This window comes from Xanthomonas prunicola, from assembly GCF_025266575.1.
Lineage (GTDB): Bacteria > Pseudomonadota > Gammaproteobacteria > Xanthomonadales > Xanthomonadaceae > Xanthomonas > Xanthomonas prunicola.
In genome coordinates, this window is record NZ_CP096142.1 from 746,211 (window position 1) to 799,653 (window position 53,443).

Annotated in this window: 70 protein-coding genes and 1 pseudogene (2 of these 71 only partly in view); 36 read left to right on the top strand and 35 right to left on the bottom strand. The window is 60.8% G+C overall.

Annotation, left to right across the window (positions count from 1 at the left end; genetic code table 11):
* The 17 genes from M0D43_RS02935 to M0D43_RS03015 all read right to left on the bottom strand — a co-directional run.
* Positions 1–435 carry the 5' end (the start) of a phage minor head protein gene (locus M0D43_RS02935; RefSeq protein ID WP_260807849.1) on the bottom strand. The gene continues 663 nt to the left of window position 1, outside the view, so the window shows 435 of its 1,098 coding nt (coding positions 1–435); it begins with the start codon at positions 433–435; the stop codon falls past the left edge of the window.
* Entirely contained in the window at positions 435–791 is a 357-nt protein-coding gene (locus M0D43_RS02940; protein WP_260807850.1) for a hypothetical protein, read from the bottom strand. Before M0D43_RS02940 ends, M0D43_RS02935 begins: the two co-directional genes overlap by 1 nt.
* Entirely contained in the window at positions 788–1,300 is a 513-nt protein-coding gene (locus M0D43_RS02945) for a DnaT-like ssDNA-binding protein (protein WP_260807851.1), read from the bottom strand. The genes M0D43_RS02940 and M0D43_RS02945 overlap by 4 nt, the downstream gene beginning before the upstream one ends.
* 2 nt (positions 1,301–1,302) lie before the next feature.
* The gene (locus tag M0D43_RS02950) at positions 1,303–1,491 is read right to left on the bottom strand and encodes a hypothetical protein (protein WP_126969059.1); all 189 of its coding nucleotides are present in this window, start codon (positions 1,489–1,491) and stop codon (positions 1,303–1,305) included.
* Positions 1,488–2,060 carry a hypothetical protein gene (locus tag M0D43_RS02955; RefSeq protein WP_260807852.1) on the bottom strand — a complete coding sequence of 191 codons (573 nt, stop codon included), beginning with the start codon at positions 2,058–2,060 and terminating at the stop codon, positions 1,488–1,490. The genes M0D43_RS02950 and M0D43_RS02955 overlap by 4 nt, the downstream gene beginning before the upstream one ends.
* Before the next feature lie 52 nt (positions 2,061–2,112).
* Complete coding sequence (locus M0D43_RS02960; protein WP_126969057.1) at positions 2,113–3,108, bottom strand: major capsid family protein; 996 nt, start codon at positions 3,106–3,108, stop codon at positions 2,113–2,115.
* A 14-nt stretch (positions 3,109–3,122) separates the two neighbouring features.
* Positions 3,123–3,593, bottom strand: coding sequence for a DUF2190 family protein (locus M0D43_RS02965; RefSeq protein ID WP_260807853.1), 471 nt, complete (start codon positions 3,591–3,593; stop codon positions 3,123–3,125).
* 2 nt (positions 3,594–3,595) lie between these two features.
* Positions 3,596–4,729: a DUF2213 domain-containing protein gene (locus tag M0D43_RS02970; RefSeq protein WP_260807854.1), complete on the bottom strand. Its 1,134-nt coding sequence runs from the start codon at positions 4,727–4,729 to the stop codon at positions 3,596–3,598.
* Positions 4,730–4,732: 3 nt separating this feature from the next.
* A complete protein-coding gene (locus M0D43_RS02975; RefSeq protein ID WP_260807855.1) occupies positions 4,733–6,544 on the bottom strand; it encodes a phage portal protein in 1,812 nt (603 codons plus the stop codon).
* Positions 6,544–8,112, bottom strand: coding sequence for a phage terminase large subunit (gene terL, locus M0D43_RS02980; protein ID WP_260807856.1), 1,569 nt, complete (start codon positions 8,110–8,112; stop codon positions 6,544–6,546). Before terL ends, M0D43_RS02975 begins: the two co-directional genes overlap by 1 nt.
* On the bottom strand, positions 8,027–8,521 hold the full coding sequence (locus tag M0D43_RS02985; RefSeq protein WP_260807857.1) for a terminase small subunit: 495 nt from the start codon (positions 8,519–8,521) through the stop codon (positions 8,027–8,029). The genes terL and M0D43_RS02985 overlap by 86 nt, the downstream gene beginning before the upstream one ends.
* 224 nt (positions 8,522–8,745) lie before the next feature.
* Positions 8,746–9,261, bottom strand: a complete 516-nt coding sequence (locus M0D43_RS02990) for a hypothetical protein (protein WP_260807858.1) — start codon at positions 9,259–9,261, stop codon at positions 8,746–8,748.
* The gene (locus tag M0D43_RS02995; protein ID WP_184610848.1) at positions 9,258–9,404 is read right to left on the bottom strand and encodes a hypothetical protein; all 147 of its coding nucleotides are present in this window, start codon (positions 9,402–9,404) and stop codon (positions 9,258–9,260) included. The genes M0D43_RS02990 and M0D43_RS02995 overlap by 4 nt, the downstream gene beginning before the upstream one ends.
* Positions 9,405–9,406: 2 nt before the next feature.
* Positions 9,407–9,538 (bottom strand): hypothetical protein, encoded by a 132-nt coding sequence (locus M0D43_RS03000; protein WP_260807859.1) that lies wholly within the window; start codon positions 9,536–9,538, stop codon positions 9,407–9,409.
* Position 9,539: 1 nt separating this feature from the next.
* Positions 9,540–9,752 (bottom strand): hypothetical protein, encoded by a 213-nt coding sequence (locus M0D43_RS03005; RefSeq protein WP_104559101.1) that lies wholly within the window; start codon positions 9,750–9,752, stop codon positions 9,540–9,542.
* Entirely contained in the window at positions 9,749–10,252 is a 504-nt protein-coding gene (locus tag M0D43_RS03010) for a hypothetical protein (RefSeq protein ID WP_260807860.1), read from the bottom strand. Before M0D43_RS03010 ends, M0D43_RS03005 begins: the two co-directional genes overlap by 4 nt.
* Positions 10,249–10,764, bottom strand: a complete 516-nt coding sequence (locus M0D43_RS03015; protein WP_260807861.1) for a glycoside hydrolase family 24 protein — start codon at positions 10,762–10,764, stop codon at positions 10,249–10,251. The genes M0D43_RS03010 and M0D43_RS03015 overlap by 4 nt, the downstream gene beginning before the upstream one ends.
* A gap of 590 nt (positions 10,765–11,354) precedes the next feature.
* Here M0D43_RS03015 and M0D43_RS03020 point away from each other — a divergent pair.
* Positions 11,355–11,573 (top strand): hypothetical protein, encoded by a 219-nt coding sequence (locus tag M0D43_RS03020; protein ID WP_260807862.1) that lies wholly within the window; start codon positions 11,355–11,357, stop codon positions 11,571–11,573.
* Here M0D43_RS03020 and M0D43_RS03025 read toward each other — a convergent pair.
* From M0D43_RS03025 to M0D43_RS03055, 7 genes are read right to left on the bottom strand one after another with little or no spacing between them, the layout of a single operon-like run.
* Positions 11,570–12,109, bottom strand: coding sequence for a hypothetical protein (locus tag M0D43_RS03025; protein ID WP_260807864.1), 540 nt, complete (start codon positions 12,107–12,109; stop codon positions 11,570–11,572). The genes M0D43_RS03020 and M0D43_RS03025 overlap by 4 nt on opposite strands.
* Positions 12,099–12,347 carry a hypothetical protein gene (locus tag M0D43_RS03030; RefSeq protein ID WP_260807866.1) on the bottom strand — a complete coding sequence of 83 codons (249 nt, stop codon included), beginning with the start codon at positions 12,345–12,347 and terminating at the stop codon, positions 12,099–12,101. The genes M0D43_RS03025 and M0D43_RS03030 overlap by 11 nt, the downstream gene beginning before the upstream one ends.
* Complete coding sequence (locus tag M0D43_RS03035; RefSeq protein WP_260807868.1) at positions 12,344–12,865, bottom strand: RuvC family protein; 522 nt, start codon at positions 12,863–12,865, stop codon at positions 12,344–12,346. The genes M0D43_RS03030 and M0D43_RS03035 overlap by 4 nt, the downstream gene beginning before the upstream one ends.
* A complete protein-coding gene (locus M0D43_RS03040) occupies positions 12,862–13,083 on the bottom strand; it encodes a hypothetical protein (RefSeq protein ID WP_260807870.1) in 222 nt (73 codons plus the stop codon). The genes M0D43_RS03035 and M0D43_RS03040 overlap by 4 nt, the downstream gene beginning before the upstream one ends.
* Complete coding sequence (locus M0D43_RS03045; protein ID WP_260807871.1) at positions 13,080–13,325, bottom strand: hypothetical protein; 246 nt, start codon at positions 13,323–13,325, stop codon at positions 13,080–13,082. Before M0D43_RS03045 ends, M0D43_RS03040 begins: the two co-directional genes overlap by 4 nt.
* Entirely contained in the window at positions 13,322–13,495 is a 174-nt protein-coding gene (locus M0D43_RS03050) for a hypothetical protein (protein WP_260807872.1), read from the bottom strand. Before M0D43_RS03050 ends, M0D43_RS03045 begins: the two co-directional genes overlap by 4 nt.
* The gene (locus tag M0D43_RS03055; RefSeq protein WP_260807873.1) at positions 13,492–13,875 is read right to left on the bottom strand and encodes a hypothetical protein; all 384 of its coding nucleotides are present in this window, start codon (positions 13,873–13,875) and stop codon (positions 13,492–13,494) included. Before M0D43_RS03055 ends, M0D43_RS03050 begins: the two co-directional genes overlap by 4 nt.
* A gap of 77 nt (positions 13,876–13,952) precedes the next feature.
* Between M0D43_RS03055 and M0D43_RS03060 the strand changes: the two genes are divergently transcribed.
* Positions 13,953–14,426 (top strand): hypothetical protein, encoded by a 474-nt coding sequence (locus M0D43_RS03060; RefSeq protein ID WP_260807874.1) that lies wholly within the window; start codon positions 13,953–13,955, stop codon positions 14,424–14,426.
* 9 nt (positions 14,427–14,435) lie between these two features.
* Entirely contained in the window at positions 14,436–15,092 is a 657-nt protein-coding gene (locus M0D43_RS03065; RefSeq protein WP_260807875.1) for a hypothetical protein, read from the top strand.
* 2 nt (positions 15,093–15,094) lie between these two features.
* Here the strand turns inward: M0D43_RS03065 and M0D43_RS03070 are convergent, their stop codons facing one another.
* The 5 genes and pseudogenes from M0D43_RS03070 to M0D43_RS03090 form a co-directional block, all read right to left on the bottom strand.
* Positions 15,095–15,736, bottom strand: a complete 642-nt coding sequence (locus M0D43_RS03070; RefSeq protein ID WP_260807877.1) for a hypothetical protein — start codon at positions 15,734–15,736, stop codon at positions 15,095–15,097.
* Positions 15,737–15,846: 110 nt separating this feature from the next.
* Positions 15,847–17,262, bottom strand: a pseudogene (gene dnaB / locus M0D43_RS03075) (replicative DNA helicase); the annotation flags it as partial.
* A complete protein-coding gene (locus M0D43_RS03080; protein WP_260807880.1) occupies positions 17,259–18,020 on the bottom strand; it encodes a helix-turn-helix domain-containing protein in 762 nt (253 codons plus the stop codon). The gene M0D43_RS03080 and the pseudogene dnaB, both read right to left, overlap by 4 nt.
* On the bottom strand, positions 18,017–18,202 hold the full coding sequence (locus tag M0D43_RS03085) for a hypothetical protein (protein WP_260807882.1): 186 nt from the start codon (positions 18,200–18,202) through the stop codon (positions 18,017–18,019). Before M0D43_RS03085 ends, M0D43_RS03080 begins: the two co-directional genes overlap by 4 nt.
* Positions 18,203–18,204: 2 nt before the next feature.
* Positions 18,205–18,684, bottom strand: a complete 480-nt coding sequence (locus tag M0D43_RS03090) for a phage regulatory CII family protein (protein ID WP_260807883.1) — start codon at positions 18,682–18,684, stop codon at positions 18,205–18,207.
* A 259-nt stretch (positions 18,685–18,943) separates the two neighbouring features.
* Between M0D43_RS03090 and M0D43_RS03095 the strand changes: the two genes are divergently transcribed.
* Together M0D43_RS03095 and M0D43_RS03100 are read left to right on the top strand one after the other, a co-directional pair.
* On the top strand, positions 18,944–19,405 hold the full coding sequence (locus M0D43_RS03095) for a hypothetical protein (protein ID WP_260807884.1): 462 nt from the start codon (positions 18,944–18,946) through the stop codon (positions 19,403–19,405).
* Between the two features lie 113 nt (positions 19,406–19,518).
* Entirely contained in the window at positions 19,519–19,818 is a 300-nt protein-coding gene (locus M0D43_RS03100; RefSeq protein ID WP_260807886.1) for a hypothetical protein, read from the top strand.
* On the opposite strand, the gene M0D43_RS03105 is transcribed toward M0D43_RS03100, so the two are convergent.
* Positions 19,815–20,063, bottom strand: coding sequence for a helix-turn-helix domain-containing protein (locus tag M0D43_RS03105; RefSeq protein ID WP_260807888.1), 249 nt, complete (start codon positions 20,061–20,063; stop codon positions 19,815–19,817). The two genes, M0D43_RS03100 and M0D43_RS03105, sit on opposite strands and share 4 nt — an antisense overlap.
* Positions 20,064–20,163: 100 nt before the next feature.
* On the opposite strand from M0D43_RS03105, the gene M0D43_RS03110 reads away from it, so the two are divergent.
* From M0D43_RS03110 to M0D43_RS03245, 28 genes are all read left to right on the top strand, one after another.
* Positions 20,164–20,622: a helix-turn-helix domain-containing protein gene (locus tag M0D43_RS03110; protein WP_260807889.1), complete on the top strand. Its 459-nt coding sequence runs from the start codon at positions 20,164–20,166 to the stop codon at positions 20,620–20,622.
* Positions 20,623–20,630: 8 nt separating this feature from the next.
* The gene (locus M0D43_RS03115; RefSeq protein ID WP_260807891.1) at positions 20,631–20,999 is read left to right on the top strand and encodes a hypothetical protein; all 369 of its coding nucleotides are present in this window, start codon (positions 20,631–20,633) and stop codon (positions 20,997–20,999) included.
* A 10-nt stretch (positions 21,000–21,009) separates the two neighbouring features.
* On the top strand, positions 21,010–21,447 hold the full coding sequence (locus tag M0D43_RS03120; protein WP_260807892.1) for a hypothetical protein: 438 nt from the start codon (positions 21,010–21,012) through the stop codon (positions 21,445–21,447).
* 153 nt (positions 21,448–21,600) lie between these two features.
* On the top strand, positions 21,601–21,972 hold the full coding sequence (locus tag M0D43_RS03125; RefSeq protein ID WP_260807894.1) for a hypothetical protein: 372 nt from the start codon (positions 21,601–21,603) through the stop codon (positions 21,970–21,972).
* The gene (locus M0D43_RS03130; RefSeq protein WP_047693056.1) at positions 21,969–22,184 is read left to right on the top strand and encodes a hypothetical protein; all 216 of its coding nucleotides are present in this window, start codon (positions 21,969–21,971) and stop codon (positions 22,182–22,184) included. Before M0D43_RS03125 ends, M0D43_RS03130 begins: the two co-directional genes overlap by 4 nt.
* Positions 22,184–22,306 carry a hypothetical protein gene (locus M0D43_RS03135; protein ID WP_260807896.1) on the top strand — a complete coding sequence of 41 codons (123 nt, stop codon included), beginning with the start codon at positions 22,184–22,186 and terminating at the stop codon, positions 22,304–22,306. Before M0D43_RS03130 ends, M0D43_RS03135 begins: the two co-directional genes overlap by 1 nt.
* Positions 22,303–22,557 carry a hypothetical protein gene (locus M0D43_RS03140; protein WP_260807898.1) on the top strand — a complete coding sequence of 85 codons (255 nt, stop codon included), beginning with the start codon at positions 22,303–22,305 and terminating at the stop codon, positions 22,555–22,557. Before M0D43_RS03135 ends, M0D43_RS03140 begins: the two co-directional genes overlap by 4 nt.
* A gap of 38 nt (positions 22,558–22,595) precedes the next feature.
* Positions 22,596–23,204 (top strand): hypothetical protein, encoded by a 609-nt coding sequence (locus tag M0D43_RS03145; RefSeq protein ID WP_167765109.1) that lies wholly within the window; start codon positions 22,596–22,598, stop codon positions 23,202–23,204.
* Complete coding sequence (locus tag M0D43_RS03150) at positions 23,201–23,479, top strand: KTSC domain-containing protein (protein WP_260807901.1); 279 nt, start codon at positions 23,201–23,203, stop codon at positions 23,477–23,479. Before M0D43_RS03145 ends, M0D43_RS03150 begins: the two co-directional genes overlap by 4 nt.
* Before the next feature lie 520 nt (positions 23,480–23,999).
* The gene (locus tag M0D43_RS03155; protein ID WP_260807902.1) at positions 24,000–24,974 is read left to right on the top strand and encodes a hypothetical protein; all 975 of its coding nucleotides are present in this window, start codon (positions 24,000–24,002) and stop codon (positions 24,972–24,974) included.
* On the top strand, positions 24,971–26,752 hold the full coding sequence (locus M0D43_RS03160; protein WP_260807903.1) for a YqaJ viral recombinase family protein: 1,782 nt from the start codon (positions 24,971–24,973) through the stop codon (positions 26,750–26,752). The genes M0D43_RS03155 and M0D43_RS03160 overlap by 4 nt, the downstream gene beginning before the upstream one ends.
* Positions 26,752–26,979, top strand: a complete 228-nt coding sequence (locus M0D43_RS03165; protein WP_260807905.1) for a hypothetical protein — start codon at positions 26,752–26,754, stop codon at positions 26,977–26,979. Before M0D43_RS03160 ends, M0D43_RS03165 begins: the two co-directional genes overlap by 1 nt.
* A complete protein-coding gene (locus tag M0D43_RS03170; RefSeq protein ID WP_260807906.1) occupies positions 26,976–27,233 on the top strand; it encodes a hypothetical protein in 258 nt (85 codons plus the stop codon). Before M0D43_RS03165 ends, M0D43_RS03170 begins: the two co-directional genes overlap by 4 nt.
* Entirely contained in the window at positions 27,230–27,385 is a 156-nt protein-coding gene (locus M0D43_RS03175; protein WP_260807908.1) for a hypothetical protein, read from the top strand. Before M0D43_RS03170 ends, M0D43_RS03175 begins: the two co-directional genes overlap by 4 nt.
* Positions 27,386–27,443: 58 nt before the next feature.
* Positions 27,444–29,288: a DNA cytosine methyltransferase gene (locus M0D43_RS03180; RefSeq protein ID WP_260807909.1), complete on the top strand. Its 1,845-nt coding sequence runs from the start codon at positions 27,444–27,446 to the stop codon at positions 29,286–29,288.
* On the top strand, positions 29,285–31,801 hold the full coding sequence (locus M0D43_RS03185) for a DNA methyltransferase (protein WP_260807910.1): 2,517 nt from the start codon (positions 29,285–29,287) through the stop codon (positions 31,799–31,801). The genes M0D43_RS03180 and M0D43_RS03185 overlap by 4 nt, the downstream gene beginning before the upstream one ends.
* The gene (locus M0D43_RS03190; RefSeq protein ID WP_260807911.1) at positions 31,798–32,013 is read left to right on the top strand and encodes a hypothetical protein; all 216 of its coding nucleotides are present in this window, start codon (positions 31,798–31,800) and stop codon (positions 32,011–32,013) included. Before M0D43_RS03185 ends, M0D43_RS03190 begins: the two co-directional genes overlap by 4 nt.
* Positions 32,010–32,894: a hypothetical protein gene (locus tag M0D43_RS03195; protein WP_260807913.1), complete on the top strand. Its 885-nt coding sequence runs from the start codon at positions 32,010–32,012 to the stop codon at positions 32,892–32,894. The genes M0D43_RS03190 and M0D43_RS03195 overlap by 4 nt, the downstream gene beginning before the upstream one ends.
* On the top strand, positions 32,887–33,108 hold the full coding sequence (locus M0D43_RS03200; protein WP_226426583.1) for a hypothetical protein: 222 nt from the start codon (positions 32,887–32,889) through the stop codon (positions 33,106–33,108). The genes M0D43_RS03195 and M0D43_RS03200 overlap by 8 nt, the downstream gene beginning before the upstream one ends.
* The gene (locus M0D43_RS03205) at positions 33,105–33,314 is read left to right on the top strand and encodes a helix-turn-helix transcriptional regulator (protein WP_226426584.1); all 210 of its coding nucleotides are present in this window, start codon (positions 33,105–33,107) and stop codon (positions 33,312–33,314) included. The genes M0D43_RS03200 and M0D43_RS03205 overlap by 4 nt, the downstream gene beginning before the upstream one ends.
* Before the next feature lie 207 nt (positions 33,315–33,521).
* A complete protein-coding gene (locus tag M0D43_RS03210; RefSeq protein WP_252163527.1) occupies positions 33,522–35,048 on the top strand; it encodes a site-specific integrase in 1,527 nt (508 codons plus the stop codon).
* 186 nt (positions 35,049–35,234) lie between these two features.
* Positions 35,235–35,858 (top strand): Cap15 family cyclic dinucleotide receptor domain-containing protein, encoded by a 624-nt coding sequence (locus M0D43_RS03215; protein WP_080581432.1) that lies wholly within the window; start codon positions 35,235–35,237, stop codon positions 35,856–35,858.
* On the top strand, positions 35,858–36,973 hold the full coding sequence (locus M0D43_RS03220; RefSeq protein ID WP_252163528.1) for a nucleotidyltransferase family protein: 1,116 nt from the start codon (positions 35,858–35,860) through the stop codon (positions 36,971–36,973). The genes M0D43_RS03215 and M0D43_RS03220 overlap by 1 nt, the downstream gene beginning before the upstream one ends.
* 125 nt (positions 36,974–37,098) lie before the next feature.
* Complete coding sequence (locus M0D43_RS03225; protein ID WP_252163529.1) at positions 37,099–38,028, top strand: HEPN domain-containing protein; 930 nt, start codon at positions 37,099–37,101, stop codon at positions 38,026–38,028.
* Positions 38,029–38,168: 140 nt separating this feature from the next.
* Positions 38,169–39,002, top strand: a complete 834-nt coding sequence (locus M0D43_RS03230) for a vWA domain-containing protein (protein WP_104591936.1) — start codon at positions 38,169–38,171, stop codon at positions 39,000–39,002.
* Between the two features lie 2 nt (positions 39,003–39,004).
* A complete protein-coding gene (locus M0D43_RS03235; RefSeq protein WP_252163530.1) occupies positions 39,005–39,751 on the top strand; it encodes a hypothetical protein in 747 nt (248 codons plus the stop codon).
* Complete coding sequence (locus M0D43_RS03240; RefSeq protein WP_252163531.1) at positions 39,748–41,406, top strand: protein kinase family protein; 1,659 nt, start codon at positions 39,748–39,750, stop codon at positions 41,404–41,406. Before M0D43_RS03235 ends, M0D43_RS03240 begins: the two co-directional genes overlap by 4 nt.
* A gap of 105 nt (positions 41,407–41,511) precedes the next feature.
* Positions 41,512–42,450 (top strand): phospholipase D family protein, encoded by a 939-nt coding sequence (locus tag M0D43_RS03245; RefSeq protein ID WP_252163532.1) that lies wholly within the window; start codon positions 41,512–41,514, stop codon positions 42,448–42,450.
* 248 nt (positions 42,451–42,698) lie between these two features.
* Here the strand turns inward: M0D43_RS03245 and M0D43_RS03250 are convergent, their stop codons facing one another.
* Positions 42,699–44,342, bottom strand: coding sequence for a MobA/MobL family protein (locus M0D43_RS03250; RefSeq protein WP_252163533.1), 1,644 nt, complete (start codon positions 44,340–44,342; stop codon positions 42,699–42,701).
* 490 nt (positions 44,343–44,832) lie between these two features.
* Here M0D43_RS03250 and M0D43_RS03255 point away from each other — a divergent pair, with 490 nt between their 5' ends.
* From M0D43_RS03255 to M0D43_RS03265, 3 genes are all read left to right on the top strand, one after another.
* A complete protein-coding gene (locus M0D43_RS03255) occupies positions 44,833–46,647 on the top strand; it encodes a protein adenylyltransferase SelO family protein (protein ID WP_252163534.1) in 1,815 nt (604 codons plus the stop codon).
* A complete protein-coding gene (locus M0D43_RS03260) occupies positions 46,637–47,068 on the top strand; it encodes a toxin-activating lysine-acyltransferase (RefSeq protein ID WP_126215781.1) in 432 nt (143 codons plus the stop codon). Before M0D43_RS03255 ends, M0D43_RS03260 begins: the two co-directional genes overlap by 11 nt.
* 62 nt (positions 47,069–47,130) lie before the next feature.
* The gene (locus M0D43_RS03265) at positions 47,131–48,408 is read left to right on the top strand and encodes an MFS transporter (RefSeq protein ID WP_029221016.1); all 1,278 of its coding nucleotides are present in this window, start codon (positions 47,131–47,133) and stop codon (positions 48,406–48,408) included.
* A 149-nt stretch (positions 48,409–48,557) separates the two neighbouring features.
* Here the strand turns inward: M0D43_RS03265 and M0D43_RS03270 are convergent, their stop codons facing one another.
* From M0D43_RS03270 to M0D43_RS03285, 4 genes are all read right to left on the bottom strand, one after another.
* Entirely contained in the window at positions 48,558–49,082 is a 525-nt protein-coding gene (locus tag M0D43_RS03270) for a hypothetical protein (protein ID WP_074053159.1), read from the bottom strand.
* Positions 49,083–49,123: 41 nt separating this feature from the next.
* Complete coding sequence (locus tag M0D43_RS03275) at positions 49,124–49,918, bottom strand: hypothetical protein (protein WP_150114915.1); 795 nt, start codon at positions 49,916–49,918, stop codon at positions 49,124–49,126.
* Between the two features lie 102 nt (positions 49,919–50,020).
* On the bottom strand, positions 50,021–52,237 hold the full coding sequence (locus tag M0D43_RS03280; RefSeq protein ID WP_252163537.1) for a peptidase domain-containing ABC transporter: 2,217 nt from the start codon (positions 52,235–52,237) through the stop codon (positions 50,021–50,023).
* Positions 52,234–53,443 carry the 3' portion of an HlyD family secretion protein gene (locus tag M0D43_RS03285; RefSeq protein WP_252163538.1) on the bottom strand. Its footprint extends 89 nt past the window's final position, so the window shows 1,210 of its 1,299 coding nt (coding positions 90–1,299); its start codon lies off the right edge, out of view — the gene reads right to left on this strand; it ends in the stop codon at positions 52,234–52,236. Before M0D43_RS03285 ends, M0D43_RS03280 begins: the two co-directional genes overlap by 4 nt.

Sequence of the window (53,443 nt, forward strand, 5' to 3'; positions counted from 1 at the left end):
GATCAGGGTGCGCTGGTCGTTGACGATGCCCGTGATGAGGTTGCTGGACTTGTCGCGCAGCCATGCCTCGGCGGTCGCATTGCGCAGGTCGAACGTGGGACGCAGCGCGGGCGAGCGCACATCCTGCCGTGGCCTGTAGTTGCCCGTGATGATCGGGTCCAGGCTGAGCCGCATCTTCGGCATCTCCGAGACGCCCTGCTGCCCTCCTGCCGCGTAGGCGTTGCGCAGTGCTTCACCCAGATCCGCAAAGCGCGCCTCGTCCAGCCCCATGACTGTGAGCACGTCGTCGATGCGCCCAGCCTGCAACAGGTCGGCGATGAGCTGCACGCCTGCCTGATTGGTCACCTCCGAGATTGCCCTGAGGAATGCGCGCGCGATGGCCGGCTCCAGCTTCGCCGCCAGCTGTTCGAGTTGGCGGGAAGTCGTGGCAGCCATCAGCGTCTCGCGTGGAATTCGTAGAGCAGCACCTGCCCGCCAGGGGACAGCGGCTGCAGGTCAATAAAGGTAAACAGATCGTTACCCAGCACAATGCGGTCGCTCAGGGTGGGCACGGTATCGATCGCGGTGCTGATCAATCCCAGCTTGTCGCCCTTGAGCACCAGGGTGGCATCCCGATTGGTGAGGCTGTATTCCAGCTCCACAACCTTGCAGTCGTGCCGAGTGGCTGGGCCCGGCTGCGGGTTGTGCGGCGGTCCCGTCGGTGCACCTGCGCGCTGCAGCTGGGCGTCGAAGCCGTAACGATTGATCAAGCGCGTGGCCGTGGCCTGCAGCCGGTCATAGAAGGCGCTCATACGACGAACACCGCAGGGCCGATGTATGGCGTCCGCAGCAGCGGCGCCAGGATCTCATCGATGGCCGGCACGACTGGCCGGTTGGCCGGCTGCCCACCAGCTCCGCTATCGGCGTAGCTCACTTCGATCGGTCCCACCTTCTCCCGAGTCACCGCCTCGGATGCCACGAAGTCGGGGGACAGGCTACCCGGCCTGGCCAGCTCCCGCAGTGCCGCCTCATACGTTGCCCGCTCCACCTCGCCCGGGATCTCCTCCGGCCCGATGAGCGCGCCTGCGTTGTCGGTTGCACCGGTGCGGGGCCACTCGTTGGGCTGGCTCCGCCCTGCGGTACGCACGCCAGGGAACAGCGATTGCCACCGGCCAGAGGCCAGCAGCACCCGGTACCGGCCATCGATGTAGTCGGTACCGCGCACCAGGGCTGCAGTGCGTGCCGCCTCGCTGCCTGCGGCCCAGGCGGTGTTCCCCCGGGCCAGGTGATAGTCGTCTGCTCCTGCCAGCGTGCCGTACATGGTCAATCCTCGTCGGGAGCAGGCGCGGTTGCATCGGTGACTGCCAGAACGCCTTGGTCGATCCAGGCGCGCACGGCTGCGTTTTTGCTGTGCACCTCCCAATCCTTCACGGTGGTCGGCACGCCTGGCTCGAGCGGAGTTCCGTCAGGGAAGTGGAACATCGCACGAGACGTGTTTGTGATCTTGATCATGCCTTCTTCTCCTGTACGTTCTTCAAGGCGGCCTGCAGCGCTTCGACCGATGCCCGCCGATCCTTCTTGATACCAAGCGCAGCAAGTTCAGCAATCAGCGCATCCTTGTCGTCAGGCGCAGTGCCCTCCCCCGTGGATTCACCGGTGTTGGTGTCGCTGTCGGCATCCCTATCGGGCAAGCCCTCGATTCCTTCGCTGCTTGTCGCCAGATCTGCCTTCATCTGCGTGATCGAACCCAGCAGCAGCGCTTCGCGCTGGTCTTCCGGAAGAGCATTCCACTCGTCTGCAGTCAGATTGGAAGCCTCGAATGCATGGCGAACCACGTCGCCCAACTGGACGTTGTGCGCATCGTCGTCCGTCAGCGGGATGAGGGCGGGCAATTTGTCACTGCCATAGAGCATCGGTGGAACTACGGATTCGAGCTTGAGGAACCCACACCGCTGATAGAAGGGCAGCATCTTGGGATCCACGTCGAACTCACCCTCACCGCGCGCCGGCAGGCGGCCCTTGGATCCGTCTGTAAGCTGAATATGGTGCGGCGAGTTGGTGTGGTTTTTGATCTTGTGCACGTCTGTTTCCTTGTCAGGGGTGGCCCCGCGCTCAGCAGAGCCACCCGTCAGGTCAGGCGGCCGGAACCGGCGTGATGCCGTCCAGGTAACGGATACCGGGCTTCTTGATATCCAGCTGCCCGATACGGCCCATGCCCGGGACCACGAAGTTGAACGGGCCGTCCTGGTAGATCGGCCAGAACCGATACGCCATCGGCATCGGTAGCTCCAGCACGTCGGCGGTGTTGCGGTAGGCGACCAGACGACCACCGCCGGCAACACCGACCGTTGCGGCACGCGAAAGCGCCGGAAGCTCGCGCAAGTTCAGCGGACGACCGGTGCGCCGCGTGTAGGCGTTGCGCGTCTGGACGTAAGAGGCGATGGTCTCGTTCGGCGAGGTGACACCGTACGGAGTCTCCTCGATGTACTTCATGGCCAAGGGCGGCAGGAGCACCGTGTCAGCCAGGAGCGAGGTCAGGATGCCGTTGCCGGCGTTGACCGGACCGATCACCGCGTTGTTGATGTCCGCGACGATCTCTTCGGGAGTTTTGTTGCCGGTGCCGTCGTTCAACACCCATGCCGAGCTCGGTGCGCCAGTTCCGTTGGCCGCGGCCGCAATCGGTGTAACCGCCGCGGAGTTGATGAGACCCGTCCAGCCTTTGAGCTGCGCGCCAATCAGTGCCGATTCCCAGATGAAGACTTCCGAGGCGAAGCGTGCAGCTTCAGCGCGGCGCGCAGTCAGCGGGAAGTTGGAGAACTGGGCCTTGCCCACCTCTCCGATGTTCCACTGGTAGCCCACGGCGTATTCCGCGAAGGTGCTCGTGACGATGTTGAGGTTCACATCGGCCAGCGGGATGTCCTTGGCATACGTGGACTGGAACTTGGCCTCACCGACCTTGTCCATGATCAGCGTGTCCATGCCAGCCGCCCACTCGGGAATGTTGGTGTTGATAGGGATGAGCGAACCGTAGTCCATCTCGGCGTATTCGATCTCGTACACCTGCGTGTTGAGAACGTGCGACTGCTGGCGAGCGAAGCTGAGCACCGCCGCCTGATCACGGATATCCATTGTGTTCCTCCTGATTACGCGGCCGGAGCTGCGGGGGTGCGGCGCAGACGAATCTTCACCACGCCGTTGGCGGCAGCGGTGCTATCGAACTCAGCGCCGGGGATGAGGGTGCCGCTTGCGGTGTTGCTGTAGCCCTTCGCGGCGGCGTCCCAGTAGACGAGGCCGCCAGCCGTGCACGCACCGCTCGCTTTGGCCCAGATGGTGCCCATGTCACAGATGGGCAGGTTTGCACCGAGCGGGTATTCCTGAGCGGCGTCGACCGGGCCGTCCACCACGGTCACGTCCTGCTCGGTGATGCCAAGGAACTTGCCGGTGGTGAACTTGTTGGCCTGGTCGTCAGCAGTGCCGCGCTGTACAGGGTGGCCGAACCCGATGCCGGCAACCTGCGCAACGCGGGTGATGGTGTTCCACTCTTCCGAGTTGGCACGGCGACCGGCGGTGCCGGGCAAGGGCTTTTCGGCCCAAGTGGTCTGTAGCATGGGCATGATTAGGCCTCCTTCTTGCGGTTGAAGCGGTCCAGGGAGCGCTGATAGGCCTTGTCTTCGAGAGACTGGGCGTCGTTGGCGGAGATGCGTGTGGCGCCATCGCTGAGCGCGCGCGTCACCGGGTCGGTAGCTTTGACGCCGTCCGCGAGGATGTCGAAGCGCGCCTCGATGTAGGCGTCACCCTTGCCGGCGATGGCGGCGTCGCCGAGCTTGCCGATGACGGCCGCCTTGCGGACGTCCGCATCGCTCTTGCCGCGATAGTCGGCGTCGTGGATCGACTTGGCCGTGGCCAGCAGATCACCACGCGCCTGCACGCGCGCATCCAGGGCAGCGGCATCCAGCACCTTGCTTTTCAGGTCATCGATCGCGGCGTCGCGCTTGGCGATCTCCGCATCCTTCACCGCGAGGGCTTCGGTGTGCTCGGTTGCCTGGCGCGCGGCAACTGCGTTGGAGTCGGAGAGCTGGCGCTGCAGCTTGTCGATGGCGATGGCGCTGGCGTCGGTGCACTCGACCGGCAGCCCATCGACCATGACGGTCCTGGTCTTGGTGTCGCTCATGGTGTGGTTCCTCGTTGGGTTGACGGCGCTGTAATCCGGATCACCGGGGGCACGCCCATCCCCGATGCGAAACTGAGAGCCAGCCCGGCCGCGGCGGACCAGGGCCAGATGGTTGTTACGGATGTGTCGCTGCACGGCGTCGTAGTGCTCGCCTTCCGGCGTGGTCCCGGCCGTCCAGTCAATCTCGGCCGAGTAGCCCTGCGACAACTCGCGCTTGCCGGCCTCGTAATCGGTAATGGCCTGTTGGTCCATCAAGACCAACGGCACGCGCACGCGCGTCTGGTCGTGAGCTACTTCGTCGCCTGTCTGGCCGACGGCGTACTTTTTCCAGTTGTCGGCGTTGACCTGTTCCGGCGGGTGGTCGTTGGTCATGGGCCGGTGCGCATAGCTGCGCAGCGTCTCGTCGGAGAACACCTCCTCCGGCGGCCGATACAGTCGAACCACCTCCAAATCCGGGCGGCCCAATTCACTGCCCAGGTAATCCTGGATGCCCGTGCGCGCGACGAATGCCTCGGCCACGAGGTAGCCGTCCGCGGTGCGGCGTGGCGCCGTCACCGAGACTCGATCTTTCAGAAACATGGTTCAGTCCTCGCGGAGCTCTTCGAAGATTTCCGGGCCCAGCACAATGCGGCCCCGGTATGGCTCAACCTTCGATAGGTCGATGGGCGCCTTGGTCAGGCTGATGTGTGGGATGTAGTCCGGGAAGTCATGCGAAGCGCCTGCGCGGACGATCTCCTCATGCCGCCAGGCGAGCTGCGTAGACGCGAACAGGATCACCGCCGACATGCCGCCCAGCGGCTCAATGGCACGCGGACCACCGCGCGGAATGATCAGCTCACCGCTGCTATCGCTACTCCACTCACTCGCGTTGCCCGCCTTGATCCAATCGAAACGCTGGCGCGAATAGGCCACCGTCACGTGCAGGTCGTCGGCGACGTCCGTGATGCCCTGCTCCCGTGCCCATGCCTCAATCTCTGCCGCGTTGAGCACGTCGCGGCGCACATACAGCGAGCGAGGCTCGGCGTCGGTCAGCGGATCGCCCTGGTTGGCCTGCGTGGCTGCCAGCGCGGCCGCTGCACGCTCATCCTCGTCTTGATCCTCCTGCCAGTCCGGGTTCGCCTTGGTGAAGTCGTCCATCGCCGACTCCAGGCCAGGCGCTACGCCCGCCTCGGTCAGCATGTTCACCGCCACCTCGGCCAGCACCTCGTCGGGAATGAGCTTGGTGTCGGCCAGGGTCTTGATCGTGTCGGCCGTGGTCTTGCCGTTGGTGGCGCGCTCGGTGTCGCTGGTCTGCCACAGGCTGCGCCAGCTGTAGAAAACGTCCTTCGGTCGGCTGCCGAGCGCCGAGTAGATCAGGCACTCATCCAGCACCGACATGGCCGGCGTGTAGATCAGCTCCTGTCCGGACTTGATGCGGTCGTAGTAATTGCGGATGTCGTTGTCGCCCGTGGCATTCAAGCCGGCAGGCGCCTGGCTCATCAGGCGAGTCATGGGGATGTCCGCTGCGCCCGAGACCTGCTGCAAAAACGCGAGCATCACGTCGACCAATCCGCCGAAGGACGCCGACTTCTGCGTGTACGTCTCCTCCCCATCCAGCACCAGCATGCCGTTGATGCCCTTGGCCATCGCCGCGAGCTGCAGGCGCTGGAGCAGCTGCGCCTCATACGCTGGATCTGCCAGCTGCGACATGAGGTTCGGGATGTTCAGCACATCGACCTTCGCCTCGAATACCAGGCTGGCGATGTTGGCGCTCGTGCTGTCGGCCTGCTTCACGGCGTCGCTGATCGACATCAGCACCGAGTCGCCCCAGCCATCGCCGTTGTCGATATCCGGGTCCGGCCGATGGGCACCGTGCAGGATGACCAGCCGAGACGGATGAATCTCGACCTGACCAGCTCGGGCCGAAGTGAGCGTATAGAACGCCGGCCGCCCGAACGTGGGTGACTCAGCGTCACGATCCAGCTCGCCTGCGGTCAACATGCGCTTCGTCAACACGTTGAGGTGCTTGATGCCCTCCTTCCTCACCCGCGCCGGGTCCAGGGGCTTGCTGACATCCGACTCGCCGGTACCAATGTAGATCGCAGCGCCACCGAACAGCCGCGCCTTGGTGTGCGCTTCCAGCAGTTTCACCTGCAGGCCAAGGCGCTTCTCCTCCGCCTCGAGGTCGCTGATCTGAGTCTGATCGGCATTCCACGTCCGCCAGTTGCGGCAGCCGTCGAGCGCAGGGATGTCGATGATCTTGCGAGCGAGCCACGTGCCTCGGTAGGCGTTGCTGGCGTCCAAATCACTCAGCGGCGCGAGCGCGTAGTGGCTGTGCGCCGCCTTGTCGCGCCCAGTGCCAAGGTTGGCCACGAGATTGACCAGCCCGTCCTTCAATTGTGCGAGCTTGCCCATCAGAGTGCATTTCCAAGGTTGTAGGTGCTGCCGGTAACCAGCTCAGCGAATGCGCCAGAGAGCGCGTCCACCTGGTCGTCGTGTTTGGCGTTGGGGAACTCGGCGATCTCGTCGAGGAAGGCCGCCACCCAGGGGCCGCTCACCAGCTTGATGTTCCCGGCCTCGGCCTGTGCTTCCACCGGCGTTGCTCTGACCTCCTTCGATCCGGATTCCAGCGCTGCCTTGATGTCCCAGCCCGCCAGCAACTTGATCTGGTGCGCGGCATTGGACTTGCCGGCGGCTCCGGGATCCTGCGGGATGCGCACCTTGATCGTCCTACCGTCCTGCCGCGCCGTGTTCGTCAGCATCCGCTCCACGCCGGCGGGCGACACCTGGTCGCGGACGACATCGAGCACGTAGTAGATGCCGGCGACCTCCCCCAGCAGCAGGCCGACCGTGTAGTCCGGGTCGCTGCTGGTCTTCTCCTTCGGGTCGGTCGCTGCGAAGTCCCAGCGCCGAACCTTGCGCGCCGCCGAGATAGCCGGCGCTGCTTCCACAACCTCGAACCATTCCCGCTTGAACGTGCCGCCATCGCGCGGCGTCGGCCGCTGCTGGTACTGGCCGGCATATGCGTAGCTGCCTTTCGCGCGCTTAAGTCGATCGACCTCGGCGCGCGGGAAGCGCTCGGGGAACAGAAGCTCGCCTTCCTGCGTGCGCGGATCCTCGAAAAACAGCTCCCCGTCGATGTACGTGCGGGACGGCCCGCCCGTCTTCTTGCCGTCCTTGTCTGTCCGCTCCTCTTCGAACTCCATCGGGAGGTTGAGGTGGACGAAGCCCAGATCCAGCTCCATCGCCACCGCCGCAATGTCCCGCTGGTGCAGGCGCTGCATGATGATGACCATGGCCGACGACGTGATGTCGTTGAGGCGGTCGGTGATGCCCTCGCGGAAAATGCGGACTGCGGTCTTGCGCTCGGCGTCGCTCTCGGCGGTTTCGGTCGAATGCGGATCGTCGACCTTGACCCGGTCGCCGCGGCCGCCCGTCATTGAGCTGAAGGGGCGAGCCTCGCTGAAGCCGTTGCCGGTGTTCTCGAACTTGCCCTTGGCGTTCTGGTCGCCGCGCAGCTTCATCGGCCAGGCGGCCTGGTACTGCGCGCTGTCGATGAGGCGCCGCAGCTTGAGGTTGTCGCGCAGGACGTTTGGCTGGCTGTAGGAGGTGGCCAGCGTCTGCAGGTCCGGGCGACCGCACGGCCCCCACTCCCACGCAGTCCAGAACACCAGTACCAGCGATTTCATCATGCCCGGCGGCACGGTGATCAGCAGGAACTGGATGCGCCCTTCGGTGACAGCCTCGAGGTGCTGGCACATCGCCCGCAGCGCCCAACCGATCTTGAGCGGCCTGGTCGGCTCCAGCACCCGCCAGTGCTCGCGGATGAAACCCTCCAGCGACTGCGAGCGCGCCCTGATCCCTTCGACATCCTCGGCAATGCGCTGGCGTTCTCGCTCAGCCGTCCGCCTGGCCCTCTCCGCTCGGATCTCCGCCAGCGTCGGCAAGCGGACCGAGGATCTGTTCAAGGCGGTCGAGTTCATCGTCAGTGATCTTGCTCAGGTCGTAGGTGCCGATCGCCCCGGTGTGATGCCGCTTCTCGACCAACAGCCCGGCGAGCTTGCCCTTGCCCATGGTCGCGGTTACCGCAGCGCTGGGTTGCTTCTCCTTCAGCGCCATGCGGCGCGCCTGCTCAAGCTCCGCCATCAGGGTATCGACGGTCACCTCGGCCTTCGCGGCCACGCGCTTCTGCCCCGCGCGCACAGCTGCAGCGACTGCAGGAAGCTTCAGCAACCGCGAACCCTGTTGCTTGGCGGTCTTTTCGCTGTAGCCGGTGCGGATGGCCGCCTGCGCTGCGTTCTGGTCTTTCAGGTACTCGGCGACGAAGCGCTGGATCCTGGGCGTCAACTTGGCCGATGCGCGCCCCTTGGGCTTGGGTTTCTTCTTGGGCATGGGTTTGGCTCCCCAGGTGGGGCCGATTAGGGAACGGAAATTCTGCGCATGGATTGCTGCAGACCAACCGATGAAAGTGGGCGAGTCGAATTTTGGCTCTCTCGCCTCATAGCAAATGGCGGGATTTCGTCATTCCACCTGACAGATGCTCGCTGACACCAACCCAACCAATTGGAACAACATGGCAACTATCGAAACGATGCTGATCAACGTGGCCGTCCAGGTCATTCCCCAACTTGTCGGGGCGCTGCTCCGCCGCTGGCAGAGAGATCTGGACTGCCTCTGTCAGCGGCCACTACGGCTTGGCAGGCGCGGAGCTGGTCGTCGGCGTCACGGCCGACTCGAACAACAGAGCCCGCAAACTCGTCTCGGCGCTCGGCGGCCGCATCACGTTCGGCGGCGCCGGCGGAAGCCTCGGTGAGGCGCTGGGTTTCACAGCTGGCCCACCCGTCCCGCAGCTTGAGAGCACCGCTGCGCAGCTCAGCCACAACAGCATCAGGGACGGCCTGGGCCGTTTCGCGATCTTGCTCATGCTTCTCTCCAATGCTGGATAGGGTCTCGGCCTGTTGGTGTTCAGTGGCACGTGCTGCCTGCTCGCCGGCCAGGGCACCCAGTGCAGTGCCCGCCTTCTGCTCGCTGGCTGCACCTTCAGCGCGGTCACCGCGCCAGGCCCAGCCGGCACCGAACATGGCGGCCGACCACAGGAGCGTGGCGATGATTGCAATGGCATGGCGGTTCATGCGGTCACCGTATGCAACCAGGGCTTCACCAATTCCCAGAGCCACGGCACCAGCCAGAACAACAGCGCGAAGATCGCTGCACCGGCTAGCCCGGCCACGACCAGAAGCGCAGTAAATGCGCCATCCAAGCTATTTCCATACATGGTCAGATCCTTGCGTTGGTGTAGTAGATCCAGAGCCAGGCCAGCGCGGCCAGCAGCAGGCCGCACAGCGCGGTGATCAGCCAGCCGGGTGGATCGCGTGGAGGCGGCAAGCCGCGGTCCCAGTTGTCGGCCATGTCAGGAGCCTGCCTCTCGCTGCGCCCGGTAGTAGTAGCCACCGATGGCACCCATCAACGGCCCCAGATTGCCCAGCAGCAGCATGAGCACGTCCTTATTGCCCGCCGGAATCTCCGAGTTGACGAGCACCGCGATGGCCAAGCCGTAGAGCAAGAACACGATCAGGGCGATGCCGAGTCGTGCTGTGCCCATGTTTCGGCTGATGAAGGTCATGGCGCACCCGCCGATGCTCCCATCGCCAGCTTCATGACCAGCCGGCTCACCGCGCGCTTGTCGCGGTCGATGGACAGGCTGAAGTAGTCCCATCGGAACTCCTGGATGATCGATCCGAACTCCACCCAGTCGCCCTTGCGGGCTGCCGCCCACAGCTCGCTGCTGCCGCGCACTGCCTCGGCGCCGATGATGTCGGCGATCGCGATGATGTACGGGAGCGAGGGGCGCATCTCTGGATGCACCGTCAGCAGCTCGAAGAAGCGCCCGCGCAGCATGTGCTGGGCGACCATTAGATCCTCCGTCAGCTCCAGGGTTGCCACCTGCTCACTCTGGTCGCGCAGCTCGATCGCTCGGCCGTAGCCGAGTCGCATCACGTTGTGGCCATCTCGGCGCGGGCGCTGCGTCAGCCCCCACACCTCTTTCAGCAGCACGACCGCCTCGTCCCGCGATTCGCGCTCGACCTGCAGCAGGCCTGCATCGTCCAGGTCCGGCATCGTCATGCACTCCCGACCTTGCCGCCGGCCTTGGTGTACGCGGCGATGAGCTTTTCGATCTTGTGCTCCGGCTGGCCGTAGCCGGCGCCGGGAAGGCTTGCCCACAGGTTGCGGACCTTGGCCACCGCCTCCACGAAGCGACCGGCCTGGATGTCGGCGATCGCGCGGCGCTCCTTGATCAGCTGCAGCGCCCACCGGTCCTGCGAGAGCGGACCGAAGTCCGGCAGCTTCAGCAGGTCGCGGTAGTGCGCGTAATCCTTGAGCATGAACTGGTAGCGGCCAGACGCATTGCTGGTCAGCCCCTTCGAGTTGATCGCCTTCGACTTGCGGCCGCCGGCGAACGGATGCCGGGTGTAGTCGGTGAAGATCTCCGGCTTGCGATCGGCACCGGTGACGATTACGTCATACCCGGCGTTCTTCGTGGCTGGGCTAGTGGACGTACCCTCGGAGTGAGCCAGCATGTCGAGGAAGGCCACGACGTTGCGGCCACCGGCTTGTTCGGGCGTGATGACCGCCATTGCTGCCTCCAAACAAAAAGCCCCGCCGGCTGGCAGGGCTGGAGCCGCGCGTCGGCGGCGGAATTAGGTGCCGGTTACGATTCCGGCGCTGCATGCGCAGCCGTCTCCCGGGCGTCTCTCGACGAGCCGGAGGTGCCGCGACCAGGAACTCCCAGTCCAAGCGGCGATAGGTGCCCGCCCCGCTGCCGGCTAGGCACGAGGGTTGATCCGGTCTGGGATGCGGGCATTGAAAAACGGCGAGCACCGCCGCGGTGGTCCTGTCCCTTCAGCAGGTCCGCTGCGCCGCGCTGGTCCCGCCCAGGTGGGCAGATCGCGGCAGTGCTCTCCGATAGGTACCGACCGCCACCGGCGGATGGGTGGGCGGTGTCATGTCGCCGGCCCGTGCGCGATCCCGGCGCGCAGCGCCTCGCTTCTCGACGAGGACCTGGCACGCCGGCAACGGTCGGTATTTGGACCCCTGAAACGCAAAAACCCGGCGCTGGGCCGGGTTTCAGAGGGAACTTTTGACAGTTGCAGAATTAGGGCATTTGATTGTGCAACTTGTCAAGCGGCAGAATCGAAAACAACTCCGCAATTAGAAGAAAAGAAAGATGGCGAACGAGATCACCCTTAGTGACGGGCAAACTATTTATGCCGAAGACATATCGAGTTTAAGTGCCCTCACCAAAAACGATGACCTCTCCACCTTTAGCATTTGGCGGTTTGGTTCAGCACAAACTGTTGTGATCGGGAACACGCAGGATGTCGCGAAGGATTACCAAAACATTTGCCGAGCGATCGGCGTTGCTGATCCGAGTGATGACAGCTAAGCGGCCACAGCAAGGCCACCCAGCCAATCCAGACCTCTTTGCAATTCGCGGCGGTACTGCCAGACCGATAAGGTGCCACCGTACTGCTCAGCCACCATCCGGGCCTTTACCGCCTGGCTTGCCGCAACGGTGAACTCAGTGCGCACCACCAGCACGCGCAGTGAGAACTGTCTGGACATCGAGGCCAAGGCCCGATCGATCCATCGCAGGTCGTCGGGGATGCCGATGTCGACGGCAACCTCCGGATTGTCGTGCGGCCGGTCGGCGTCGTTCCTGGCTCGGACCGGATCGACAGCCCATGCCGGGATCTCGCCCAGCCCTTTCAAGCCTGCCTGCTCGGCCATGAAGCGCCGGCGCTGGCGCCCGTCTCGCTCGACCAGCTCGCAGAACGCCTGCTCCACCGTCTTGGGCGCGTAATCCTTGGCGTTTTCCAGCACGTGCCGAGTCCGGTCGGCGCGGCTCAGGGTATAGCGGTTAGCGTGGGCGTATCCCCAACGGCGCAGCTCATCGAGCAGCGGATCCTCATTACGCCGCATGGCGAAATTCCTCCAACGTTTCATCGTCCAGCCGGAACTGCGGCAGCCTGCCGTCGTCCTGGCACATCCCCATCTGCCGGCTCTCGTTGCCCTTGCAGTGCACGATCCCCAGCGTGCGGTCGCGGCAGCTGCAGAAGGCGCACAACCCGCGCTTGCGCACCGCAGCGGAGTACCGCTTCCGCAGCAGCTTTTCGTAATACGCCTCCGGCCGGCTCAGGTTGGTCGGGTTGAGCGTCATGCAGCCAGGGCTCCTGGCTGGTGCTTCTGCTCGTGCCACAGCGCCAGCAGCAGCGCCTCGGCGCGGCCGTCGTCCTTCTTGCGCTGCAGCTGCGACGCGGCAAACGGGAACCGACGAATAGCCAGCTGCCGCGATGCGTCCTTGTCCTGACCGATCAGCCCGAAATGGCGCTTCCAGCTCTGCGGCTCGGCCAGGCTGAAGGGGATGCCCATCACCTCGAGCACCGCCTTGGCCTTGGCATAGCTCTCGCCGAAGTTCATCGACGACTGTGCGCCCGGCCTGCGGTCACCCTTTGGCGGCATCGCACGCACACGCTCGACGCAGCCAGCGAAGACAGCCCCCGGATGCTGGTTGCGGATCTCCCGAACGAAGACCGCGATCGCGCGCGCGTCGACCTCCTGCTTGTTGCCCACCTGCATCTTCGGCATATCGAGGATCGGGCCAGCCTCGCCGTCGATCAGTGCGGCGACAGCGCCCGACATGCCGGGGTCGATCCCAAACACCACGCGCAGCGTCATCGTGAACCTGCCTTCAGCGCATAGGCCTGCTGCGCCCGCTCGCGTGTGCTGGCGATCGCCTTCTGCTTGCCGGCGGCGACGCGCCTCTCCACCTCGGCAATCGTCTCGGCGCCGTCGCGGATTGCGTCCAGGCAGCGCGCATAAGCCGGATAGGCTCGCGAGAACTCGGCGGTGCTGGCGAACACCTTGCCCTCGAACCGGATCGGGGTCGCGGTCATGGCTGCTTCTCCAGCTCGGTCAGCAGCGCGTCGCCCTGCTTCACCGACTCGTGCGCGATCCACTCGCTGACCTTCATGTCTTTCACGGCCGCGTGCCGCGCCAAACGGTTGTAGCCGTGCTCGCTTTGGATACTTCCCACAATTCCCTGCATCGCTGCCTTGGCGAACTCTTCCCGCTTGGTCAGACGCTCCACGCGCTGGTCGCCGTTCGCGATCAACTTGGGAGATTGCTGGATGCTCATGCCGCCTTCCTCCGCTCTGCATCGGCTTCGTCCCAGCCATCGCGCCACGCCTCGCGGAGCAGCGCACCCTCTTCGCCCATGGCGTATTTCGGTGAGTCGTCGCGCTTCTTGCTGGCCTGACGTGCGCGGTGGCCGGCGAGCCGGGCGTTCTCGTATTGCTGCTGGTTCATGCTGCCCTCGTGATGTTGAGTAGTTGGTCCTGGTAGTCCTGCCAGGCTTCAGTGCCGCGGCCGCCCAGGACATCGAACGTCCAGGCGCGGAACTCGCGGGCGTGGTGCTTGAAACTGGGTCCGAAGACCTCGCGCATGCGGTCGCGGGTCATACCGGGCATCTGGTCGCCGTCGTGGTGCCAGGCGCCGAGCGCGACGACCGCGTGCTGGCCGATCTGCTTCTGGCCGTGCAGGTCGCCGAGATTGCGGTGGTGGATCTGGGTGTGGCCGCACTGGATAGGTCGCTGCAGGCCAGCGGTGATCCGCCAGCGGCAGACCATGCAGCCGAGAGCTCGCGCGGCATCTTGGTACGCCAGCTCAAGTTGTGACGGGGCGCCCATTGCACGCCTCACGTCCTAAATCTCCGCGCGTAGCAGCCGATAGGGCCAACTTCTACCGCACAGAAAATCAAGCTCACATGGATCAAAACGGAGTTGGCCACGAACAAAAACCACGCAACTATTTTCTTGAAGGTTTTCTTGAACTCGGGCGCAACTGGGCGTTGGCCGTGGCGATCGCTGGTGCATCGACAGCCGCGTATCACACGGAAACTGTGGACGGACCAGTCAATTGGGAGCACTACGTTTTCGCCGTAGGATTGGCGGCCAGCGTCATCTGGATGTTCCTGGCAGTTGTCCGATTTGACGAAGGCCTGTCCAGGCTTTTGAAGAGGAAATCGGCGCGTGTGCTCGGCTTCCTTTTGTATTCCTTGCTTATTACGCTCGGTGTTGCATTGGTTGTCTTGGTTGGCAAGTTCTCTGATAACAAAGCGATCGTCAGCGCCTGTGAGACGTATGGCACTTCGCCAAGCAGCAAGGTCTACAAGGCTGACGAATGCACCAGGCTGCGTGAACAGCGCAAGGCATTGCGCGATCGGCTCGAAGCACCTTGAGGGATGACGATGGCTAGGGCCCCGGAAAGTAAAAGAATCGATCGCGACGCATTGATAGTTAGCGTCATAGCCTTTGGATTCGGCGCGCTGTTTGCTTGGGCATTGATCGATCCACCAGTGGCACTCACCGCCGCGCCAAAAGTAGTGGGAAGCGCTACTCCTCAACCATCTGAGTGGCCGGCCTGGGTCCAAGCCATTATGTCGGTCATCACCCTGGCTGGCGCGGTATTTATCCCACGATGGATCGACGCTCAGAAGCGCTTGGATGGTGCAGAGCAGTACGTAATATTCACGAAGCACCTTCTCGAAAAAGCAGAGGCATTGAAGGAAGAGCTTGGGGATAGGTACAGTCGACGCGGGCTGCACATGTGGGGACACGGTGCCGAGTGGAGCTCTGTGGCAGATGGCGCCAAGGAGCTGGAGCTCAGCAACCTGCCCCATGCCAACTACCTCAGCACTTGGTTGCAGATCCGAGAGATGGCAATCCGGATCTCTGACTACTACGAAGCGTCCTTGGGAAGTAGCGATCCCGAAGAACCAGACGACGACTACATGCTCGATGGTTACCTCTACCGCCTCCGTAACTTGCATAACGATCTGATTGAGATCGACATCGCCGTGCGCGGCAACCGTGGTTACAAGAAGGTTCGAGTTGAAGACGAGTAGCATCATGCGGCCCTCTGCGCCGATGCAGGCTGCGCAGTCTCACCGCCTGCCATCAACCAGAACTCAGCCAGCACGTCGTTGATAAGCACGTGCGCGTAGGCGGTGCCGATGTGGCGAGTGATGCCTTCGAATAGCCGGCGGAACTCATCCTCATCCATCGAATCGAACGCAAGCGACCGCGCCACGGTGACCGGGATCGTTTCGATCTTGGGCAGCACCTCGCGCAGCAGCTTCGCAGCACCTGGACCGAAGGCTGCGTCCGAGGCGGCAAGCACTGCGGCTACGACCGGCGTGGCGTCCATGTCGATCTGCTCGCAGCAGACGTTCGCCTCGCGCTGCAACTGCTTGATCGCCTCGTGGCTGTCGAGGCCCTCCCAGCCCTCGACGTTCTCGACCATCAGCTGGCCGATCTTGTGCAGCAGCCGGTGGCGCCAAGCGTCGCGCGGCGCCTTGATTTCCAGCCGGACCTCTTGCCCGCGCCGATAGCCGCGCTGCTTCATCAGCTCGCGGTCGACCGGGTGCTCGGCGAGCATGGCCAGCCGCTCCTCGCCGGTGTCCATCACCACCACGCGCTCGATCAGCGCATAGATGGGGCGCGATGCGCGTTTGGCGCGGATCTTCTTCGCTGCTGCAGTCATGGTCATGCGTCGACGTCCTGCCGCGGCGCGCGCGGCTTGAGGGTTCGAAGGCCACGTGGGCGCGGGACCGGTTTGCCGTCATCACTCTCGATCGGCGCCGGCTGCCAGTACTCCGGTAGGTTCTGGAACTTGAAGCGCTCGGGCATGTAGAGCACGCGCACCTCGCCAGGCGGTCCACTGCGCTGCAGCGGAACCAGCAGCTCGGCCGTGCCCTTCCAGCGGCTATCGCGGTGGTACACCTCGTCGCGGTAGATGAAGATCACCGCATCGGCGTCCTGCTCGATCGATCCGGAGTCGCGCAGATCCGCAGGCTGCGGGCGCTTGTCCGGGCGATCTTCCAACTTGCGATTGAGCTGCGAGAGCAGCAGCACCGGCACGCCCAGCTCACCGGCGAGCAGCTTCAGGCCGCGGCTGATATCGCCGACGCCATTGGCACGGTTGTCGCCCTGGATCTCCATCAGCTGCAGGTAGTCGATAACGATCAGGCCAAGCGGCTTGCGGGCGTGCTGCCGGCGTGCCTGCGAACTGACGTGCTCGACGCGTGCCCGGCGCGGCCGGCTGACGAAGATGTCCGCCGCGCGCAGCTTGCGCATGGCCGCCGTGACGTTGGTCCAGTCGATGTCGTCCAGGTCACCGGAACGGATACGGTTGCCGTCGATGCCGCCGACCGAGGCCAGCATACGGTCGCCCAACTCCTCGGCCTGCATTTCGAAGCTGAAGACCGCAACCGCTTTGCGCAGGTGCAGTGCGACGTGCTCGGCGATGTTCTGGGCCAGCGTGGTTTTGCCCATCTTCGGGCGCGCCGCCAGGACGTACAGGCCGCCCGGCTTCAGGCCACCCAGCAGCGTGTCGAGCTCGTCGATGCTGGTGGTGATGCCATGGATTCCGCCCCCGTCGCGTGAGCGCTCGCCCAGCCGCTCGAACACGCGATCCATCACTGGCGCCACCGCTTCGAGTTCGCACGGCTGGCTGTCCATCAGCGAGCCGATGCGCGAGTGCGCCGAGCCGATCAACTCGATACTGCTCTGCCCTTCTGGATTGAAGCCAGCGTTGGCGATGTCGGTGCCGACCTGGATCAGGCGGCGCAGCCGAGCCTTGTCCGCCACGATCTCCGCATAGGCGCGGATGTTGGCCGCCGACGGCGTGGTGTTGGCGAGCTCGATCAGGTACGCGCCTTCGCCCACCTGGTCGAGCAGCCCCTGAGCTTTGAACCAATCGCCCAGCGTCACCACGTCGAAGGGGCGACGCGGCTGTGCGATGGCCATCTCTCGAATGGCGCGGAAGATCAGCACGTGATCGCGGCGGTAGAAGTCGCCCTCCCCCACCAGGTCGGCGATGTCGTCCCATGCGCGGTTGACCAGCATCAGTCCACCGAGGACAGCCTGCTCGGCTTCCACGCTGTGCGGCGGTAACCGCAAGGCATCCGATGGCCGGCCGTGCCACATAGACGCGCTCTCGGCGCGTTCGGCATCCAGCTGATCGAGAAATTGCGACTCGTCGGCGTGGTTGTCGTAATCGTGGATCGCGCTCATGCGGCCACCTGCCCTGCTTGGGTTTCGGCATCGCGAACACGGCGATACTGCTCACCGGTCGTGGTCAGCGTGTAGCCGGTCGCCGGGTGCAGGAACCAGATTTTCTGCCAGTTGCCGCGCACCGCGTTGCGGAAGACCGCGCGCCAGTCGGCGTAGCGCTTGCTATCCCCGCTGTAACGGTCAACGAAGGACAGCCAGGCCAGTTCGATGAACTCGTCTGGGATCGCCGCCTTCTCAGCCCAGGCGAACACCGGGTCATCAGCACGGATTGCATCCTCTTCACCGAGCGAAGCGTTCCAGCTGTCGAAGGTCTGCATGCGGGTCTTCGGCGAAGCACTGGCGGATGCTTCGCTGTTGTTGCTTATTGGTTCTTTACGGTTAGACCGCAGCTGCTGCGGGGGTGACTGCGGCATTTGCGGGGGTTTGTGCAAATTTTGCGGGGGTTCCACCGCAGCTGCTGCGGGGGTGCAGCCACTGCGGGGGTGCAGCTGCTGCGGGGGTTGATAGGCATCTGGAGTGATGACGTACCGTGTGTGCCGACCGTTGGCGCGGTCAGCGGTGACAAGGCCGACCGACTCCAACCAGCGGATGGCGCCGTGCACTGTCCGCTCGCTCAGACAGGTACGATCGCAGATGGTCGGAATCGACGGCCAGCAGTGGCCCTGGTCGTTGGCGTTGTCGGCGAGCGACACCAACACCGCTTTAGGCGATGGCGGCATCTGCATCGGCCAGCACTGGGACATGATCAGCGTGCTCATGCCAAACGCCCTGCCCGCTCGATGCGCTTCACCTGGCCGGAGCTGCGGCTTTCGCATTCGCGCTTCATGTCCAGCCAATAGGCGCGCGCCAGATTCGGCTTGCCCGTCAAGGTTGCCGCGCGCATGGCAGAGGCGATGCGACGGATGCGCCGCTCCCGGCGCCAGTCTTCGATCAGCTGCAAGATCATGCCGCCGCCCTCGCCCGATCCACTGCTGCACTGGCATGCCGGGCAATCTGCGCTGCAATCGCCTGTAGGTCGCCGCAGATTCCGCCGATGGCCAGTGCTTCATTTGCGGTGATGCGGCCGTCATCCAATGCGTCGCCAATGATCTGGCACAGCTTCCCCTTGATCTCGCCTGCATCGATCAGCGCGGCGACGAGCGAACCTGCTTCGGGAACATCAGTCGGCACGACCGTGTAGCCGTGCTCAGCGGCTAGGGCATGCAGGATGCGGTGGTCGCCCGTCAGCCCCATGATCTCGCTGGCCTCGGTCAAGGTCAGGTGGTGCGTGCGGGTATTGGGATTGACCTTGCTACGCAGAACGGCAGCAGACATCGGCTTCTCTTCGCCGCGGTCATTGGTAGAGATGAGGCGTGTGGCCAGGGCCACGCTGCCACCGGGATAGTCGAGAACGGTTTTGTGTGCTGCGTCGGCGATGTGCATCGGGCTGGGTACCTGAACGTAATATTTGGCGACCGCCCTGGCCAAGATGTGCGCCATGGACGCACTACAGAGACGGCTCAGAGCAGCGAGGAAACGGGCCCCAAACGTCACGACGATCGTGCGTGTGGGCGGCAACGTGTTTGGGCTGCGGTGGGTCGACGGCCGCATGCTCGTGAAGCTGTTACGGAAGGGCTCCTAGATGCCCCCCGCCGACCGGTACGATGCCGGGCAAGACCCGCCGCAAAGACCGGAGACGGACATGGATATCCCTTCACTCACTACCGCAATGGCTTCTTTGAAATTCGCGAAAGATGCCGTCGAAACGGCTCTCAGCGTCCGGGACTTCAACAGCGCCGCCGCCGCTCTCGCCGGCGTCAACGATCAGCTGCTCAAGGCGCAGGAGGGTTTGTTCGTCTACAGCGCCCGTCTCGCGGAACTTCAGGACAAGCTGGGCCAGTGTCAGGAGGAGTTGCGACAGCTGAAGCGAGTGCAATCCGAGCGAGATCAGTACTCGCTTTTCCAGGTCGCCGATGGCATCTGGGTCTATCGCAGCAATATGGCTGCTCAGCCTGACGAAGGGCGAACCCAGTTCACCGAGACTGCTCACTACCTGTGTCAACCCTGCTTCGATAAAAACGTCAAATCCGTTTTGCAGGCGGACCTGCGCTATGCCGGGCGTGCACTGGTCTGCACGGTCTGCCAGGCCAGGCTGCGTGTTTGAGTCGGTTCCGCGGTCAGGCAGCATCGGCCACCTCCCCGTCGGGGTTGGCCAAGGAATCGGCGTTCCTGCGGTAGGCTCCCGATACCCCTACCAAGAGGCCGCAGGAGGCAGAAATGAAATTTGTCGTGGTCCTGGAGCCAACCAGCGCCATCGGGCTCTCGTTTCTTGCGGCAAAGTCCGCCGACGGCATGCACTTGGACCAATACCCCTTCATCGAATGCTCCGAGGTGTCTGTGGATGGGCCGTATCTGTTTTGCGCGCGCGGAGAAGATCCCGGAAAACCTCCGGTGAGTCGTACGAGTCGAACTCCACGATATTCAGAGTTCCGGATTCCGCACGCGGCTGTTGCGTTCGTGTTCCACTTCGCCAAGGAAGCCGACAGGCCGCTCGGATTCGCGACAGAAAAGCCTTAAGCAGCTTCATCGCGTACCTCCCCGTCGGCCTGGGCAGCGGACTGCAGCTGGCGGCGGACTTCGCGGTTCAGCCATGCGTTCTCCAACAGAACCACGGACGGAATGCCGCGCGAGCGCCAGTTGGTTACCCGTTGGGCACCGCCGGGCATGGAATACCCGAGCCGGCGCGCCAGCTTTGAGGGGCCACCCAGGGCATCAATGGCCGCGGCGTGGGCTGTCACATCGTTATCTGAGTCGGTAGCCATGGATCTATTAAACACGGCGTTTAACGACGAGTCAACACGGCGTGTAACAACACTCTGTTTAACGACGGGACAATGGCCCATGTCCCAAATTCACCCATCAATGAAGCGGCTCTACGAGGCCGCCAGCAAGCTGCAACCGCCGATACGTGGCCAGTCTGATCTGGCGCGCCGGCTGAGCCAGTCGCCCCAAACCGTCAAGAATTGGGAGGCGCGTCCCACCGGCGTGAGTGCAGCAGGGGCCTCAAAAGCCCAGCACGCCCTCGGTATAAGCACGACATGGATCTTGGAAGGATCGCTGCCGATGTTCGTTGGCGACGAGACCCGGACGCACCAGTCTCAGGATGCGGGATCGATCCGGGAGATTCTGGCCGCAGCGGTCACCATTGCCCGCCGGGTCCAGGACATGGCCATCGCACCGATTGAGGGCGAGCGTTACGTGCAGCTGCTCACCGAGGCAGCCATGAAGGTCCAGGAGTCCGGTGCGGGATTCCCGCTTGAAGGCGCGTCGCTGGACGACGCTGCCAGGGAGGTGGCCGCCAGGCTTCGTTCCAACGGGTGAGTGCGTCTATGGGATTCAACAAACAGCAACTGGAAGCAATGGCGCGACAAGTCGCCGCCGGCATGGGGATTGAAACCACCGGCACCCCTCGCAGATTGACGGTCGTGGGTAGCGAACACCACTCCAACGCCGGAAGACTCAACGCTTTACAGCGGGACGTGATCTACAGCCGTATCCGCGATTTAGGGAACATGTACTGGCTCAAATGGCTGATAAGACAGGAGACGATGCATGTGTTCGGCATCATGGAGAGCCTTTCGGACGATGAGCTAAATGCGCTTTTGAAGAAGATGGAGCGCGCCCGCGAGTGCCGCGAGGAAGGAATCGGATTTGATGAAGTGCCGGGCCTTGTCAAGGGCTCAGTGTCTGTCTATTGAGGGAGATTGCATGGACGATCAGAAGTCGAACAACACCGCTCAATTCCTCACATACATACTGGTCCCAGCAGCACTTATAGGGGCCGTCGTCGTAGGCGCGAACTACTTCCACCAACAACGAACCTCGGCAGAACCGAAGGGCGTCACTAGTGTTCCGCAGCTGCAGGTCGTCGACGTTTCCTGCGAGCAACGAGGATCCTGGTCAACTGCGGAACTGACATTCCGCAACGCAGGCAACTCCGAGCAGATGCTTCTGGCGGCGTTCGTGGCTTTCAAAGACAAAGACGGCAAACAGATTGGAATCGACAACAGCTATCTCTCCCCTTCCCGAATCCCGGCTGGATCGCTTGCCAGCGTGAAGCTGATGATGGACACCGGCGGACGGGGTACCAGCTGCGCATTGATGTCGGTCCAAGATCGAGAAGGCCAGCCGATAGGGGTGTCTTGAACACAGTGAAGCTAGCCGGCCCCGGACCTCCGGGGCTTTTTTTCGCCCAAAAGTTACACATGGTGTTGACACGAAGAATACACACAGTGTTTAATCTCTCCACTGCCACAACGAACCCCGATCCCGTCCGGGGACATGGCATGGAGACCGAGGATGTCCAGCACCCGCTGCCACCCGTACCACCCCCAATGCGGCTGTGCGACCTGCAGCCGGCATGAGCTGTCGGACGAGCGCGCCGACGTCCTGGCCGGTGCCCTGCACCGCTCTGGCTTTGTTCTAAGCGAAGCGCTGGGCGAGCTGACGAACGATCAGCTGGCACTGATTGCCGGCCACCTCGCGGACGGCAACGACGAAGGCGCAGCCGAGATCCTGCGCACCGCCATCGCCGATTACCTGTCGCAGCTGATCAGCGACCGCGTGGACGACGTGGACTGCTCGCGGATCGAGGCGGTGCAGCACTACCTGACGGTGTACGAAGCCAAGCCGGCGCCGGTGGCCGAAATGCCGTGGCGGGTAGCCGCATGAGCGCCGTCATTCCCTTCCCTGTTTCTGCCCGCGGCGCTGATCTGGTCCGCGCCATCGCCACGGAGCGCGGTTACGGCCCGGTGGTTGCCGGTCAGCTGGCCCGGACCTTCCGCCCCGACAACGTGCGCCCTTTGCGGGTACAGGCATCGCAGCACGTGCGCGAGCCCGAAGAGTCGGCGACCGCGTTCGGCGACGGCCCGGAGGCTGCGTGATGGACAAGATGGACGAGAAGGAATTCCAGCGCCACATGCTGCGCGAGGACGTGCCGTTTGCCCTGGTCTGCATGGCCATCGGCGCAGTTCTGACTCTGCTGGCCCAGGCGGTGTTTCTGTGACCGGCCGCAGCTACGCCAACTTTGTGTGGCTCAGCGTGTTGGTTCTCGTGCTGGTGGCATTCGGCTGCCTGTCCTATAGCCGCAACGCCGATCTGATCGCCGAGGCGCTCCACACGATCGCATTTTTCCTGGCACTGCATTTGCCCCAGAGCTGGAGCAAGGCCCGAGCACGTGCACACAGCGCCCAGCCGCAGCCGGCAGCCGAGATCACGCCTGATTTCCCGGAACCGCCGCGCCGCGGCATCCGCTGATCCCCGCCGGTACGCCGGCACCACCGACGAGGTATCCAATGTTTCAGCTTGAAAAGCACGAGGCGTCCATCGCCAACGTCAACCAGCGCATCCAGCGCCATGGCGAAGAGCGCCAGCTGGCCGCCGACATCAAGTTCGTCTTGAGCGTCAGTAACGAAGCGCTCGATTCGTTCGACTCGACGCTGCGCCATGACCTGTTTCGCAAGCCGGCCAAGGGCGAGCAACAGGATCTGCCGCAGATCGGCGGCGATGGCCTGACCGCAGTGAAGCATCCGGCGCTGGAGCCGCTGAAGCTGAGCCACGAGTTCACCGGCTACGAGATGCACCTGGCCGGCCTGCTCGAAACCGCCGATCCGATCATCCTGGTTGACGTGAAGCTCAAGCGCTTTGTGATCGAGCCGAAGGAAGGCGGCAGCCTGGCCATGTCGTTCACCGCATCGGCCGAAGTCGAGCCGCAGGAACTGGCCGAGCTGTCGGAAGCCCTGATTCGCGAAGACGTGCTGCTGACCCTCCTCGCTCCCAAGCGCGGCGCTGCGGCTGACGAGGATCTGACCGAGGGCGGCGACACGCTCGATGCGCAGGACACCGCTGCAGCTGCCGCCGAAGCCGCGAGCTTGGTCGAAGCCGGCAAGAAGGCTGCCGCATGAACGCGCCCGTCCGCATCCCGCTGATCGACGTGGAGAGCCGCCAGATCGCGGCAATCGGCCACGACGCCGCCAGCCAAACGCTGGCCGTGCGCTTCAAGAACTGGAAGGGCGAGATCACCTCGCTCTACCACTACGACAACGTCACCGCCGGGGACTACGCCGCGCTGCAGGCGGCCGAATCGAAGGGTGGCCACTTCAACAAGGTGATCAAGGCCGACCCGGTGCGCTGGCCGTACCGCAAGGTCGAAGACCGCCCGCTGTCCGACGCGGCCTGATCCCAAACCCTGATCCGTGGCAGGTGTCCACGGACGCGATCGCACCGCGCATTGACTCTCGAAGGTCAGACGTTAAAGGCAGGAAGGGAACCGCCCGCACCGCCGATACGTGCGCAAGAAGGAGCGGGAGGCGAAAGCCTATACAGCCGGGAAAGACCGGCCCCAGCGAAAGCTCATGGGTGAACGAGTGGTGCGGATGCAACGCCGCTGACCGCCGGGAAAGACCGGCTCCTATCCATCGCGGAGCGGCTTGCGATCAACGAGCGTCCATGTCTTGCGTATCGAAGACCAGGCCGCTCCGCAATGGAGGGAATGCGCAAGCTGATGCGCTTGGTGATGTCTGGCACGCATACGCGGAGCGTGATGTGCCTACGGCCCCAAACCAGGCAAAGCCGGAGATCAGCACCGGCCCCTCCACCACACCCCGACGCGTAGGGCGCGAGCGAGCCCAGCGTGGCCCCGGCTTGACGGGGCACCTCATTCCCACCTCGCCGGAGTCGCCGGCTGGAGCAATCACGCAATGAACGCACAAGTACAAGAAGGCCAGCTCGTTCCCGAGGAAGGCATGGCCGCCATGATCAGCCGCTCGGAGATCGAGCAGCAGATCACCACCGCACGCCGATTCCCGCGCTCGCTCAAGCGCTTCCGCGATGAGGCCATCCAGATGGTCACGCTGAGCCAGAGCATCGCGGAGCAATGCGTCTATGCTCTCCCCCGCGACGGCAAGACGATCGAAGGTCCATCTGCACGCTTCGCTGAGATCGTCGCCTCTGCGTGGGGCAATAACCGTGCAGGCGCACGCGTCATCGACGACAAGGGCGAGTTCATCACCGCGCAAGGGGTGTTCCATGACCTGGAGCGCAACGTGGCGATCACCTACGAGGTGCAGCGGCGCATCGTCGATCGGCAGGGCCGCCGCTTCAAGGCCGACATGATCGGCGTCACCGCGAATGCCGCCTGCTCTATCGCATTGCGCAACGCCGTGCTGAAGGGCGTGCCGAAAGCGTTCTGGGAGGACATGTACGTCGAGGCGCGCAAGGTGATCATGGGCGACATCAAGACCCTGGCGAACCGCCGCGCCGACGCACTGGCTCACTTCCAACGGTTCGGGGTTTCCGCCGATCAGGTCTGCGCCAAGCTGGACGTTGCTGGCGTCGAGGATATCGGCCTGGAGCATCTTGTCCTGCTGCGCGGCATCGTAACTGCGATCAAGGAAGGGGACACCACTCCCGAGGACGCCTTCGCAGGCACCGCACCTGCAACTCCCCAGAAGCCGGCCGGTTATAGCGCGGAAGCGTTTGCCGCCGCTCTGCCGTCCTGGAAAGCGGCAATCGAAGGCGGCAAGAAGTCGGCAGCCCAGATCATCGCGATGGCGGAAACGAAGGGTTCCCTCACGGCAGAGCAACGTGCACAGGTTGCGGCCTTCGAGAAGCCTGCACCCGTTGAGCAGTCCGGCCCGACCTCTGGTGAAGGCAGCGAAGGAGAGCAGGCATGAAGATCGTAGAGCTGATCCAGGGCACGCCGGAATGGCATGCCCACCGCGCTACCCACCTCAACGCCAGCGACGCGCCTGCGATGCTCGGCTGCAGCCCGTACAAGACGCGCGCGCAGCTGGTGCGCGAACTCGCTACCGGCGTTGCTGAGGAACACGACGACGCCACGCTCCAGCGCTTCGCCGATGGCCACCGCTACGAAGCCCTCGCGCGCCCCATCGCCGAGCAGATCATCGGCGAGGATTTGTACCCGTGCGTCGGCGAAGACGGGAAGTACTCGGCCAGCTTCGACGGCCTGACGCTGCTCGAGGAAGTCGCGTTCGAGCACAAGAGCCTGAACGATGACCTGCGGCGCGCCTTGGTCGACGGCTGCACGGGTGCAGACCTGCCGCTGCAGTACCGGGTCCAGATGGAGCACCAGGCGATGGTCTCCGGCGCGGTGCGCGTGCTGTTCATGGCTTCGAAGTGGCGCGGCGATGAGCTGGTCGAGGAGCGCCACTGCTGGTACACGCCGGATCCGGAGCTGCGCGCGCGCCTAGTCGCAGGTTGGGAGCAGTTCGAGGCCGACGTCGCCGCCTACGAGCATGTCGAAAAAGCGGAACCGGTGGTCAGCGGACGTGCGCCCGACACGCTGCCATCGCTGCACATCGCCGTGACCGGCATGGTGACCGCGTCCAACCTCGCGGAGTTCAAGGCATCGGCGATGGCCGTGCTGAGCGGTATCAACCGCGAGCTGCAGACAGACGACGACTTCGCCAACGCAGAGCAGACGGTGAAGTGGTGCAAGGGCGTCGAGGAGCGGCTGGAGGCAACGAAGCAGCAGATCCTGGGCCAGACCGCAGACATCGACGCGGTGTTCCGGACGATGGACGAAGTCGCGGCCGAGGCACGCCGCGTGCGCCTGGAGCTGGACAAGCTGGTGAAGGTGGAGAAGGAAAACCGCCGCACCCAGATCGTCGCCAACGGCGTGCAGTCGGTGCGGGATCACTACGCGTCCATAAACGCAGGACTCGACGCGCATGCGCTTGCGGTCCCGGCTTCGCTGCAGGCCGACATCGGCGCGGTGATCAAGGGCAAGAAGTCGATCAGCAGCATGCAGGATGCCGTCGGCACCGCTGCGGCGAACGCCAAGGTCGCCGCCAGCCAGCAGGCCGAGCGGGTACGCGCCAACGTGCGCGTGCTGGAGATGGAGATGGGCACCTTCGCCGGCCTGTTCCATGACCGCGTGCAGCTGTGCGCCACGAAGTCGCCGGAGGATCTGCGCAACCTGATCACCGCGCGCATCACCGAGCAGCGGCGCGTCGATGAGCAGCGGCTGGAAGCGCAGCGCGAGAAGATCCGCCAGGAAGAAGCCGCCAAGCTGGCGCGCGAGCAGGAGGAGCGCGAGGCAGCGCAGCGTCGCGCCGATGCCCAGGCCGAGGCAGCACGTGTCGTTGCCGCAGCGCCTGCTCCCGCTGCTGCAGCTGCTCCCGCCCCGGCCGTAGTGTCGGCGCCGGCACCGGTGGCTCCCGCTGCCCTCTCCCCTGCCCTCGCTCAAGCAGTCAAGTCATTGGCCGCGCCGGCACCGGCCCAGGTGGTGCGCATCAAGCTCGGCGACATCAACGCCAAGATTGCCCCGCTGACGATCACCGCCGATGGCCTTGCGCAGTTGGGCTTCCTGCCGGTGACCATCGAGCGCGCCTCGAAGCTCTACGACGCCGCGCAGCTGCCGGCGATGTTCACCGCCATGCAGAAGGTGTTCGCGCGCGCCGCTGCCGACAGCCACCAGCAGGCCGCGTGATGGCGCGCGTCTGCACCAGCTGCGAGAGGTCGCTCAGCGACTCCGAGTTCCCGACGCAGAACGGGCGCGTGGTCAACGTCTGCGTGCTCTGCCGGAACGACATCAAGCGGGCCCAGACCAGGCTCGCGCCGATCCGCCGTGATCCCGAGCAGATCCAGCTCAACAACGTTGCTGCGCTGTGGCATGGCCCGGTGCGGCGCACTCACCTGCTGAGGTACGCAGCTTGAATCGACAGCACGCCCGCCGCGCGCCCAAGCGCAACGGCGGCTTCTCCTGGGGCCGCTTCCCGACCAGCGACGGCGCCTTCATTACCTGGCGCATGTTCCGCCGTGATCACACCAGCGCGCTGCACATGCATGCGCTCACCTTCACCGCCAAGGACGAGCCGGCCTACGTCGCGAAGCAGCTGCGCCGCGCACGCCGGCAGCTGCGCGATCGCGTGGACGAGATCGACCTGGCCGCTATGGGAGTTGCCGCATGACGATGCACCCGAATGACCGCCTCGCCGCACTCGAGTGGGCACTGGCCCGCGCACGCGACACCGGCAAGACCGACGAGCTGGTGCGGCTGACGCACGTGCCTGCCCTGCAGGAACTGCGCGACGAAGCGCAGCGGGAGGCGCGCGGTGGCTGACGGTTCCTACCCTGCACATATTGAGGTGCGGCCGCGCGGGCGCACGCGCCCACTCTTGGTGGCCGACCTGTTCTGCGGCGCCGGCGGCATGAGTAACGGTGTGGCGCGCGCGGTGCGCGAGCTCGGTCTGCGCATGAAGCTGGTGGGCGTGAATCATTGGGACGTCGCGATCGAGACAAACCGGCGTAACCATCCTGAGCATGCGGCACGCATCGCCTGCGCGAATCTTGAAACGGCGCTGCCGCTGGATCACGTGCCCGAAGGCTATCTCGATCTCCTCATCGCAGCGCCGTCGTGCGTGTTCCACAGCCGCGCTCGCGGCGGCCGGCCGGTGCACGACCAGCAGCGCATGGATCCGTGGCACGTGGTGCGCTGGTGCACCGAGTTGCGAGTCAAGCGCCTGGAAGTCGAGAACGTGCCCGAGTTCATGGACTGGGGTCCGTGCTCGCTGGTGACCGGTAGGCCGATCCCGAGCCGCAAGGGCGAGTACTTTCGCGCATGGGTAGCGGCGCTCGAAGCAATCGGGTTCCGACTGGATTGGCGCATTCTCTGCTGCGCGGACTATGGCGACCCGACCACCCGCCGCCGGTTCTTCCTGATCGGCCGCAGCGATCGCGGCCCGCTCGAATGGCCAGAGCCGTCGCACGCCCGCGCAGCATCGTCTGATCTTGTCGGCACACGTGCCAAGTGGCGCGGCGCGCGAGAGGTCATCGACTGGAGCATGACCGGCGCCAGCATCTTCGCTCGCAAGAAGCCGCTGAAGCCGAACACGATCCGCCGCATCCTGGCAGGCGCAGTGAAATACAGCTGGCCAGCACCATACGTCGAAGCCCTCCAGACGTTGATCGACGGCGGCGTACCGCGCCTGACATTCCCGCGCGCCGAGGCGATCGAACTCGGCCTGATGGCGCCGGACGGCATGGGCATCGTGCTGGCCACGGCCAGCGGAGGCGTTGCGCGAGACCTCGATCAGCCCCTGCCAACCATCACCACCGGCGGCGCCGGCGGTGCGCGTCCTGGCTGCGCACGTCCCCAGCTCGTTGAGCCGTTGATCGTGATGCGCACCAACAGCGATGGCGGGCGCACCTCGCGTCCCATCGATGAGCCCCTGCCCACGATATGTACCGCTGGCGGCGGCTTCCTCGCTGACCCGCTGATCGTCCCGGTGTCGAATAGCAGCAACAAGGCGCCGCCGCGCAGCACCGAGGATCCGCTACGCACGGTCACCACTGCGAAGGGCGGCGATCAGGCAGTTGCAGTGCCCCTGGTGGCGCCTTACTACGGCGGAGGCTCCGGACTGAGCGCCGCTGCGGTGAGCGAGCCCGTGCCCAGCGTGACCACTAAAGCGCGCTTCGGGTTGGCCGAGCCTGTGCTGATGCGCGCCGGCCACGGCGACAGCGATGGTCGCGACCCGGCCAGCCGCATCCTCAATGCCGACGCACCGGTGCCCGCTCTAACCGGCTCCAACGAGGTGGCCATTGCGCAGCCGATCGTCATGCGGGGCAACGTGGGTATTGGCCGCATGCGGGACATGCGCAGCGCGACAGATCCCCTCCCAACGATCACCACGTCGGAGTCGCTGGCCTTTGCACTCCCGGTCACGCACCACGGCGACACGCGCACCCACGACATAGACGAGCCGCTGCCCACCATCGCCGGCGCCAACCGCGGCGAATTGGGCCTGGCCCAGCCAGCGGCGCAGTTCTGCGACGAGGTACGCATCGACATCAACTACCGGATGCTGCATTGGCGGGAGCTGGCGCGCGCGACTTCCTTTGACGACGAGGGCCAGGTGTACGACTTCGCCGGGAATGCCACCGAGATCACGAAGCAGATCGGCAATGCGGTACCGAACCGCACGGCGAAGGCGCTCGCGATGACACTGCTGAGGGACGCGGCATGACCGACCCATATCGCGAGTTCCTGGAGCGCAAGGTGCGCGTCGCGCCGTCGCTCGGGTTCGACGTCTCGTCCGATGATGTGCACCCGCTCCTCAAGCCGCACCAGCGCGACAGCGTAGTGTGGGCATGCTCCGGCGGGCGCCGCGCCCTCTTCCAGCGCTTCGGCCTCGGCAAGAGCATGCAGCAGTTGGAGATCATGCGGCTGGCGCGCGCGCATGCCGGTGGAGCCGTCGGCATCGTGGTGCCGCTGGGCGTGCGGCAGGAGTTCCGCCGCGACGCCGGCAAGCTCGGACTGGAGACACGTTTCGTGCGCACCAGCGCCGAGGTGGATCCGGGCTTCGATGGCATCCACCTGACCAATTACGAGAGCGTGAGAGACGGGAAGCTCGACCCGAACCTGTTCACTGCGGCCAGCCTCGACGAGGCTTCGGTGCTGCGCAGCTTCGGATCGAAGACCTATCAGCAGTTCCTGACCTTGTTCGATGAGGTCCGGTACCGGTTCGTCGCCACGGCCACGCCCAGCCCGAACCGCTACAAGGAACTGATCCATTACGCCGGCTTCCTGGGCGTGATGGACACCGGCCAGGCTCTCACCCGCTGGTTCAAGCGCGACAGCACGCAGGCCAACAACCTGACGCTGTACCCCCACAAGGAACGTGAGTTCTGGCTATGGGTGGCGAGCTGGGCGCTGTTCCTGCAGAAGCCGTCCGACCTGGGTTACAGCGACGAAGGCTATGACCTGCCGGAGCTGACAGTGCATTACGTCGAGGTGCCGGTGGACCACAACACCGCCGGCGCCGAGCGAGATGGCCAGGGCAAGTTGTTTCGCGATGCCGCGATGGGTTTGCAGAATGCGGCGAAGGAAAAGCGGGACACGCTCGGCGCGCGCGTAGCTGCCGTGCAGCAGGTGGTCGCCGCCAGGCCGGATGAGCATTGGCTGATCTGGCACGACCTCGAGGCAGAGCGGCATGCACTGCAGGCTGCCATCCCCGCCGCCGTCAGCATCTATGGCGACCAGGAGCTGGACGAGCGCGAGCAGGCGGTCATCGACTTCAGTGAAGGCGTGATCCCGATCCTATCTGCCAAGCCGGTCATCGCCGGCAGCGGCTGCAACTTTCAGCGCCACTGCCACCTGTCGGTCTATGCCGGCATCGGCTTCAAGTTCAACGACTTCATCCAGTCCATTCACCGCATCCAGCGGTACCAGCAGACGCACCCGGTCGAGGTGTGGATCGTCTACGCCGAGAGCGAGCGCGAGGTGCTGGCCAGCCTGCAGGCGAAGTGGACGCGCCACGAGGAGATGGTAGAGAAAATGAGCGAGATCATCAGGGAATACGGCCTGAGCAAGGCCGCCATGGCGCAAGTACTTCAGCGCTCGATTGGCGTGGAGCGGATCGAGGCCAGCGGTACCGGCTGGACAGTCGCGAACAACGATTGCGTGATGGAGACGCGCGGCATGGCCGACGACAGCGTCGACCTGGTCGTGACCTCGATCCCTTTTGCCAACCACTACGAGTACAGCCCGAGCTACAACGACTTCGGGCACACCGACGACAACGCCCACTTCTGGGCGCAGATGGATCACCTCAGCACGCAGCTGCTGCGGATCCTCAAGCCGGGCCGGATCGCGGCCATCCACGTGAAGGACCGGATCCAGTTCGGCGCGGTCACCGGCGCCGGCGTGCCGACGGTCAGCCCCTTCCATGCGGAGGCGATTTTCCACTACCGGTCGCACGGCTTCGACTACATGGGCCTGATCACGGTCGTGACCGACGTGGTGCGCGAGAACAACCAGACCTACCGGCTAGGCTGGTCAGAGCAGTGCAAGGACGGCACGAAGATGGGGGTGGGCTCGCCCGAGTACATCGTGCTGCTGCACAAACCGCAGACCGATCGCAGCCGCGGCTATGCCGATGAGCCGGTCCGGAAGCAGAAGGCGGATTACACGAGGGCGCGCTGGCAAGTGGATGCGCATGCGTTCTGGCGATCGAGCGGCCGCCGGCAGCTGACGGCCGACGAGCTCGCGCAGTTGGGCCCGGACAAGCTGGCCAAGCTGTTCACCGAGTACAGCCTGCGCCAGGTCTACGACTACGAGACCCACGTGCGCATCGGCGAAGAGCTGGAAGCGCGCGGCGCGCTGCCCTCCACCTTCATGTCGTTGGCGCCGGGCAGCCATGACCCGGACGTGTGGCACGACGTCAATCGCATGCTGACGCTCAACGGCGAGCAGACCCGACGCGGCCTGGAAAACCACATCTGCCCGCTGCAGTTCGACATCGTCGACCGGCTGATTCAGCGTTTCAGCAATGCCGGCGAGCTGGTCTTCGATCCCTTCGGCGGGCTGTTCACCGTGCCGTACCGGGCGCTGAAGCTGGGCCGCCAGGGCCGCGCCGCCGAGCTGTCCACCGCCTACTTCATGGACGGGGTGCGGTACCTGCAGGCGGCCGAGCGCGAGATCGCCATGCCGGATCTGTTCGCAACGATGGACCCGCTGCCGCAGGACCAGGCCGCATGAAGCCCCAGCTCTTCCCGCGCGAGCCGCGCCGGATGAAGCAGCCGGCCAAGGATCTGCTCCGGCAGCAGCTGGCCATGGCCGCCGACCACATCGAGCGGGTCACCGCTGAGAACCACGCTCTGCGCGCGATGTGCGCAGAGCTCATCAACACCTGCCAGGGCAGCGCCGATCAGATGCGCGCCGCGTTGGCGAAATCGGAGAAAGCAGCATGAACGAACAATCCGGCAATTCCGGACAGTTGCAGGGCGATGTGGGGAGCGGTGGTGATGCTCCTATCGACGTTACCGACCCGTGGCGTGGGCTTTACCGAGCGGAGAGCCTGATTGCCAACGGCGATGGCGACCTTTATCACCCCGATCTGCCGAGCTGGCCCGACGATCGGGAGGACGCGCTGGACAAGCTGGTGCACGCTCAGGGCTTCGACTTCCAGATTGTTGCCGGCGAGTTCAGCGATGAGGCTACAGAGGACGGCGGCGAGCTGTATTGGGAGGAAATGCGCGCCTGGAATCCGGAAGCGCCAGAGGGTGAATGGCGTCTTGCATGGAAAGGTGACACCGAGGACGGCCCCTATGCGTGGTTCGTTCGCCCTATGGCGCTGCGGCCGTACCCCGAAGCCCTCACCGCCCGCCAGCCGGCGGGGCAGAAGCCGTTCGAGCTGCGAATTTGCGAGGTGAAGCACACTGTCCTCAAGCCAAACCGCGCCTACATCTTCACCGTTGACGTGAATTGCGAGGCCTGCCGATCGCGCGCAGCCTATGCTGTTGGCGAGGCGCCCGCGCCTGCTGCTGTGCCGGTGGATGGTGAGGGCTGGAGCGGATGGGCGACTCAGTACCCCGGCAAGATGCCGGTATTGCACGGTGCCCGCGAGATTGCTGAGCTGAATTACTACCCCGAAGAGGGTCAGCGGCTGCTTTACCTCGCCACCCACCCCCAGCCGGCAGCGGCGAAGGATGTGCCGGAGCTGTTCGTGCAATGGCTGGAGCGCGAGATGCCTGCGGGCACCATTATCGGCAAGCCTGCCTGGTGGGCGCCGAAGCTGGCACGTGCCTTGCGCAGCGCCGAGCGCGGCGTGCTGGGAGGCTGCAATGGCTGACCTCTTCCCCGGCACCAGGCCTGCGCGCGCAAAGCCGCGCGTGATGATGCATGGCGACGACTTCGGCTACGACGGCGACATCACCCTGGCCCACATGGTCTGCCCGAAGTGCGGCCACTGTGGCGACTGGATGTCGTTTGAGAACGACACCGAGGCCAAGCGCGGTGCGCCCTGTCCAATCTGTAACAGTAAGCAACCGGAGACCACCCGATGAGCACGACCCCGACCAACACCCAACGGCTGCTCCGGCTGCCCGACGTCTTGGACCGCGTCGGCATGTCCAAGTCGACTCTCTATAGCCGCATCCGGGATAAGACGTTCCCCCAGCCCCTTCACCTGGGCACGTCATCGGTATGGGTCGAGTCCGAGGTAACCGAGTGGATCAACGACCAGATCGCCCTGCGCGACAAGGCCGCATGAGCTGGGGGTATCTGTGGGGGCATCTGGCGACAAGCGGCTAACCCATCGCCTTTCGATTCAACACGTTACGGCAGATTGCGGGTAGAGCCCACCTCCACCATCTGATCGCGGAAGAGAGCAGTAAGTGCTTGATTTCGCGAAGGTTAGGCAAGGGGTTTGATGTTCAGTTTGAGCCTGCGTTAGGTATCAAACGAGGTATCAAACCCCGTGCCGAAGCCTTATTTTCTGCGCCGCCCTGCTGGGCTCTATGTGCGCTTCTTCGTCCCGACCGACCTGCAAGCCATCATTGGCTCGCGCTACCTTGTCCGTCCCGTTCGCTTGGCCCTGGGTGATGCTGCCCGTCTGGCCGTGGCACGAACGGCTGTGGCACTCTCGGAAGCATTCGATCAGATGCGGCAGGGAGCGGGCATGCGGGACGATTTGCTGAGCCAGGCGCTGGCCGCGTTGCAAGGGAACGAAGCCCGCCCCTACACCATCAAGGTCGGTGGCGTGGAGCTGTCTGCTGATGGGGCCGAAGACCACGCCCGGCTGCTGGACGCGCTGAAACACCTCCCTCTTCAGCAACTGGCTTCTGTGAAGAGCGCCGGACCGCTGCTGTCAGAGCGCGCCACCATCCACATCAGTGAGATGCGGCGTGTGGGGCGAAGCGCCAAAAACGTGCTCGATACCGAACACAGCTTGGGTCTGTTTGTAGCGCTTGTCGGCGACAAGCCGGTCGAGGACTACAAGACCGATGACGTCCGAAAGTTCCTGGATGCGCTTGAGCACTACCCCAGCAACGCCACCAAGAAGGCGGTGTTCGCCGGCCTCACCCCTGTCGAAATCCTGAGCAAGGCGCGGCAAGGTGGTCACGAACTGCTAAGCATGCGCACCAAGGAAAAGCATCGCGATCGCATTGCGTCCTTCTTCAACGCCTTGGCGAACGAAGACCTGATTAGCAAGGCGCCTCACAAAGCCATCCTCAATCGTGCCAAGTCGCTCACCGATGAGCCGAGTCGTGATCCGTTTAGCCAAGCCGAGCTTGAAGCGCTGCTCGAACTGAATGCATTCACGTCCTGGGCGAAGAAGTATCCCCATCGATGGTTTGGCACGCTGTTGGGATTTGCCACCGGTGCTCGGGTCAACGAGGTCGCTCAGCTCTATGTTGACGACATCGGTAAGGTCGGCGACTTCTGGGGTGTGCATTTCCGTGGAGCCAAGCCGGATCAACGCTTGAAGAACCCCCACTCCTCCCGCTTTGTGCCCCTACCCACATCCCTGATCGATGCCGGATTTTTGATCTACGTGGATGAGGTCAAGTGCGCAGGCTTTGACCGACTGTTCCCGCACCTGCCCTACAACGCCGAAAACGGCTACGGCGACGCGCTTGGGGATCAGTTCCGGGCCTATGCGATCAAGCAAGGGCTGACCCAACGGCTCAAAAGCTTTCACTGCTTCCGGCACACATTGTCCAACTCGCTGGTCAATGAGCACGGCATCTCGCTTCCCATTTCCCAACAAATCACCGGGCACGAGTTGACGCTTCCGCCAGGCTTGAAGCATTACGTCGATCCGCCTTCCGTCCCCGCTCGCTTTTCAGCCATTGAGCAGTTTGGCCCTCCACTTCCTCTACCTGCTTACACACCAGGGCAATTTAATCGGTCGTTCAAGCAGGTTCGCCACATGGAACGGCGACGTGAGCAGGCGGCAGAGAAGAGGACGACCAAGACGCGGACAACCGGTTGGAAGAATTAAGCAGCTTGAGCGTTCTTGTCCCGCCACCTGCCTCCCCACTTCAGTCTGACTTCCTTCGTGGCGACCACACCTAAGCGAACCCAACAACATAATTTCAACGATTCACGACTACGGACGTATTTCAACCGTCGCATTCTTTGAGACTATTAGCGACCACACTACGGTGGCTGGAAAACAGGGGCTCAAATGGATCATGAGTATGTAGTGCTCGGCGGGATCAACCGGGCACAGATCGGGAAATACCTCGCCAGAACAGCTTCGATTGTCTCAGGCCTATTGGTCTGGACCCTATTGCAAGCCGTCGACATCGCGAAGGGGCTTGGCCTTAGCGCAAACCTACCACCCGTTGTCCTATCTCTGCTCGGTGCAGGAACGGTGTATGCCGTTCTTTACTTAATCTTTCGTCGCTGGATCTGGCGCATCCCACTCGTCATGCAATGGTTAAAGGTTGCTGATCTCTCCGGCACATGGATTTGCGAAGGCCATCCCTTCCCACGTCCTGATTCGCACGCCGTCAATTGGAAGGGAACGATGACGATCACGCAGGATTGGGACAGGGTGCGGATCCACCTAGATGCGGGCCTATCAAAATCTAACAGTGACGTTGCGGGCTTGGTTTCGGATCCCATTGAAGGATTTGTGCTGCTTTACAGCTATCGCAATGAGCCCAAAGCTGGAGAAATACAGCTCAACGCTCATCGTGGCTTTGCACGACTGGTGTTCGCAAAAGACATGAAGAGTGGTAACGGCGATTACTTTACCGGTGATGGACGTCACTCGTCGGGCAATTTCACATTAAGGAAGCAGTGATGGCAAAGACTATTAATGAGCGTATCACTGCCTTGAAATCAAGACGCAGTGGCGAGGACCGATTTGATCTCTTGGTAGAGGACGAAGCGGCTTTGGCTAACTACATCGGCAAAATGCTGCGCGAGGAGGCATGGGAAAAGAAAGCGTCTAATAAACCCAACACGCGTTATGCTTTAGGCGCAATGCAAGAAGTGGATGCTGATTACACCCGTATAAGCACTGAGACTGCAACGCGAGTAGCAAATCAGCTCGAAAAACGGGTGAAAGCATTTAACCTGGAATTTCATCTTCAAGGATCCGTCCCGCTAAATGTTCACATCCGGGGAGTCAGCGATGTAGATCTTCTTACGCTCATTAATGAGCGATTCTACAACTATGATCTCAACGGGATTCGCGCTTTGGCCGGGGCTTATCAGCCAACGCAACTGACTTCCTTACAGGAGCTAAAAGATCTTCGAAATGAGGAAGAGCTGGCGTTACGGAACGCGTTCCAGGCAGCGAAAGTTGATACAACGGGAAGTAAAGCAATCAAAATTTCCGGCGGATCGCTTGCCCGGTCGGTCGATGTTGTCCCGTCCCACTGGTATGAGACCGCCGCTTACCAACAAAGCGGCGCGATGCATGATCGCGGAGTCATCATCTTAGACAAAAAGACAAACTCTACGATGACAAACTTCCCCTTCAAGCACATCAAACAGGTGTCAGACCGAGATAGTCTTACACTTGGCTCGCTTAAAAAATCTATACGGCTGGTCAAGAATGTCAAAGCTGATTCAGATAGGACCATTGCACTGCCAAGCTTTGATCTCGCAGCAATCATGTTCCACGCCAACCCGACGGCCCTTCGCGTGGGATATACGTTCGAACTTGCCATTTTAGCAGAGACTCAACGCCACCTCGATTATCTTTATCATCATCCTGACGAGGCAAAACTACTCGATGTCCCTGATGGCACGCGACGCATTTTCGACAGCCAGGCAAAGCTTGACGCACTGTTTAGCTTGTCTGTCGAACTGGATGAATTGCTTGAAGCTGTTGCCAATGAGCATCAAGATCACCAACCTGCCAAAAATCATTATGAGCGCCGACAGTTAATTGACGCCATCCAATTATGACCCCCATCCATAAATTGAAAAATTCTAAAAATTAAACTGCAACGCCAGTGATGAGATTTTTTATAATTACTTAGTTCAAAGTGACGACGCCACCACTACACCCTCATCACAACGGAGTAATTACATTGGAATCGGAATGGAACGCGCCACCGAAGCCCGAGTCAGAACACGACTTCAACCAGATGATGATGGGGCTGGACGAGCACTTCAATGGGTTGGACCTGCATATCCATCAACGTCCTGGCAATGCGGCCATTCTGATTGCCCAAACTTACGGAAAAGGGCAAAAAATCATTCTTTTTGGCGGTGATCCGCCTGGTGACAGCCGACCATTTTCTGCGACCTGGCTCTCTCAACGAGCTCATTCTTGGTATGAGCACCGATATGGGGAAGACATCAAAATTCTGCCTTCCCTTGGCTTTTTCATCATTCCACTTGAACACCGAGCATGGAAGGTGCGTGGACCTTACAGCAACGGCAGCTTACGCTTGGTATGTAATCGACGCCTTCATCAAGGAAGCAAAGAAAACATCATCAATCGTGGCCCTATCGATGGGAACATGCTCGATTGCTTTGAGGGAATGACTCAGTCGTATGCTGATACGTTAGATGAAAAAGCATTCGATGAAATCGAGTCACGCTTTCTTTTGGGCCTAAACGCATTGACGTTTTTAGACGCAATCGCTCAGAGCGATGATCCGCTTTTTCGACAAGCACGCGCAGATTACAACCATAGCGTCGAAGCATTGACGAGCATTGAGCGTAGCTATGGCAAAGCAAGGCGAGATATCGCCACATGTGCTGAGAAAGTCATGAAAGGGTTACTCGCAAGTAAAGGTTTATCCTTCAAATCAAATCATGAACTTGTCAAGCTTGCACAGGCACTCAATGACCAAGGCGATCTTCATGTCGATCTTGAGCTGGCATCCTTTCTCTATACAGATGCAAGTGTGAGCTACGGAAAAGCAGTTTCGAAGGAAGAAGCTCTCGCAGCCCACGCCAATTTACTGCGTTTTTTGTCGGACCTACTTGCTCAGGTCTTTGGGAGGCCGTAACAGATTCTTTCCATGCATTGATCACATTTTTCTCTATAACAGTCACCGGCAACAGGTCTGGCCTGAACATCTTGAAGGTCTGACGCTATGATGTGGCTTGGAAGAGCTAGAAGTCTTCTAGCTCGCACTTAGGAGTCCTGATGAGCTATACCGCAGAGATTAGTCGCACTAGCCCAACCGCCTTCTTGTTTTTGGTCGATCAATCCGGCTCCATGCAGGAAGTGATGACCAATGGGAAATCCAAAGCGCAGTTCGTCGCTGACGTGCTCAACCGCACACTTGCAACTTTGATCACGCGTTGCACCAAATCGGAGGGAACGCGCAACTATTTCGAAGTCGGTGTGCTTGGCTACTCAAACTCGGACGCGCAGAATGGACTGGCGGGTGCGCTCTCGCACACCGTGCTCCACCCAATCTCTCAAATCGAAGCCAGTCCTTTGCGCGTTGAAGACCGAGTCAAGCGGGTCGACGATGGCGCAGGTGGCTTGGTCAGCCAGTCCATCAAGTTCCCTGTCTGGTTTGAAGCACGCGCCTCTGGCGGCACCCCGATGTGTAACGCCATCACGAGCGCAGCCGCTGAACTGGTGGCTTGGTGCGATGCGCATCCAGACAGCTATCCGCCCACCGTTCTCCATGTCACTGACGGCGAATCCACTGACGGTGACCCGGAGGGCCTTGCCCAGCAACTCCAACAAATTGCCACGAATGACGGCAATGTTTTGCTGTTCAACCTGCACGTAAGCGCTAGCGGTGGCGATCCAGTGACGTTCCCGATCTCGGACGCTGGTCTGTCTGACAACTACGCCAAACTCCTTTTCCGGATGTCGAGCCCCCTGCCCCCGCACCTGCAGCAAGCTGCTCAGGAAAAGGGAATCAAGGCGACCATGGAGTCTCGCGGCTTCATGTTCAACGCAGAGACTGCGGAGATCGTGGACTTCTTCGATATCGGAACGCGAGCAGCCCAGCTGCGCTGACCATGCCCATCCAGATCTTGTTCGACGGCTCTGTTGCCAAACATTTGGACGCGCCGGAAGCCAATGAAGACGCCTACCGTTTGGCAGCGGCGTCCGGACGCATCGTGCTGTCTGACGGTGCATCCGAATCATTCGACGCCAAGAACTGGGCCGCGCTTCTTGTGGACCAGTTCTTAGAGCACCCTGCCAATCTGTCTGATGCGATAGCCACATCCACGCGGCAATACGAAGCGCTCCATGACGCGCCAAATCTGTCTTGGTCGAAGGCTGCTGCCTATGAGCGCGGCAGCTTCGGCACCCTGCTTGTTGCACAAGACGAGGCCGAACAGCTACAGATCAGGGTCACGGCGATTGGCGATTCGTTTGCCGCACTCACAGATGGTGAGCAGATGCTCGCGTGCGCGCCCTATGAAAGCTCGGAGCAGTTCTCCCTTCATCCAACATTGATCAGCACCAAGCCCGATCTCAATGCCCCCTTATTTGAAAATGGCAATGGGGTCCGGACTGAGGTTGCTTGGCCGTACGAAACCTCTGGATATCGGCTTCTCTTGTGCATGACAGACGCGCTAGCCGCGTGGCTGCTTGAACACCAGGAGCGCAGTGATCCCACTGCCCTTGAACGACTTCATGCTGTCAGGGAGTTGGAAGAGCTTGTCAGCCTTGTCGAAGAAGAGCGAACCAAAGGGAGCATGAGGCGGGATGACACCACCCTCATCATCGCCGCGTTGACTGGCGCCGGACATCTATGAACTATCCATCGCTTGAGAAATACAACGAAGCACTACAAGCGCCTGCGCGTGCGATTCAAGATCCACAGCTTAGAGCCGGGCAGTTGCGGACCACCGGACTGGGGTTGCCATTGGCTTTGTGTGGCGGCTTTGCACTTACCTATACGGTTGATACGGGCGGAAAGCGTTTTGCGCTACGTTGTTTTCACAAAAAATCCAACGATCTGGAACAGCGCTATCAGGCCATTGCACTCCGACTCAAGCAACTTGCGAGTCCCTACTTCCTGCCGTTCGATTTCATCCCTAACGGGATCCTGATCGATGGGAACCTCTACCCCATCGTCAAAATGGAGTGGGCTCAGGGCACCACGCTTGCCGAGTTCTTGGAACGCAACCACGGAAATGCTGCTGCGCTAACCAAGCTTCGTCAGGCGCTTGCAGCTCTTTCCGCGTATTTGGAAGCACAGCAGATTGCTCATGGCGACATTCAGCCTGAGAACCTGATGGTCAACGCAGACGGTAGTTCCGTCCAGCTCATTGACTATGACGGCATGTTTGTCGAAGCACTACGTGGGAGTGGTGCAACTGAACTTGGCCAAGCCAACTTCCAGCACCCTAAGCGCACGGCGTCCAATTTCAACGAGCAGCTTGATCGCTTTTCTTTCATCACACTTGATGTCGCTTTACAGGCCCTGGCCGTATCTCCGGGACTTTGGAAAGCCTCGAACTCCGAACCCAGCGCTATCGTTTTTCGGCGGAACGACTTCCTTGACCCCGGCACCTCCGTCATCTTCAATCAGGTTCTAGGCCTTCCGGGGCTAACGGTCCCGGCGCAGTCGCTTGCGCAGCTTGCGGATGGGCCTTTTGATCAAGTTCCGACACTTGCCGACTTCCGTGTTCAGCGCGGACTGGGACCGAACACAATTGTGTTCAACCCACAGGGTAAGCCCAAAGACATTGCCTACCAAAGCCCTTATACGGTCTGTGATGCGGCGAACTTTGCCCAAGTCGAAGCTCAGGTCGGCAGCCGCGTGGAGTTGATTGGCAGGATCGTTGATGTCACTCAAAAACGATACGGCAGGAACAAAAAGCCTTTCATCTTCATCAATTTTGGCGATTGGACAGGCAAGTCCGTAAAACTTTCAATTTGGTCTGAGGCATTGCGGCAGTTCCCCTCGGAGCCCAACAGCAGCTGGAATGGACGTTGGGTCAGCGTGACTGGACTGGTAGAGCCGCCCTATCACGGTCAAGCTGGGAAGATATCGTATGTCAGCATCGGCATTAGCATCGAAAATCCAGGTCAGATCAAGCAACTTACAGAGGTAGAAGCACGCTTCCGATTGCGCGGCGGGAAAGCACCTGTTGTTACCGCTGGTCGAAATGAAAACATCCTCAAGGGTATGGGTGGAGCGGGAAATACAGTTCCTCGGAGCACGAGCCAACAAGCTCCCAAGCCACTTCCCCCGCCGAGCACTCCTAACGCTCAAGTCCTTCAAAGGATGCAGCGACAGACGCCTCAGGCTGTTCCAAGGCCAACTGGGTCCGCGCCCCGCCCCAGCTCTCATCAAGTATCACCGGGACCTCGCAAAACTAGCTCACCTAAACGTATGGGCGCAGGAGCTTGGATCGCGCTCATTGTCTTTTTTCTGATTGTCTTGCGTTGGTGTTCTGGCTAGTCAGTGCCCCATGGCGTGCACGCAATAAGCATATGTAGCCAAGCTCAAGAGCATGCTTTAACGACGGGTGTATTTCTCAAAAACGACATTATCAAGGAGGAGCGGATGACAAAGCTCATCAAGGATCAGCAGGAACTTGTGACATGGGTTCGCGAGCAAGCAGGGAAGCTCGACTTAGCTGTTGCATTTTGGGGTAAGGGCGCTTCGAAGGAGTTAGGGCTCCATGATCGCGCGCAGCCATCCCGCATTCTGCTTGAACTGAGCCAAGGTGGCTCATCGCCCGATGAGGTCAGACAGCTCATGAAGCTTCCTAACGTCGAAGTAAAAACTTTGGATCGACTACATGCCAAAGCTTACATCGGCGAGGAAGAAATGATCGTCGGAAGCGCCAATGCTTCTGCAGGAGGATTAGGCATCGTAGGGAGAGAGTCTGTCCATTGGACAGAGTTAGGCGTCAAGGTGGCAGAAGAAGGCCCCCTCCACGAAGCGAAAAGCTGGTTCGATGCGGCTTGGATCAGGGGAAAGCGCATCACCAAAACGATGCTAGATGCCGCCCAGCGCTTGATCAATGAACGCAACTCAAAGCTTCTTCCAAGCAACCCAAGCGGCCTCTCCATTTTGCAAGCGGTAAAGCAAGATCCCGATGCGTGGAAGGATGCACGAATTTGGGTCGTCGTTGCGACGCGCAACCTAGGTTTGGAAGGGCAAAAACTGCTTAATGAAGCTCGTTCTTCTAGTCCAACTCCTGAGATCTATGCTTACGAAAACTGGCCTGACATACCGCGAGCAGCAACGCTCATTAGTTTGACAAAGTATGAGAACGAGAAAGTTGAACTAGACGATCCACCGACGTTTAGAACGCCTGAAGAAAAGCAACCAGGCAAGATCCAACTGGTCTTTCCAGAAAAGATCACTGGCTACACGATCGGCACCATCTCCGAATGGAGGCCACTCGTAGAGCGCGCGGAGAAGACCTACACCGGTTGGATCAAGCACGGTGGAATTTCCTTGCGCATCCACGAGTTCGTCAGGCGCTACGGTTAGTGTGTTAGTCGCCTTAAGCAAGCCTTAAAGGCTAGCGAATTACTGAGTCCTGCACACGAAAAAGAGCCCTGCATGCAGGGCTCCTGTGTCGCTGGCGTTGAAGCCTCAGTCACGGCGCCGGGTGCCGACGGCGGTCGGCGTTGTTCCGATCATTTGGCGAACTTTTTGCGACAACGCTAGCTTCAGGCTCGCCGCCCCGACGTGCCATCAGTTTGTTGCGCGGCCAACGGTCAGAAATATCTGAGCCGTCATAGACTTGGCTTCGGTGGCCGAAACTTCAACTCCCAATGCCCGGCATCACCTTCGGCCTGTGGTGGAAGCGCATCATCGCCAGATGCCTCAGGCGTCAGCACCTCGATCGGCTGTGGGGCAAAATTCTTCTCCAAGGCCTCAGACGCTTCCACCATCGCCTTTCGAGCCCGCTTGATGCGCCATTGCTGAATGGCTTGGATGCGAGGAGAGACATGCACCTTCGCCCTCCCCAAACGCTGGCGTGCCCTCGCCACCGCTTGCGCGTCTCCGCTGCCTTCTTGCTCAACAAGCTTGGCTTGCGCATCCAGCACGGCCACACGCGCTTTGTAGGGTCGCACCAGCGTATGGGCATACCTGCTGATTGAGCGAGCAAGCATCTCCGTATCCTCGAACAGGAACGGCTTTGTGGCGTAGCTGTCGACCCGCCGGCAGATGAGTGCGGAGTGCGCCCGCTGGAACTCGTTTTCAATCTGGATACCCGGGATCTGCCGCAAGACTTCGAGAGACTGCTGCGCGACCTCTCGTTGCGCTTCGAGCCAATCTTCGATGAGCTGCGCCTCTTGGTTTAGGACCTCCGAGTCCGGCCGACCCGAAGACCGAGCCAGACGCGTCACGCGACCAAGATGTCGGGTCTGACCGCTGTAAGGTGTGTAAAGTCCTGAACTTGGCGCTGGCGCACGCGCCAAGCGCTCTTTGATCTGCCGCACCCGCTCTGCGCCTGACAACCGACCCCTCCCAACCGCTGTGCGCCCTTCTAATCCAGATTTTTTTGCATTGGCCCGATCCCGAAGTGCAGCCGCATGACTGTGAGATGGTGGCACCTCATGCACGAAGCTGCCACTTTTTTTCATGTGCTCAGCAACAACCCTTGAAAGCGCTAATGCCGCAGCTTTCCCACCTGCACCTTTGACTTCTGCGGTGAACTTCGTTTTGCGCATCACCGCCACTTTGGCTTTGCCCAAGTGCTTGCCAGGCCGGCGCGTGAGTTCGCGGGCGCGTTCAAACTCCCCATTGCGCGCGGCCTCCTGCGCTTGTGCTCGGAGACTGCGATGATCCACACGAGCTGCGTTGCCGGCATTTTTCAGATGCGCATTGATAACCGTTGCGATGTCTTTGCGGATTTGCCGCAACGCTCGCGTTCCTCCGCCTTGTCGGGCGTCAAACTCAGCGCAGGCGCGCTCACCAAGCCCACCCGGACCGACTTTTCTGGCTGACATCAGCAAATGCACATGGTGGTTGCGTTGATCGCCAAGCTTGCTTGGCGTGTGCACCGCAACCAGCACGGCGACTTGGAAGCGCTCGACGAGCAATTGACCCAGCGCCAAAGCGAGCACTCTTCGTTGATGTGGATCGAGTTGATGCGGAAGCGACACCTCGACTTCTCGGCAAACGCGAGCGTTCTTGCGGGTTTCGGCTGATTCATTTGCGTTCCAAAAATACTGCGCATCGAAGCACCACGAAGGCGCGCCCTTCGGTGCAAGCATCTGATGGAAATCGACACCGCCTCGGTGGGAATAATTGTGACCAAGCCCCGTGCTTGTATCGAGCAGATCAAACCCTGCTCGGTAGGCTGCTGCTGCGACCGACGAGTCGCCATTGGCTCGGCTGAAAGACTTCATTGTTGCGTGATAAATCGCCATTGTGAAACTCCTGTTTGTGGAGCACACAAAGAAGCGGCAGAACATCCCCTGTCGAGAGATAAGCGAACTCGACAACAACGAGATTTGAATCTCAGGGTTTTGAGGAGGCCGTGTTGCCTAGCGAAGCATAGCAACGAGGTGGCGAAAGCCACCGCACCAACGCAGAGCGTTGGCGCACGGTTTCTGCAAAGCAGAAACCATAAGTGCGCTCTTGCTGTTTGATTATTTATTTGAATTTCCGCGCTACGGTTGGGTCGGCAATTGCGCCCCCTACGTATGATTAATATTTATACTAGAAGATGAATAGATCCTGTACGAATCTAATTTTGCAATGCCCTGTGCCGATTTCAAGGCAATGGTCTATGCAGCCGTGATGTCCCGTGGTTTTCGGAAATCCAAGCAGCAGCAGGACGAACTGCCGTCAGGTTGGTAGCATCGCCAAAGCCGATCGAACGCGAAGTCGCAACAACTGCAGAAAGAAGGACGCGAAATGCCCAATGACTACTGGGACATGGATGACAAGAACGACCCCAACCTGTTGAACCTCGCCAGCGTGGGCACTTCGATGCTCGTGCCCTTCCCAGTGGGAAAGCTGGTAGATGCTTCCTTGCTCTGGCTCAATGAGCGCTGGTTTCATGACTTGGGCATCGCCATCCACGACAAGCCCACTCGGACCAGCATCTCAGCGTCCTTGCTTGAACGCTTCGCCGTGACCTCCCTCGAAGCTCACTGCGTTGCCGGCAGCTTCGGCGGACGGACACTGGGCGCTGATCGCTATGGTGGGAGCGGTGGGGCAATCCACGGAGGGAGTGGCCGCTGTGGCTCCGATGGCATGCTCATCGCCAAAGGAACCGGCCCCACACCATTGGTCTCCGAGGCCCATGATTGGTCGCACTCGCATGGCTGTCTCTATCTTTACGATGCCATTCGCGAGGCAGTCGCCAGCGAGATCCTCAACGCAGAACTCCCCCACGGGGCAGTCCCCATCGTTGCCATCATCGATGCCGGCTTCTCCCTGGCACGCACCGATGCAGACGAACCGGAACGTTGCGCCATTCTAATCCGGCCCGCTTTCCTTCGCCTGGCGCATTTCGAGCGCAGCCTGTATTTCGGAACATCAGGCAGCGCAAACAGCGATCAATTTCAAGATAGCCTGCGGGTCAAAGATGCCATCCACTTTGCCGACGAACACGCGCAGCTCGATGCGGGCAATCCCAATGGCTTAGGCGTTAACTTGTCTGAGCTCTACCTCCGCCTTGCCGAGCAGATTGCCGCAAGTCGCGCGCATCGCCTTTGGACAGGGCGCCCGACAAGCGACAACATCACATTGAACGCGCAGTTCCTGGATTTCGGCGGCTTCCGCGCAGTTCCCAGCTGGAAGCATGGCACCGATGGACATGGTCATTTCTTCGGCAATGAGATGCGCGATGTTCGCCACTCGCTTCCATCGCTTGCCTACTTCTTCAAGAAGTATTCCCACTTCGACAACACAATCGCCAACATCGATCAACTGCTCATCCAGATCGAGCATCACATGGAAGCTGCGTTTCTCCATCACTGTGCAAAAGCGTGTGCTTTGCCTGAGTCAAGCCCAGAGGTGTTTCATTTCAAAGTGCTCCTTGCGCGCTACTACCGCGAGCAACAGCGCATTGACTATGCGTTCGATCAGCCCACAAAGCACAACGAACGCCACGATTGGCTCTCCGACCACCTCAGAGGCAAAGCAACCCAGGGGTCTCAGATTGGCGAGGAGATCGCAGCTTTCGTGCGCGCACTTCCGAACTCAGATCTTCATCTTTGTGCGGCCAACCGCTGGCTGAGACCACGACCACGCCTTTCCTATCGCGTCTCTAAGCGCCGCGCGATCAAGCTGGTGCGGTCGATCCTCGCCGATCGGTCGTCGGGACCCGAGCGGGTCTCGGTCTTTATCGCAACCGAGGTAGCGGCCTCGCGACGGGTTTGGAGAGGCTTACCACCACACTGGCTTGTCCTAGGCTACGCAAGCGATCACGTGTCCACCGCTTTGTATTTCTTTGATACGCATCGTGTGGCCTATACAGTCCAGCTGGATGGGCCACGCGTGCGTGGCGGAACACTGCTTTTCGGTGCCCAAGTCGCAGATGAGACACTCGGCATCACTAGTTCTGCCCATCGAAACGTCGTGCTTGTCGACTGCGAACCCACCAGCTACCTCGTAGGTCTAGGCTTGAACGGGCGTGCAACAATTCCTGCCGCACTGCTCACCTTCCCAGACGCTGCCGTTGCAGCGCAAACCTTTAGCTCAACCACAGCTTATGCAACCTAATGCCGTTGATGCGCAAGCGCTTGGCTTGGCCATGCAACTCCTGTTCAAGACTGACCGCAAGAGGTTCAGTATCGCAGCAGCTTATGTGTGGCTATGGCCTGCGATTCGCCTAGGCCAGCTCGTCACGATCGAAGACGAAGATGGAGTCTGGACCGGCTACGCCTTATGGGCTTATCTGACGCCTGAAACCGCTAATCATTTGGTTCTGCAAGATCCCCCGTTCTTGCCGATTAGTGACTGGAACGAAGGTGATCAACTCTGGATCCTGGATTTCGTGGCTATGCCAGGGCATCACCGACGCCTGGCCAAAGCACTACGGCACCGCTTGCGCCCTCACTTCAAGCAAGCGCATCGCTTGGTGCGAGATAAGACGGGCGCTATGCTTGGAACCAAGGCTTACACACTTCGCAAAGATGGCTGAGGAAGACACGTTGCTTCCTTGATACGAATGGACGAACCGAAGCGACAAGGCAGTTGCAGCCCATGCATGAAGTGACATCAAGGCCGACTAAGGCCTGGACTGGATTTTTGTTCCTGGGCTTCGGTTCTGGTTTGCCTTATCCGCTGATCGGCAGCACCTTAGGCTATTGGCTCAGCGAAAAATCGCTTTCGATCGCAGTCATCGGTGCCTTGGCTTGGACCGCACTTCCCTACTCCCTCAAATTCCTATGGGCCCGCCATCTCGACCAACGCCGTGCACCGGTCGTTGGAGGCACCATGGCGCACCGTCAGGGCTGGATTGTCTTGTCTTCGGTCATGGTCGCCCTCTCTCTCCTGGGCCTTGTCCTGAGCGTCGTCACCGGTAGTCTGCCGCTCATTGCATTGAGCTCCATCGCAGCCGCCTTTGGCGGTGCGACCCTGGATGCCTCAGTCGATGCATTTCGCATCGAACAGGAGGCAGTGCACCAGCAGCCAGCCAAGCTCCTCACTGCCTATCAGTTTGGCTACCGCATTGCTCTTCTGCTAAGCGACGGTCTGGTGTTCTTGCTCGCAGCGCGGCTGTCTTGGCAAGTTGCTTATGCCCTTCTGCTGCCACTGATGTTGGTGCCCATCTGCGGAACGCTCTTTCTGCAATCCCATCCCGATAGCGACCGCACCCCAGATGCCACGAGTGCGGAGAAGCAGAGGGCTCCGTTGGTGTCGCTTCGACCCTCCACGATGCAAGGATGGATCGCGGTGATCGTCTTCATCGGCTGCTATCGCCTACCGGACATTCTTTTGGGTCCCATGATCAATCCTTTTTTCTATGCCCTTGGCATCGGGAAGAGTGCGGTCGGATCATTGCACATCTGGCTAGCCATCCCTGCTGCCTTCCTCGGAATTTTGGCCGCAGGCACCAGCTTGAGACGCATGTCTCTGGGCACGACCATTCTTGTTGGCGCAGCTCTCCAAGCCCTTGCCCTCCTCGGTCTTGCCTTGCTTTCGTCCAACGAGCGGTCTGTTGAGCTGCTTTGGGCTAGCGTTATTCTTCAAAACCTTGCCAGTAGCTATACCGGCATCGCGTTGGTTGCTTACATGTCAAAGCTAGTCACACTCGGACGGGCAGGAGAGCACTACGCTTGGCTAACAAGCTTCTACTCGATCTTCGGCAGGGTGCTTGCCGGCTTCTCAGGCCTTGCAGTGGCTTATCTCACCACGCTCCATGGACAAAGCCAGGGCTATGGCACTTTCTTCATCGGCATCTGCCTGATGTGCGTGCCTGCCCTCCTCGTCTACTCGCGCATCATTCGCAACACCCTGAGAGAGCGGCCCGAGCCGTAGTGCCATCACGCTATCGCCTCCCATGCCACAGCGGCTGCTTATGACTATGTAGTGCTTAAACTCATCGTTTCACACTAAACATGTTGGTTGCTCATCTCAGCGCTAGCCAATTAGATAGATGCCTAATTGGCTAGCGCCAGCAAAACCTATTAGTTTCGACTTCTTGTGAGACCAAGCAAGCACTCGCCCTTCGAGCTCGCCTTTACATATACCGACGTTTCACCAAGATTGGTTTTATAGAAGACATCCTTACTAACGTCGGTGAGTGGCGCATGGGGATTGGGTGGCAAGACGTATGGAGTGAGCGCAAATTTTTGCTTGATCTTAGACACCTCATAACAGCGTCCGGGCGTCAATTCCATATACGCAAAGCTCACTCCTTTGTCGAGCTCAGGTGGAACCCTGAACTCAACGAAGGAGACTCCATATTGATCCTTTGTCTTCAACGCGGCTGAACGAAAAGCAATGTTCAATGACCGGCTTGAACTTACTTGCCGAAATTCACTGAGGCCGATATCACGGAAAGTTTCATAGTTGACCGGCTTAGCAGAATCATAAAACTTACTAACGATCTCATCCAAATTCAATTGAGAGTCCTTATTTTCAGCATGCGCACTCATCGCCGCAGAAAAATTAAGGATTACCAGAAACGCCATTTTTTTTGAAAAAAACATACCAGCCACCTTCTGAAATTTAATATCTATACACCATGCCATCAGCCCCCAGCGGGTTTCCTACTGTCCCAATAGTTCCCGTAGTATTGCTCATAGCTAATATCATCAGCCTTATTATCAGGAGTTCCATTCACATCAATATGCTCGCCATTCCTGAAAGACTCGCCGATTTGCGCTGAAGCAGCGTCCCAGTTTATCTGACCGGCCTGATATGCGTCATATGTCGCATTATAAGAAGCCACATTGGCGGGATCTGCGGCAATGTTGAAAGCGACACCCTGTGCGGTAAGCTCTCTCTGGACCGCGATTGAGTAGATTGTTGCTTCACCTTCAGTTGCTAGACCCATATTAATGGCTGATGCTCGATCTGTAACCGTGTTCCACTCCCCATCGAAAAGCGTATGCCCTAATTCATGTGTTAGTTGGGATGCTGTATCGCTGGGGTTAGAATACATTTTTACGTAAACTGTTCCACCGCCAGTAGCAAGAGGATCCGTATGAGAATAACCATCAGTGGCCACTATATTGAAACCCTTCGCTTGCGCCAGCTGAACCAGCCCTTCCAAGGTTGCTGACTTATTGACGAGGATATCCACCTCTGCTCCGAGATCAGTCGTCGTATTTTTGTCCGTTGGATTCGGCAGTCCACCCCCGCCTCCACCACTGGGCGGTGGTGTCGGGAACTCAATCGGCGGAGAGGGTGGAAGCGACGGTGGCCCCGAAGGCGGAGGGTTAACAACCACTGGCGGCAGCGTGGGCGGCTCGCTTGGATCGACATCCGCAGCGGCGGCGGCACCTGCCACTAAGAATAGCTCTTCATTTTTCAGCTCTCTCATTACAGCACTCCATACTATGTGTTTAATTTTGTCCTAGTCATTCCCACTATCGACTTCTCAATAACACCCCTCCCTTTGAATTAATTCATAAGCACTGATTGCTCATTGTTGCTTGGACTTTTCAGTAGTTTCCGCTGCATCGCTCTTTTCAGATGCTCTTGGCTGCTCTTTGATCAAGGGCCTTAGAGTTCCGCCCACGAAGAGATAGTGCATGTCGCACATCCGAGAGATGTTCTTGTCGTGCGTCACAATGACTGTAGTCGCGCCGATGCTCTTGATGTTCTTCATCAGCTGTATGCCCATCTGCTCATCAACCCCAGTCGTTGGCTCATCCATCAACAACAACTTAGTGCGCCTGTAGAAGGCTCTGGCCAAGAAGATCCGTTGTTTTTGTCCGCCTGACAGCGTATTTCCCAAGTCGCCAACTCTGGTGTTGAAGCCCATTGGCATACGCTGAATATCATCGTGAATGCATGCCAATTTCGCGGCCTGCACGAGGCGTTCCTGGTCAATGTGCTCATCGAACATAGAGATGTTTTCCGACAGCGTTCCCGACAACAGATTGTCCCCCTGCATGACGATGCTGACCTTGCTCCGGTAGCTCGACTTACCGACCTTCCGTAGATCCTCTCCATTGACCAAGAAGTCTCCGACTTGAAGATCTTCAAGCCCCGCCAGAACGCGGATGAGTGTGGTCTTGCCCACGCCTGAGTTCCCGACGATCGCAATCACCTGGCCTGCCGGGGCCCTGAGCTGCAAGGCGCTCATGATCCACTTGTCGGTGGATGAGTAGCGGAAGTAGCCGTTAGCAATGGCAATAGCGGGCGCAGCATCCTCCAGCGCGCCGTTACCATGCAAAAACGACTCAGGCTCGCTGTGGGTGATGTCTGAAATGCGTTCTGTGTGCAAACGAAGCAGCCGGAGCTGCATCAAGTAATCGGCTAGATTGATGCTGCGTTGGCTGAACTGTGTCGCGTAGATCAAAAAGACCGTCAGCACCCCGAGCGTCATATCCCCACTGAGCACCAACCGGGTGCCTTCCCAGATCACAAAGATGCGGCACAGGCCTTGGATGAGGAGCTGGACAGAATCGAACCCGATGCGGATCCGCTCGGCCCCGATTGTCGCGTTGGTCGCTTTCGCGCTGTAGTTCGTGAAGCGCGACGCCCAGAGCGCTGACTTGTTGAACAGCTTGATGGGCTGGATGCTTCGGACCGTTTCGTAGAGCAAGCTTTGCCGGCGTGCATCGATGTTGATCTGGTCGAGGTTGGCCTCTTTGAGCTTGGCGTAGTAGGCGTAACGCGAACCCACATAGGCGATGGTAAAAGCCAACAAGGCGAAGGAAAGCGGCGCGTCGTAGCTCATCAAGAGCAACAACATGAGGAAAGACATCACCCCATCGATGACCGCTTCCAGCATCTTCGTCGTGAGTGACTGCTGGATGGAGTAGATCGACTGAAAGCGACTCGAAATATCCCCGGTGTGCCGCTTCACGAAATACGACTGAGGTAACGACACCAAGTGACGGAACAAGTTGCTGCTCCACCGCAAGCCGGTGGTGGAAGAGATCCACAGCAAGGTCCACTTCCTGGCAACGGTCAAGACGAGTTGGACCAAGAGCACGATCGAAAAGCCGATCGCCAATGTGGTGACCAGGCCATCGTCCTTGACGCTGAGCACCTGATCCATGGTCAGTCGCAGATATTGCGGCGCAATCAGCGCACAGCCTTCCAAGAAGAGCGCCAAGATGCCCACAACCCAGAACGCGGGCACCAGGGACCGAAGCGAGCCTGCAAGATCGCGAAGCGACACCGATGGCACGCTCTTGATCTTCTTGAAGGCCGGTCCTGGATGCGCTTCCAACGCAATGCCGCTAAAGAGCTCATCGAACTCGTCGAGCTTGATCTTCTTGACGCCGGTTGCGGGATCGCTGATATGCACATGACCGCCCCGCACAGCCGTCAACACGACAAAGTGCCCGTGGTGCAGGTGGACCATGCAAGGCAACGACAGCTTGGGCAGTTCGTAAAGCTCCAAGCGAAGCGGGCGCGTTGTAAGCCCGTTGGCATCAGCGATTTCAATCAGCGAAGCGAGCGTTGCCCCGCTGGTCGACACCGTAAAGCGGTTGCGAAGCTCCCCGAGGCTCGTTTCATGGCCGTAGTAGGAGAGCAGCATCGCAATGCAGGCCAGGCCGCACTCGCTCGACTCCGTCTGACGGATATGCGGCACACGGCGCTTCGAGGAGAACACCAGGCTTGGTTCAGCAGAGCGATCCGTCTCGGCAGCGCCATTGGCTGATGGTGTCAAGACGTCCTTCATCGCTTTTCACCCGTCAAGCGTGATCCCATGGTTTGGAAGGGGTCAAACATCCACTCCCAGATCTTTCGGCCCTCCAAGATCAGTTCCGCGTCCACTTCCATCCCCGGCAGGAAGGACTTCGCTTCTTGGGCAACTCCGATGGTCTGATAAGGCAAGGCCACCTTGGCGGTGTAAACCGGCTCAGTGGGCGACTGGCGACCATAGCGGCGCTCCAACTCACCGAGCGGACTCGTTTGCGTCGACAGCGATGCGATGCGCCCCTGGATGGCGCCATACTTTGCTTTCGGGAATGCGGCGATGTTGAGCAGCACCTCGGTGCCGACATTCACATGTCCGATGGCCCTGGAAGGAATAAGAATTTCAGCTTCGAACACCGACTCGCTTGGGGTGATGGACGCGATGATCGAGTCGGTGCCAATGCGCTGACCTTGGGATGCAAAGATTGCTGCAACACTGCCGCTCAAGGGTGAGGTGATGGTTTGCAGACGGTCAGACTTGGCTCTGGCCACTTGATCTTCGATCGTGGACTTCTCGCGCTCGATTTCACTTGCTTGCCTGCTGGCCGTTGTCTTTATCTCGGTGATCTCACCCAGCAATGCGGCACGTTGATTGCGAAGTGTGGACTGCTGCGCGCGGGCATCCTGAATCTCCGCCTCTGCATCCAAGAGGGCATTTTCGTAGGTGAGGTAGGTGTATTTGGACACATACTTCTCAGCAAGCAGCGGCTCAATGGTCTTCAACAGTTCTTTGTTCTTGGCGTATTTCTTTTCCAAGATTGAGATCTTGCGAGCGACTTCCTGCATCGCACCGCTCGTTTCTTCGACTTGACGCGTCAGTTCCCGCTCGCGCTGGCCGGAAAAGTCATGCGTTTGCAATTGCTCCTTGGTCAGTTCTTCTGATCGGGTGAGCGCACGCTTAATCGTCTCATCGGACAAAGAGCGACCCGCTTCGTCGGTGATGTCGGCTGACAGCTCCGCAAGCACTTGGCCTTTCTTGACCAACGCATTTGGCTTCAATGTCGTTGAAAGGATGAGGCCAGGCGTTCCACTGCGGATGTCCACTCGCCCATGCGTCGAAATGATCTGGCCCGACACGTGCTCCCGCTTGGAGTAGGACGCGGTCAGAACAAACGTGGCCAGCAAGAGGAAAAGCACACAGCCACAGCCGATCCAGATCCGGATGGACGAGGGAAACGCATCTTTTAGG

Bases quoted from the DNA above. Each gene is read 5' to 3' on its own strand.
- M0D43_RS02940 (WP_260807850.1), bottom strand. From the start codon at position 791: ATGAGCGCCTTCTATGACCGGCTGCAGGCCACGGCCACGCGCTTGATC.
- M0D43_RS02945 (WP_260807851.1), bottom strand. From the start codon at position 1,300: ATGTACGGCACGCTGGCAGGAGCAGACGACTATCACCTGGCCCGGGGG.
- M0D43_RS02950 (WP_126969059.1), bottom strand. From the start codon at position 1,491: ATGATCAAGATCACAAACACGTCTCGTGCGATGTTCCACTTCCCTGAC.
- M0D43_RS02960 (WP_126969057.1), bottom strand. From the start codon at position 3,108: ATGGATATCCGTGATCAGGCGGCGGTGCTCAGCTTCGCTCGCCAGCAG.
- M0D43_RS02965 (WP_260807853.1), bottom strand. From the start codon at position 3,593: ATGCCCATGCTACAGACCACTTGGGCCGAAAAGCCCTTGCCCGGCACC.
- M0D43_RS02970 (WP_260807854.1), bottom strand. From the start codon at position 4,729: ATGTTTCTGAAAGATCGAGTCTCGGTGACGGCGCCACGCCGCACCGCG.
- M0D43_RS02975 (WP_260807855.1), bottom strand. From the start codon at position 6,544: ATGGGCAAGCTCGCACAATTGAAGGACGGGCTGGTCAATCTCGTGGCC.
- terL (WP_260807856.1), bottom strand. From the start codon at position 8,112: ATGAACTCGACCGCCTTGAACAGATCCTCGGTCCGCTTGCCGACGCTG.
- M0D43_RS02985 (WP_260807857.1), bottom strand. From the start codon at position 8,521: ATGCCCAAGAAGAAACCCAAGCCCAAGGGGCGCGCATCGGCCAAGTTG.
- M0D43_RS02990 (WP_260807858.1), bottom strand. From the start codon at position 9,261: ATGAACCGCCATGCCATTGCAATCATCGCCACGCTCCTGTGGTCGGCC.
- M0D43_RS02995 (WP_184610848.1), bottom strand. From the start codon at position 9,404: ATGTATGGAAATAGCTTGGATGGCGCATTTACTGCGCTTCTGGTCGTG.
- M0D43_RS03000 (WP_260807859.1), bottom strand. From the start codon at position 9,538: ATGGCCGACAACTGGGACCGCGGCTTGCCGCCTCCACGCGATCCACCC.
- M0D43_RS03005 (WP_104559101.1), bottom strand. From the start codon at position 9,752: ATGACCTTCATCAGCCGAAACATGGGCACAGCACGACTCGGCATCGCC.
- M0D43_RS03010 (WP_260807860.1), bottom strand. From the start codon at position 10,252: ATGACGATGCCGGACCTGGACGATGCAGGCCTGCTGCAGGTCGAGCGC.
- M0D43_RS03015 (WP_260807861.1), bottom strand. From the start codon at position 10,764: ATGGCGGTCATCACGCCCGAACAAGCCGGTGGCCGCAACGTCGTGGCC.
- M0D43_RS03020 (WP_260807862.1), top strand. From the start codon at position 11,355: ATGGCGAACGAGATCACCCTTAGTGACGGGCAAACTATTTATGCCGAA.
- M0D43_RS03025 (WP_260807864.1), bottom strand. From the start codon at position 12,109: ATGCGGCGTAATGAGGATCCGCTGCTCGATGAGCTGCGCCGTTGGGGA.
- M0D43_RS03030 (WP_260807866.1), bottom strand. From the start codon at position 12,347: ATGACGCTCAACCCGACCAACCTGAGCCGGCCGGAGGCGTATTACGAA.
- M0D43_RS03035 (WP_260807868.1), bottom strand. From the start codon at position 12,865: ATGACGCTGCGCGTGGTGTTTGGGATCGACCCCGGCATGTCGGGCGCT.
- M0D43_RS03040 (WP_260807870.1), bottom strand. From the start codon at position 13,083: ATGACCGCGACCCCGATCCGGTTCGAGGGCAAGGTGTTCGCCAGCACC.
- M0D43_RS03045 (WP_260807871.1), bottom strand. From the start codon at position 13,325: ATGAGCATCCAGCAATCTCCCAAGTTGATCGCGAACGGCGACCAGCGC.
- M0D43_RS03050 (WP_260807872.1), bottom strand. From the start codon at position 13,495: ATGAACCAGCAGCAATACGAGAACGCCCGGCTCGCCGGCCACCGCGCA.
- M0D43_RS03055 (WP_260807873.1), bottom strand. From the start codon at position 13,875: ATGGGCGCCCCGTCACAACTTGAGCTGGCGTACCAAGATGCCGCGCGA.
- M0D43_RS03060 (WP_260807874.1), top strand. From the start codon at position 13,953: ATGGATCAAAACGGAGTTGGCCACGAACAAAAACCACGCAACTATTTT.
- M0D43_RS03065 (WP_260807875.1), top strand. From the start codon at position 14,436: ATGGCTAGGGCCCCGGAAAGTAAAAGAATCGATCGCGACGCATTGATA.
- M0D43_RS03070 (WP_260807877.1), bottom strand. From the start codon at position 15,736: ATGACCATGACTGCAGCAGCGAAGAAGATCCGCGCCAAACGCGCATCG.
- M0D43_RS03080 (WP_260807880.1), bottom strand. From the start codon at position 18,020: ATGAGCACGCTGATCATGTCCCAGTGCTGGCCGATGCAGATGCCGCCA.
- M0D43_RS03090 (WP_260807883.1), bottom strand. From the start codon at position 18,684: ATGCACATCGCCGACGCAGCACACAAAACCGTTCTCGACTATCCCGGT.
- M0D43_RS03095 (WP_260807884.1), top strand. From the start codon at position 18,944: ATGGATATCCCTTCACTCACTACCGCAATGGCTTCTTTGAAATTCGCG.
- M0D43_RS03100 (WP_260807886.1), top strand. From the start codon at position 19,519: ATGAAATTTGTCGTGGTCCTGGAGCCAACCAGCGCCATCGGGCTCTCG.
- M0D43_RS03105 (WP_260807888.1), bottom strand. From the start codon at position 20,063: ATGGCTACCGACTCAGATAACGATGTGACAGCCCACGCCGCGGCCATT.
- M0D43_RS03110 (WP_260807889.1), top strand. From the start codon at position 20,164: ATGAAGCGGCTCTACGAGGCCGCCAGCAAGCTGCAACCGCCGATACGT.
- M0D43_RS03115 (WP_260807891.1), top strand. From the start codon at position 20,631: ATGGGATTCAACAAACAGCAACTGGAAGCAATGGCGCGACAAGTCGCC.
- M0D43_RS03120 (WP_260807892.1), top strand. From the start codon at position 21,010: ATGGACGATCAGAAGTCGAACAACACCGCTCAATTCCTCACATACATA.
- M0D43_RS03125 (WP_260807894.1), top strand. From the start codon at position 21,601: ATGTCCAGCACCCGCTGCCACCCGTACCACCCCCAATGCGGCTGTGCG.
- M0D43_RS03130 (WP_047693056.1), top strand. From the start codon at position 21,969: ATGAGCGCCGTCATTCCCTTCCCTGTTTCTGCCCGCGGCGCTGATCTG.
- M0D43_RS03135 (WP_260807896.1), top strand. From the start codon at position 22,184: ATGGACAAGATGGACGAGAAGGAATTCCAGCGCCACATGCTGCGCGAG.
- M0D43_RS03145 (WP_167765109.1), top strand. From the start codon at position 22,596: ATGTTTCAGCTTGAAAAGCACGAGGCGTCCATCGCCAACGTCAACCAG.
- M0D43_RS03150 (WP_260807901.1), top strand. From the start codon at position 23,201: ATGAACGCGCCCGTCCGCATCCCGCTGATCGACGTGGAGAGCCGCCAG.
- M0D43_RS03155 (WP_260807902.1), top strand. From the start codon at position 24,000: ATGAACGCACAAGTACAAGAAGGCCAGCTCGTTCCCGAGGAAGGCATG.
- M0D43_RS03160 (WP_260807903.1), top strand. From the start codon at position 24,971: ATGAAGATCGTAGAGCTGATCCAGGGCACGCCGGAATGGCATGCCCAC.
- M0D43_RS03165 (WP_260807905.1), top strand. From the start codon at position 26,752: ATGGCGCGCGTCTGCACCAGCTGCGAGAGGTCGCTCAGCGACTCCGAG.
- M0D43_RS03175 (WP_260807908.1), top strand. From the start codon at position 27,230: ATGACGATGCACCCGAATGACCGCCTCGCCGCACTCGAGTGGGCACTG.
- M0D43_RS03185 (WP_260807910.1), top strand. From the start codon at position 29,285: ATGACCGACCCATATCGCGAGTTCCTGGAGCGCAAGGTGCGCGTCGCG.
- M0D43_RS03190 (WP_260807911.1), top strand. From the start codon at position 31,798: ATGAAGCCCCAGCTCTTCCCGCGCGAGCCGCGCCGGATGAAGCAGCCG.
- M0D43_RS03195 (WP_260807913.1), top strand. From the start codon at position 32,010: ATGAACGAACAATCCGGCAATTCCGGACAGTTGCAGGGCGATGTGGGG.
- M0D43_RS03200 (WP_226426583.1), top strand. From the start codon at position 32,887: ATGGCTGACCTCTTCCCCGGCACCAGGCCTGCGCGCGCAAAGCCGCGC.
- M0D43_RS03205 (WP_226426584.1), top strand. From the start codon at position 33,105: ATGAGCACGACCCCGACCAACACCCAACGGCTGCTCCGGCTGCCCGAC.
- M0D43_RS03215 (WP_080581432.1), top strand. From the start codon at position 35,235: ATGGATCATGAGTATGTAGTGCTCGGCGGGATCAACCGGGCACAGATC.
- M0D43_RS03220 (WP_252163528.1), top strand. From the start codon at position 35,858: ATGGCAAAGACTATTAATGAGCGTATCACTGCCTTGAAATCAAGACGC.
- M0D43_RS03230 (WP_104591936.1), top strand. From the start codon at position 38,169: ATGAGCTATACCGCAGAGATTAGTCGCACTAGCCCAACCGCCTTCTTG.
- M0D43_RS03235 (WP_252163530.1), top strand. From the start codon at position 39,005: ATGCCCATCCAGATCTTGTTCGACGGCTCTGTTGCCAAACATTTGGAC.
- M0D43_RS03240 (WP_252163531.1), top strand. From the start codon at position 39,748: ATGAACTATCCATCGCTTGAGAAATACAACGAAGCACTACAAGCGCCT.
- M0D43_RS03245 (WP_252163532.1), top strand. From the start codon at position 41,512: ATGACAAAGCTCATCAAGGATCAGCAGGAACTTGTGACATGGGTTCGC.
- M0D43_RS03250 (WP_252163533.1), bottom strand. From the start codon at position 44,342: ATGGCGATTTATCACGCAACAATGAAGTCTTTCAGCCGAGCCAATGGC.
- M0D43_RS03255 (WP_252163534.1), top strand. From the start codon at position 44,833: ATGCCCAATGACTACTGGGACATGGATGACAAGAACGACCCCAACCTG.
- M0D43_RS03260 (WP_126215781.1), top strand. From the start codon at position 46,637: ATGCAACCTAATGCCGTTGATGCGCAAGCGCTTGGCTTGGCCATGCAA.
- M0D43_RS03265 (WP_029221016.1), top strand. From the start codon at position 47,131: ATGCATGAAGTGACATCAAGGCCGACTAAGGCCTGGACTGGATTTTTG.
- M0D43_RS03270 (WP_074053159.1), bottom strand. From the start codon at position 49,082: ATGTTTTTTTCAAAAAAAATGGCGTTTCTGGTAATCCTTAATTTTTCT.
- M0D43_RS03275 (WP_150114915.1), bottom strand. From the start codon at position 49,918: ATGAGAGAGCTGAAAAATGAAGAGCTATTCTTAGTGGCAGGTGCCGCC.
- M0D43_RS03280 (WP_252163537.1), bottom strand. From the start codon at position 52,237: ATGAAGGACGTCTTGACACCATCAGCCAATGGCGCTGCCGAGACGGAT.